Genomic DNA, 57,671 nt, shown 5'->3' with positions numbered 1-57,671 from the left:
ATCGGACGGCCCTGGGCATCCAGGCGGCCGGCGACGTTGCGTTGCAGCAGGCGCGCCACTTCGGTGGAGCCGGTGAACATCACGCCTTTGACTCGATCATCCCCCACCAGGCGGGCACCCACGGTTTCGCCCTGGCCCGGCAGCAGTTGCAGCACGCCTTCCGGAATACCGGCTTCCAACAGGATGCGCACGGCTTGCGCGGCGACCAGCGGAGTTTGTTCGGCCGGCTTGGCCAGTACCGGGTTGCCGGCGGCCAATGCGGCGGCGACTTGGCCGCTGAAGATGGCCAGTGGGAAGTTCCACGGGCTGATGCAGACCACCGGGCCCAGTGGGCGGTGGGCGTCGTTGGTGAAGTCGTTGCGTGCCTGCACCGCGTAGTAGCGCAGGAAGTCCACGGCTTCACGCACTTCGGCAATGGCGTTGGCGAAGGTCTTGCCGGCTTCGCGGGCCAGCAGGCCCATCAGCGGCTGGATCTCGCCCTCCATCAGGTCGGCGGCGCGCTCCAGGATCGCGGCGCGTTCGGCGGGCGGGGTGGCCTGCCAGATCGGACCGGCACTGATTGCGCACTGGATGGCGTTGTCGACATCTTCGACGGTGGCTTCTTGCACATGACCGACTACATCGCGCAGGTCGGACGGGTTGAGCACCGGCGCCGCTGCTTGCTCGCTGGAGGTGCAACCGAGCATCGGCGTGGCTTTCCAGTTGTTGTGAGCGGTGGCGAGAAGGGCGCAGGACAGCGATGCCAGGCGATGTTCGTTGGCCAGGTCGATACCGGCCGAGTTGGCGCGGTCGCTGCCGTACAGGTCACGTGGCAATGGAATGCGCGGGTGCGGCAGGCCGAAGCCGCCTTCCAGCGTGGCCATTTGCTCGATGCTGGCCACCGGATCGGCCACCAGCTCCTGGATCGAGATGGATTGGTCGGCAATACGGTTGACGAACGAAGTGTTCGCGCCGTTTTCCAGCAGGCGACGGACCAGGTAGGCCAGCAGCGTTTCGTGGGTGCCGACCGGTGCATACACGCGGCACGGACGGTTCAGCTTGCCATCGGCAACCTTGCCTACAACCTGCTCGTACAGTGGCTCACCCATGCCGTGCAGGCACTGGAACTCGTACTGGCCGGGGTAATAGTTCTGACCGGCGATGTGGTAGATGGCCGAAAGCGTGTGGGCGTTGTGCGTGGCGAACTGCGGGTAGATGACTTCCGGTACCGACAGCAGTTTGCGTGCGCAGGCGATGTAGGACACGTCGGTGTACACCTTGCGGGTGTACACCGGGTAGCCTTCCAGGCCTTCTACCTGGGCGCGCTTGATTTCGCTGTCCCAGTACGCGCCTTTTACCAGGCGGATCATCAGGCGGTGGCGGCTGCGGCGCGCCAGGTCGATGACGTAGTCGATCACATACGGGCAACGCTTCTGGTAGGCCTGGATCACGAAACCGATGCCGTTCCAGCCAGTCAGTTGAGGCTCGAAGCACAGGCGCTCGAGCAGGTCCAGGGACAGCTCCAGGCGGTCGGCTTCTTCGGCGTCGATGTTCAAACCGATGTCGTATTGCTTGGCCAGCAGGGTCAGGGACAGCAGGCGCGGGTACAGCTCATCCATCACGCGCTCATACTGCGCACGGCTGTAGCGCGGGTGCAGCGCCGACAGCTTGATGGAAATGCCCGGGCCTTCATAAATCCCACGGCCGTGGGAGGCTTTGCCGATGGAGTGGATGGCTTGTTCGTACGAGGCCAGGTACTTCTGGGCATCGTGTTCGGTGAGCGCGGCTTCACCGAGCATGTCGTAGGAATAGCGGAAGCCTTTGGCTTCGAACTTACTCGCATTGGCCAGGGCTTCGGCGATGGTTTCGCCGGTGACGAACTGTTCGCCCATCAGGCGCATGGCCATGTCGACGCCCTTGCGGATCATCGGCTCGCCGCTCTTGCCGATGATGCGGCTCAGGGACGAGGTGAGGCCGGCTTCATTGTGGGTGGCGACCAGTTTGCCGGTCAGCAGCAGGCCCCAGGTGGCGGCGTTGACGAACAGCGACGGGCTGTTGCCCAAATGCGGCTGCCAGTTGCCGGTGCTGATCTTGTCGCGGATCAGCGCGTCGCGGGTGCCCTTGTCCGGGATGCGCAGCAGCGCTTCGGCCAGGCACATCAGGGCGACGCCTTCCTGGGACGACAGGGAAAACTCTTGCAGCAGGCCCTGGACAATCCCGGCACGGCCGCCGGCGCTCTTCTGGTTACGCAGTTTTTCGGCAATCGAGGCGGCGAGCTTGTTGGTGGCTTCGGCCATCGGCGCCGGCAGGCGGGCCTGTTCGATCAGCATCGGCACCACTTCCGGCTCGGGGCGACGGTAAGCGGCAGTGATCGACGCACGCAGCACGGATTGCGGCAGGATGCTTTCGGCGAATTCGAGGAAGCACTGGTGGGCGTGGTCGGTCTGGACCTCGCCCGCGTCGTCGGCGTCCTTGCTGCTCAAACCATTGAGTTCGGTCAGGGTTGCACCACCCTCCAGTTTCTCCAGGTAATTGAAAATCGCCTGCTTGATCAGCCAGTGAGGCGTGCGATCAATGGAGGTCGCGGCAGCCTTGAGGCGCTCGCGGGTCGGGTCGTCAAGTTTGACCCCAAGGGTGGTCGTAGCCATTTTCTTATCCTCATGGGTGCCACTACCGAGTGGCATCAGCTGGCGGCAAGATTAGCTTTGCGCATGCTGAGGTGCAACCGGGTGCAACCCATTTTCTTCATGATTTTTTCGATCGTGATCGGGAAAAAAACCGGCCTTCGACGGAATCCGCTTCGCCTTGGTGCGTTTGCTTCTGAGATCGGCTGTTCTTGCTCCGAAAAGGAGCAAAAACGAGGTGTTTTGCGCATTTAACATCAAGGTGCAACTTATTCTCGCGAAACTGGTTGCACCTTATTTGCTTTGTTGAATAGCATTCGCGCCCAAGGTGCAACCACCTCTGAGGTTTGGTTCATCGGCTGGCGGCTTTCCTGGGGAAACGTCAGTCATAAATGCGCGGCACGCAGCTACGTCTACCTACTTCCAGTGGGTTGTCGTCTGACAGACCGCCGCTACATAAAAACAAAGCCAGGGCGTCACTCTTATGAGCGTTAGTAATCCAACCCTGATCACGTTCGTGATCTACATCGCAGCAATGGTGCTGATCGGCTTCATGGCCTATCGCTCCACCAACAACCTTTCCGACTACATCCTGGGCGGTCGCAGCCTCGGTAGCGTGGTGACAGCCTTGTCGGCCGGTGCTTCCGACATGAGCGGCTGGTTGTTGATGGGCCTGCCGGGCGCGATCTACATGTCCGGCCTGTCGGAAAGCTGGATCGCCATCGGCCTGATCGTCGGTGCCTACCTCAACTGGCTGTTCGTCGCCGGTCGCCTGCGGGTCCAGACTGAGCACAACGGTGACGCCCTGACCCTGCCGGATTACTTCTCCAGCCGTTTCGAAGATAAAAGCGGCCTGCTGCGGATCATCTCCGCCGTGGTGATCCTGGTGTTCTTCACCATTTACTGCGCTTCCGGCATCGTGGCCGGTGCCCGCTTGTTCGAAAGCACTTTCGGCATGTCCTACGAGACCGCCCTTTGGGCCGGTGCCGCAGCGACCATTGCCTACACCTTCGTCGGTGGTTTCCTGGCCGTGAGCTGGACTGACACCGTACAGGCCACCCTGATGATTTTCGCGCTGATCCTCACGCCGATCATCGTGCTGCTGGCCACCGGTGGCGTCGACACCACTTTCCTGGCCATCGAAGCCAAGAACCCTGACAACTTCAACATGCTGAAAAACACCACCTTCATCGGCATCATTTCACTGATGGGCTGGGGCCTGGGTTACTTCGGCCAGCCGCATATCCTGGCGCGCTTCATGGCGGCGGATTCGGTGAAGTCGATTGCCAAGGCGCGTCGTATCTCCATGACCTGGATGATCCTGTGCCTGGGCGGCACCGTGGCGGTGGGCTTCTTCGGTATTGCCTACTTCTCGGCCCACCCGGAAGTGGCCGGTCCTGTGACTGAAAACCACGAACGTGTATTCATTGAGCTGGCCAAGCTGCTGTTCAACCCATGGATTGCCGGTGTGTTGCTGTCGGCCATCCTGGCTGCCGTGATGAGTACCCTGAGCTGCCAATTGCTGGTGTGCTCCAGCGCCCTGACCGAAGACTTCTACAAAACCTTCCTGCGCAAGACCGCCTCCCAGGTTGAGCTGGTGTGGGTCGGTCGTGCCATGGTGCTGCTGGTGGCCCTGGTCGCTATCGGCCTGGCCGCCAACCCGAACAACCGCGTACTGGGCCTGGTGAGCTACGCCTGGGCCGGTTTCGGCGCCGCGTTCGGTCCTGTGGTGCTGATCTCGGTGATCTGGAAAGGCATGACCCGCAACGGCGCACTGGCCGGTATCCTGGTCGGCGCGATCACCGTGATCGTGTGGAAACACTTTGAGCTGCTGGGCCTGTACGAAATCATCCCAGGCTTCATCTTCGCCAGCCTCGCGATCTACGTCGTGAGCAAGATGGGCGCACCGACTGCGGGTATGGTCGAGCGTTTTGATGCGGCGGAAAAAGACTACAACCTCAACAAGTAATTCGCCGGGCCTTAAGCGCCTGATGAGTTGAAAGAGAGGCCCGCTTCCTATGGATAGCGGGCCTTTTTTTGCGTGTGCTTTACGCCGACCCAGAGAGAATTCGTACGCGTTTTTGTAGGGTTTTACTGATTTGTCTGGCGCGTGCTCGGCAGAGGGCAGCCGTGATGCAGAATCGGCCCCTTACCCCTTGCAGAGAAACACCGGATGTTAGCTCCCGCCAATCAGAGTGCTTTTACCCTGTCCCTCAATGGGGAGCCCAGTGAGTTCAAGGTCCAGGGGTTCATGGGGACTGAGTTCATCAGCCTGCCTTTTCGCTTTGACCTGGAGTTGGTCAGCGAGCAACCCGACCTGGACCTTGAGAGCCTGCTGCACAGCCAGGCGTTCCTGGGGTTTGATGCCAATGGCCATGGCATTCATGGCCTGGTGTATCGGGTCGCACAAGGCGATTCGGGCAGGCGCCTTACGCGCTATCAGATCACTCTGGTGCCGCAGCTGGCTTATCTGGAGCACAGCACGCATCAGCGGATCTTCCAGAAACAAACAGTGCCCCAGATCATTGCGCAGGTATTGGAAGCCCAGGCAATCAAGGCTGATGCCTTCGCGTTTCATCTGAGCGGCAAGTACCCCGAGTGTGAGTATTGTGTTCAGTTCGGCGAAACCGATCTGGAGTTCATTCAACGCTTGTGTGTCGAATGGGGCATTCACTATCACTTCCAGCACAGCCCCGAGCGCCACCTGTTGGTGTTTGGCGACGACCAGAGTGTGTTCGCGCAGCCGGATCACGTCACGCCGTATTCACCCGGCTCCGGGATGGTGGCCGATGGGCCTGCGATCAAGCGCTTTATTCTGCGGCTGAAGACCCGCACCAGTGAGGTGAATCTGCGGGACTACGACTTCAAAAAGCCGAACCTGACGTTGGAAAGCGCAGTCTCCAGCAAGCAGCAACCGACTCTGAACGAACAGCGTTACCCAGGGCACTTCGTGGATCGTGAGCGCGGCAAGTACCTGGCGCAACGCATGTTGGAGCGTCATCGCAGCGATTACTGCCAGGCCAGCGGCCATAGCGACCAGCCGGCGTTGGTCACCGGACAGTTCCTGAAGATGGCTGGGCACCCGCGCCAGGAGTGGAATGATTTGTGGCTGGTCACTCAGTTGCACCATACAGGGCGGCAGCCTCAGGTGCTTGAGGAATCTGCCCCTGAAGGGTACGGCGATGAATCCTCCCAAGGCTACAGCAATGAATTTGTCGTAACGCCCTGGGACGTGCTGTTTCGAACACCGCTCCTGATGTCGCGGCCGCCCATATCGGGTTACCAGAACGCAGTGGTAACGGGGCCAGCCGACAGTGAAATCCATTGTGACGAGTACGGCCGGGTCAAGGTGCAGTTTGCCTGGGACCGCAACGGTGAACGCAACGATCAGTCCAGCTGCTGGCTGAGGGTTGCCAGCGGTTGGGCTCATGATCGTTACGGTTCGGTGTTGATTCCGCGGGTCGGTATGGAGGTCCTGGTGGGCTTCGTCAATGGCGACCCGGATATGCCATTGGTGATGGGGTGCCTGCCTAATGCGGCAACACAGGTGCCCCTTGATTTGCCGGCGGACAAGACCCGAAGCATCTTGCGCAGCCAGAGCAGCCCTGGGGGTGGTGGCTACAACGAGCTACGCATCGAGGATCGCAAGGGGGCCGAGGAAATCTATCTGCGTGCCCAGCGGGATTGGACGCAACATGTGCTGCATGACCATCGGGTGACGGTGGACGGCGAATCGCACCATGAAGTGCAGGGCGAGGAACAGCGGATAAATCATGGCAACCGCCTGACCGACCTCAAGCAGGACGACCATCTGGTGGTGGGCGGTTCGCAGCAGGTCCGGGCCGGGCAGACCATCCAGATAGGCGCAGGACAAAGCATCGTCATCGACGCGGGCGCGACCGTCACGATTCAGGCGGGTGGGCAGTCGATCACCCTGTCTGCCGGTGGCATTTTCAGCAGCGTGCCGATCCAGCCTGGCGGGGCGCCCGCTGCAGTAGCGGCGCCGTTGATGCCGGGGGTGAAGGAAAAATTGTTGGCAGTGATCCCGGCTCCGCTGTCCCGTGTGCAGGTCGCCAGCCTGAAACGCAGTGCACCGTTTTGCGAAGAGTGCGAACGATGCAGGAACGGCCAGTGCAATCTCACCTGACCTCCACCCAGAAGGACTCTACGTCGATGCTTCAACCCTTGCTTGCTGGTGAAAAGATCTTCGCAGTACTCGGCGCTGCCAGCGACGCCCAGCCCTTGAATGCGTGGCGAACGCTGGCCGGCGGAGCGCCTTTGCATCCCGTTTGGGCCAGTACGGCCTATGCGACCTGGGAGGAGGTGATGCCCTATGTAGGCATCGTCGATCCAGGTAGCGCGTTCCTGGAATGGGCTGCCGCCACAGACGCCACGGATTGGGGCTGGCTGGCCGTATCGTCCTGCCCATTGGACGTGGTGGTCGCACACCTGCAAAGCCTGACCAAGGTGTACCTGGCCGATGGGCAAGAGGTATTTTTGCGCTTTTGGGATGGCGCGCAGTTTCTGCCGATCATTCAGCGCTGCGGTGAAGAGCTGTTGCCGGTGTTCCCGCGATACCTCATTAATGGCCAATCGCTGACTGTTGCGACTGGCCCGGTCACTGCCGCCAAAGCCAGCCCATGGTGGCGAGTGCCGGTACCTTTGCTGGAGCACTTGGAGGAGCAATCGCCGCAAACCCTGGTCGGTAACCTGTTGCAGTGGCTCGAAGAGCAGCGACCCGACCTCTACACCGCTTTTGCGCCGGCGACCTTGCAGCACAAGGTCGCCTACTTTGCGCGTCGATCGGGTATCAGCCATGAAGCGCTGGCTGATTACCTGGCCTCAGAGCTGAGTTGAGCCCAGCGCCTGCTGCAAATCCTCGATCAGGTCTTCAATGGCCTCGATGCCCACCGACAGGCGAATCATCTCCGGCTTCACGCCGGCCTTGGCCTGTTCTTGCTCGTTCATCTGCCGGTGGGTGGTGGAGGCCGGGTGGCAGGCCAGGGATTTGGCATCGCCGATGTTCACCAGGCGCTTGAAGATGCGCAGTGCGTCATAGAAGCGCACGCCGGCCTCATAGCCGCCCTTCAAGCCAAATGAAAGGATTGCTGACGGTTTGCCTTGCAAGTACTTCCGCGCCAGTTCGTGGTGCGGGTGGTCCGGCAGGCCTGCGTAGCTGACCCACTCTACCTCGGCATGGCCTTGCAGGAACTGTGCGACCTTCAGGGCGTTTTCAGTATGGCGCTCCATGCGCAGGGCCAGGGTTTCCAGGCCTTGCAGCAGCAGGAAGGCGTTCATCGGGGCCAGTGCTGCGCCGGTGTTGCGCAGTGGAACGGTGCGGGCGCGAGCGATGAAGGCGGCCGGGCCGAATTTCTCGGTGTAGACCACGCCGTGATAGGCGGGCTCGGGGTTGTTGAGCCCGGGGAATTTTTGCGGGTAGTCGGTCCAGGGGAAGTTGCCGCTGTCGACGATCACGCCGCCCAGGGAGTTGCCGTGGCCGCCGATGTACTTGGTCACCGAGTGCACCACGATATCGGCGCCGAACCGGATGGGTTTGCACAGGATCGGTGTGGCCACGGTGTTATCCACCACCAGCGGCACGCCGCGCGCGTGGGCGACGTTGGCCAGGGCTTCCAGGTCGACGATGTTGCCCGCCGGGTTGCCGATGCTTTCGCAGTACACCAGCTTGGTGTTGTCGTCGATCAGCTCGGCGATGGCTTCGGCGCAGTCATCCCGGGCAAAGCGAACATCGACGCCGAAGCTGGGCAGCAAGTGCGCGAACAAGGTGTAGGTGCCGCCGTAGAGTTGCGGGGTGGTGACGATATTGTCCCCGGCGCGGGTGAGCGTCTGGATCGCGTAGTGGATCGCCGCGCTGCCGGCCGACACCGCCAGGCCTGCGATACCGCCTTCGAGCGCGGCGATGCGTTGCTCCAGCACGTCGTTGGTGGGGTTCATGATCCGCGTGTAGATATTGCCGGGCACGTCCAGGTTGAACAGGTCGGCGCCATGCTGGGCGTTGTCGAATTCGAAGGCAACATTCTGGTAGATCGGCACAGCAACAGCCTTGGTGGTCGGGTCCGACTTGAAGCCGTGGTGCAGTGCGATGGTGGCGTCTTTCATGAGGGTGATGGACCTCCCTGGAGTGTGGATCGCCACAATAAGTCCGAGTCATCATTGATATTTAGACTTTTTTCAGGTGAAAGCCTGTCTTTTCGATATAAGCACCGCCCGGCACGTTGCCCTGCACCAACGCTTGCGTAAAAGGTAAACTTCGCCCCCTGCGCAGGAGCAACCATGAATTATCGTCACGCCTTTCACGCCGGCAACCACGCCGATGTCTTCAAACACCTGACCTTGACCCGCCTCATTGCCCTGATGTCGCGCAAGGAGCAGCCGTTCGCCTACCTCGACACCCATGCTGGGATCGGTCTGTACGACCTGCAGGGCGACCAGGCCAACCGCACCGGTGAATACCTGGAAGGCATCGCCCGCCTGTGGGGTGCAAGCGACCTGCCGCCGTTGACCGCCGATTACATGCGCGTGCTGCATGAGATGAACCCGGATGGCGAGTTGCGCTACTACCCTGGTTCGCCCGAGCTGGCGCGGCGCCTGACGCGCCCTCAGGACCGCGTGCTGCTCAATGAGAAACACCCGGAAGACGGCGTGTTGCTCAAGGACAACATGAAGGGCGACCGCCGCGTCAAAGTGCACCTGGGCGAAGGTTGGCACGTACCGCGTGCGCTGTTGCCGGTGCCGGAAAAGCGCGCGCTGATGCTGATCGACCCGCCGTTCGAAAAGCTCGACGAGATGCAACGCTGCGCCGCCTCCCTCAAGGAAGCCGTGGGCCGCATGCGCCAGACCGTCGCGGCCATCTGGTACCCGGTGAAGGACCAGCGCATGTTGCGTCGTTTCTACCAGGACCTGGCCGGCACCGGCGCGCCGAAGTTGCTGCGAGTGGAGTTACTGGTGCATCCGCTGGACACCCCCAACACCCTGACTGGCTCGGGCCTGGCCATCGCCAACCCGCCGTGGGGGCTGGAAGAGGAGCTGCGTGAGCTGCTGCCGTGGCTGTCCAGGAAGCTTGGGCAGACCCAGGGCGGATGGCAGATGGATTGGCTCATCGCTGAGTAACCACGCCTGGTTAGAAACAATATGGCAGGGGGCAAGCCATAATGCCGGTCAGTTAAGGGACAGAACGGGCAACCAGTCACCTGTGGCGAGCGGGCTTGCCCCGCGTTGGGCTGCGAAGCAGCCCCAAAACATAGCCCCGGAGCTGTCTGGCACACTGCAGTGCTCTTATTGGGGCTGCTGCGCAGCCCAACGCKGGGCRAGCCCGCTCGCCACAGTTACAGTGTTCCTCCTTAACTGACTGGCATTAGGGCAAGCCCCCTCCCACATTTTACCCGTGTCGGCTTTAGATCGGGCAGGTCACACCGGTGCCACCAATCCCGCAATAGCCCTGTGGATTCTTCGCCAGGTACTGCTGGTGATACGCCTCGGCGAAGTACACCGTCGGTGCCTCTTCGATTTCGGTGGTAATCGCACCCAGGCCGGCCTTGGTCAGTTCGGCTTGATACGCCTTGGCGCTGGCCTGCGCCGCCGCCAGTTGTTCCGGCGTGGTGGCATAAATCACTGAGCGGTACTGGCTGCCGATGTCATTGCCCTGGCGCATGCCCTGGGTGGGGTTGTGCAGTTCCCAGAACATTTTCAACAAGTCTTCGTATTTCACTTTGGCCTGGTCATACACCACCAGCACCACTTCGCTGTGGCCGGTCAGGCCCGAGCAGACTTCTTCATAGGTCGGGTTGGGCGTGTAGCCACCGGCGTAACCGACCACAGTGCTGACCACGCCATCGCGCTGCCAGAACCGACGCTCGGCACCCCAGAAGCAGCCCAGGCCGAAGATTGCAAAGCCGACGTCATCGAGGAACGGTCCGAGCAGCGGGTTGCCATTGACGAAGTGCGTCTCCGGCAATGCCATCGGGGTTTCACGGCCAGGCAGAGCTTGTTCTTGAGTAGGCAGCACGTTTTTGTTCACCAGAATTTCCGAGCGCAAGACCATGATCAGTCCTCTCGTCAGGTTGAGTTAGCAATAAAGATTGAGACCGCCAGTGTGCCCGAGTGTTACAGCGCTGTCAGGCGATAGGGCCGCGCGGGTAGCGTTTCAGCATCGCCAGCAGCTCGGCGCCGGGGATCGGCCGGTCGAACAGGTAGCCCTGGCCCACATCGCAACGGTGCCGGCGCAGAAACGCCAGTTGCTCGGCGGTTTCGATGCCCTCGGCCACCACCTTGAGCTTGAGGTTGTGGGCCATGGCGATCACCGCCGAGGTGATTTCCATGTCGTCCTGGTTGTCCGGGATTTCGTGGATGAAGCTGCGGTCGATCTTGATGATGTCGATGGGGAATTTTTTCAAGTAACTCAACGACGAGTAACCGGTGCCGAAGTCGTCCATGGCCAGGGTCAGGCCGAAGCTCTTCAATTGATCAAGCTGCAGGCGCGTGTCTTCGGTGGCTTCCAGTAGCAGGCCTTCGGTCAGTTCCAGCTCCAGCAGGTTGGCCGGCAGTTTTTCTTCCTTGAGGATCGTGGCGATCGAGGCCACCAGGTCCGGGTCGGAAAACTGCTTGGGCGACAGGTTGATCGCCACCTGCAAGTTGCCCATGCCAGCGGCGGTCAACTGTCGGCTCATGCGACAGGCCTGGCGTGCGATCCATTTGCCGATGGGAATGATCAGGCCGGTTTCTTCAGCCACGCTGATGAATTGGTCAGGGCGGATCATGCCCTTTTCCGGATGGTTCCAGCGCAGCAACGCTTCCATCCCGAGCAGACGGCCACTGCGCAGGCACAGCTTGGGCTGGTAGAACACATCCAGCTCGTTCTGGGTGAGGGCGCGGCGCAGGTTGTTCTCGACGAACAGCTTGTAGCTGGCCTCCGCATTCAGCGCTTCGGTAAAGATCTGCACCTGATGTTTGCCGTTGGCCTTGGCCTTGTGCAGGGCGAGGCCGGCGTTACGCATCAGGGTCTGCGGGTCGCGGCCATGCAGTGGCGCGCAGGCCAGGCCCACGGAGCCGGTGACGCTGATCAACTGGTTGTCGACGAACATCGGCTTGTCGAGGGTCGCGAGCAATTGGCTGGCCACCAACTGGCCACTTTCCAGGTCGGTGTCGTCGAGCAGCACCGCAAACTCGTTGCTGGCAAAGCGCGCCAGGCTGCCACCGGTGCTCAGGCTGTTGCGCAGGCGCCGGGCCAGGCTGATCAGCAGCTTGTCACCGGTCTGGTGGCCTAGGCTGTCGTTGATGCGCTTGAAGTTGTCGATGTCCACCAGCAGCAGGCTGATCGGGCTGTCGCTGTCACGGGCGAAGCGTTCATCGAGGTTGCGGATGAACGCCGGGCGATTGCCCAGGTTGGTCAGGTTGTCCGTGTAGGCCAGGCGCTCGATACGCTGCTGGGCCAGCTTGGTCTGGGTAATGTCTTCGTAGATGCCGATGTAGTGCGTCAGCTCACGGTTGTCGCCATACACCTTGGAAATCGACAGCTGGCCCCAGTAGGGCTCCAGGTTCTTGCGCCGGCTCTTGAATTCGCCCTGCCAGCTGTTGCTTTTGGCCAGGCTCGAGGGAGCGTCGAACAGCAATTCGCTGAGGTTCTCCAGCGCCGGCAATTGGGCCAGGCGGTGGCCGTGGACCTCTTCGGCGCTGTACTGGGTGATTGCAGTAAAGCTTGGGTTGACGTACTCCACTACACCATCGCAGTTGACCAGCAGAAAGGCGTTGGCGCTTTGTTCCACGGCACGCTGGAACAGGTGCAGGGCGCTGGTGGCGGTGCGGCGATTGTGGTTGTTGATCACCTGGGCGAACTGGTCGGCCAGCTCGCCGGCAAAGGCAATTTCATCGGCCTGCCAGGCGCGGGTGCTGCCGCTTTGCTCCAGGCACAGCACGCCCACCACATGGCCATCGACGCGAATGCTCGCGTCAAGCATCGCGTGGATGTCTTTGTCGCGCAGGCTGTCGGCCATTTCTCGGGTGCGCGGGTCGCGCAGTGCGTTGGTGGCGTCGATGGCCCGGCTGGAGTGCAAGGCTTCCAGGTAGTCCGGGAAGCAGCTGGCGTCGATAGGCTCGGGCAAGTGATGCTGCCCGTCTGCGCGGTGGTAGGCGGAGATCGGCACCAGGCGCTGGCCTTCAAGGTTCCAGATGCTGGCGCAGTCGATCTGGTAGATATCGCAGGCGCTGCGGGTGATCAGCTCGGCGGCTTCCTGCAGCGAATTGTTAGTGGTGTAGCGCTGGCGGGCCAGCAGCAGGATCAACTCCTGTTGGGCGCGCACCCGCTCAAGGTGCTGCAACTGTTCCTGCTGGGCCCGCTGGTTGAGTTCCAGGGCGATCTGCAGGCGGCTGTTCTGGTTCTCCAGGTCTGCCGTGGGCACGGCAGTGGGGATTTCACTGAACAGGCCGTCGACCACCATCAGGTAGCCGCGCAGCAGGTGGCGATTGTGTTGTTTGTAGGCTTCGCCCATTTCCAGCAGGCTCAGCGGGCCGTCGCTGGTGTGCAGGGTATAGCGCACCAGGTAGTGCGGGCTCTGGTTCAGTTGCTGCTGGATGATGTCATGCAGTTGATAGCGCGCCTGGGGCTCCATCAGGCTGGCGTACGGGGTGCCGATCAGCGCGCACAGCTCGACCGCCGGCAGGCCGAATTGGCGCTCGCAATTGGGGTCGAGGTAAAGCAGGGCCCAGCTTGCCTCATTAAGCCGCTCGAAACGCAGCATACCGAGGCGCGAAGGCACCGGTAACTGCGTCACTACCTCGGCCGCCATTCGGGCGACATCGGGCTGGCTTTTCATGGGGGAGACTCACTTGAAATAACGCGCACGGCGCCGGGCTCACGCCCTCTTTTCTGTTGCCTGCGGCAAGGTTGCATCATGCGGCGCGGGCTGACAAGAGAGGATGAAGGCTAAGTGCTATAACGGGGTTATCGGCTGCGGAAGGGATTTCTGCAATCGAGGTGATGGAAGGTGTACAAACCTGTCTTGTATGTCCAGTTTCCTGCCTGAAAGCCGGCAAAAAAAGCCCCGCCAAGTGGCGGGGTTGAGGTACGAGCGTGGCGCTCGAAAATCGATACAGCCAGGCCTCCTCAGTGAAGAGGAGGCCGTGACGGTTTACAGCAAGATCGTGCGGATATCGTTCAGCACTTGGCCCAGACGCTGGGTGAAGCGCGCAGCGGCGGCGCCGTTGATCACACGGTGATCGTAGGACAGCGACAGCGGCAGCATCAGCTTCGGCTGGAACGCTTTACCGTCCCAAACCGGCTGGATAGTCGCCTTGGACACACCCAGGATCGCCACTTCCGGCGCGTTGACGATTGGCGTAAAGCCAGTACCGCCAATGTGACCGAGGCTGGAGATGGTGAAGCATGCGCCCTGCATGTCGTCCGGGGTGAGCTTCTTGTCGCGGGCCTTGGCAGCCAGCGCGGCGGCTTCGGCTGCGAGTTGCAGCAGGCTCTTCTGGTCGACGTTCTTGATCACCGGTACCAGCAGGCCATCCGGGGTGTCCACCGCGAAACCGATGTGCACGTACTTCTTGCGGATGATCGCCTTGCCGCTTGGCGCCAGCGAACTGTTGAAGTCCGGCAGCTCCTTGAGCAGGTAGGCACAGGCCTTGAGCAGCAGCGGCAGCACGGTCAGTTTCACGCCGGCTTTTTCGGCCACGGCTTTCTGCGCAACGCGGAAAGCTTCCAGGTCGGTGATGTCGGCCTGGTCGAACTGCGTCACGTGCGGGATGTTCAGCCAGCTGGCGTGCAGGCCGGCCGCGCCGATTTGCATCAGGCGGGTCATCGGCACTTCTTCTACTTCGCCGAAGCGGCTGAAGTCCACGGTGCGGATCGGCGGAATGCCCGAACCACCGGTAGCGCCACCAGCAGCTGGCGCTTCCTTGGCTTTCTGCATCATGGCCTTGACGTAAACCTGCACGTCTTCCTTCAACACGCGACCGTGAGGGCCAGTGGCCGCCACAGCGCTCAGCTCAACGCCGAACTCACGGGCCAGTTGACGCACGGCGGGGCCGGCGTGAACCTTGGCACCGCTTGGCGCAGGTGCGGCAGCAGCGGCCGGAGCGGCCTCGACTTTTGCAGCAGGTGCAGGTGCAGCGGCAGCCGGTGCGGCTTCAGCCTTGGCGGCTGGCGCAGCGGCCGGGGCGGCGGCAGGCGCAGCGCCTTGTACTTTCAGCTTGAGGATGAAGTCACCGGTGCCGACTTCGTCTTCCAGCTTGACCGCAATGCTTTCCACCACGCCGGCAGCCGGCGAAGGGATTTCCATGGAGGCTTTGTCGGACTCCAGGGTGATCAGCGACTGGTCGGCTTCGACGGTGTCGCCGACCTTGACCAGCAGCTCAATGATCTTGGCCTTGCCCGACGAACCGATGTCCGGGACGTGAATGTCCTGGACAGTGGCGGCGGCAGGTGCGGCAGCCGCAGCGGCAGGCGCTTCGGCAGGTTTTTCAGCAGCAGGCGCAGGTGCAGCGGCGGCAGCAGGGGCCGCCGGCGCAGGGGCCGCATCAGCGGCACCTTCGATTTCCAGCTCCAGCAGTTCGTCGCCTTCTTTCAGGCGGTCGCCCAGCTTCACTTTCAGGCTCTTGACCACGCCGGCCTTGGGAGCAGGGATTTCCATGCTCGCCTTGTCCGATTCCAGGGTCAGGATGCTCTGGTCGGCTTCGACGGTGTCGCCGACCTTCACAAACAGCTCGATTACTTCACCTTCACCGCTGCCGATGTCAGGTACGCGAATGAGTTCGCTCACAAAAAGTCTCCTCAGCAGTCCAGTGGGTTGCGTTTTTCCGGGTTGATCCCGAACTTGACGATAGCGTCAGCCACCACCTTCGGTTCGATCTCACCACGGTCAGCCAAGGCTTCCAGGGCTGCCAACACCACGAAGTGACGGTCAACTTCGAAGAAGTGACGCAGCTTCTTGCGGCTGTCACTGCGGCCGAAACCGTCGGTGCCCAGGACTTTGAATTCCTTGGACGGGACCCACTGGCGAATTTGTTCAGCAAACAGTTTCATGTAGTCGGTCGAAGCGATCACCGGGCCTTTACGGCCGGTCAGGCACTCTTCAACGAAGGTGCGCTGTGGCTTCTGGCCAGGGTGCAGGCGGTTGTGACGCTCTACGGCCAGGCCATCGCGACGCAGTTCGTTGAAGCTGGTCACGCTCCATACGTCGGCGCCGACGTTGAACTCGTCACGCAGGATCTTGGCCGCTTCACGCACTTCGCGCAGGATGGTGCCGGAGCCCATCAGTTGTACGTGGTGCGCTGCTTCCTTGGTGTCTTCTTCGAGCAGGTACATGCCCTTGATGATGCCTTCTTCCACGCCGGCCGGCATGGCTGGCTGCTGGTAGGACTCGTTCATCACGGTGATGTAGTAGAAAACGTCCTGCTGCTCTTCGGTCATCTTCTTCATGCCGTCCTGGATGATCACCGCCAGCTCGTAGCCGTAGGTTGGATCAAAGGTGCGGCAGTTCGGGATGGTGGCAGCCAGGATGTGGCTGTGACCGTCTTCGTGTTGCAGGCCTTCGCCGTTCAGCGTGGTACGACCGGCGGTGCCGCCGATCAGGAAACCACGGGTACGGCTGTCGCCTGCTGCCCAGGCCAGGTCGCCGATACGCTGGAAGCCGAACATCGAGTAGAAGATGTAGAACGGCAGCATCGGCTGGTTGTGGCTGGAGTACGAAGTACCGGCAGCGATGAAGGAGCTCATTGCGCCCGCTTCGTTGATGCCTTCTTCGAGGATCTGGCCCTTCTTGTCTTCCTTGTAGAACATCACCTGGTCTTTATCGACTGGCTCGTAGAGCTGGCCGACGGAGGAGTAGATGCCCAACTGACGGAACATGCCTTCCATACCGAAGGTACGGGCTTCGTCCGGAATGATCGGGACGATGCGCGGGCCGATGTCCTTGTCCTTGACCAGCTGCGCGAGGATCCGCACGAAGGCCATGGTGGTGGAGATTTCACGGTCGCCCGAGCCGTCAAGGATAGCCTTGAGGGTGCTCAGGTCCGGCGTCGGTACGCTGAAGCTGTTGGCGCGACGCTGTGGCACGAAACCACCCAGTGCGGCGCGGCGCTCGGCCAGGTAGCGGGCTTCGGCGCTGTTCGGCTCCGGCTTGAAGAACGGCAGGTTTTCCAGTTCTTCGTCCTTGACCGGGATGTCGAAGCGGTCGCGGAACAACTTCAGGCTGTCGACATCGACTTTCTTGGTGTTGTGCGCGGTGTTCTTCGCTTCGCCGGCACCGGTGCCATAACCCTTGATGGTCTTGGCCAGGATGACAGTCGGTTGTTCTTTGTGGTTGACCGCTTCGTGGTACGCCGCATAGACCTTGTACGGGTCGTGGCCGCCACGGTTGAGTTTCCAGATCTCGTCGTCGGACAGGTCGGCAACCATCGCCTTGAGTTCAGGCGTGTTGAAGAAGTGTTCGCGGACGAACGCGCCGTCCTTGGCCTTGTAGTTCTGGTACTCGCCGTCGATGACTTCGTCCATGCGACGTTGCAGGATACCGTCGACGTCCTTGGCCAGCAGTGGGTCCCAGAAACGGCCCCAGATGACTTTGGTCACGTTCCACTGGGCGCCGCGGAATACGCCTTCGAGTTCCTGGATGATCTTGCCGTTGCCGCGAACCGGGCCGTCGAGGCGCTGCAGGTTGCAGTTGATGACGAAGATCAGGTTGTCCAGCTTCTCGCGGCCGGCCAGGGAGATGGCGCCCAGGGATTCCGGCTCGTCGCACTCGCCGTCGCCCAGGAAGCACCAGACTTTCTGCTTTCCTTCAGGGATGAAGCCACGGGCTTCCAGGTACTTCATGAAGCGTGCCTGGTAGATCGCCTGGATCGGGCCCAGGCCCATGGAAACGGTCGGGAACTGCCAGAACTCAGGCATCAGCCAAGGGTGCGGGTACGACGACAGGCCGTTACCGTCCACTTCCTGGCGGAAGTTGTTCATGTGTTCTTCGCTGATGCGGCCTTCCATGAACGCACGGGCGTAGACGCCTGGCGAGGTGTGGCCCTGGAAGTAGATCAGGTCGCCGCCGTGTTCGTCGGTCGGGGCCTGGAAGAAGTAGTTGAAGCCGATGTCATACAGGGTTGCGCTGGAAGCGAAGCTGGAGATGTGACCGCCCAGGTCCGAATCTTTCAAGTTCGTGCGCATTACCATCGCCATGGCGTTCCAACGTACCAGCGAGCGAATGCGGCGTTCCATGAACAGGTCGCCAGGCATGCGTGCTTCGTGGGTAACGGGGATGGTGTTGCGGTATGGCGTAGTGATGGCGTAAGGCAGTTGCGAGCCGCTGCGGGTCGCGAGTTCGCCCATACGGGTCATCAGGTAGTGAGCACGGTCTTCGCCTTCTTTGTCGAGAACCGATTCCAGGGCGTCCAGCCATTCCTGGGTTTCGACGGGATCGAGGTCTTGCATGGCTTGCTCCAGGGCGGAAAGGCTACCAGAATCGGTTGCCTGAAGTTTGCGACTGGCCTTGTGGGCAGACGACATAAATTCTTGGATGGCCGAAGGTTGCTTCGGCGTCCTGTAGTTTTACTACAAATCGTCGGCCATTTCAGCCTTTCGAATGTATATACGAGTAGTAAAACTACACAAGACTGAGCGTATGGCTCGGTCTGGCTGGTGAGCATAATCGTTATTGTTGATCTTTTGCGAACAAGAAAAGGTGAAAGCTTGATGTTGGCTGCCAAAATGAAATTAATTTCAGCTATTTCTAACCTTTGTTCGACAGTCCTTCATAGAGCGTGGTCCTTGCGTTCACAACACGTAGCCAATTACACGCCGATCAAGGATAGACCATGAGCCTTCCAACACTGGCCCAACTACCGGCCATTCTCTTGCCAAAAGCCCAGCGGGCCGAGCAGTCATTTCGTGACGCAGTGGCCGCGCTGGACGACGATCATGGACTTTCTGCGTGGACGCCGCAACGGTGGGCCGACTTCGCCCGCGTGTGCGCCGCCAGTGATTTCGTCATTGAACAGAGTGTTCGTGACCCTTTGATGTTGCTCGAACTGGCCGCCTGGGGCGAATTGGACCGGGGTTTTGCGCCCGGCGAGCTGTGCGGGCAGATTGCTGGCGCCGTGCAACAAGTCGAAACAGAAGATGAACTCGGCCGTGTGCTGCGTCGCCAGCGCACGCGCCAGCAAGTGCGCATCATCTGGCGCGACCTGACCCGCCAGGCCGACCTGGTGCAAACCTGCCGCGACCTTTCCGACATGGCCGACGCCTGCATCGACCAGGCCTACCAGTGGCTGTACCAACGCCACTGCGTACAGTTCGGCACGCCCACCGGGCGGCGCAGCGGCGAGCCGCAGCACATGGTGATCCTCGGCATGGGCAAGCTCGGTGCGGTGGAGTTGAACCTGTCGTCGGATATCGACTTGATCTTCGCCTACCCGGAAGGTGGCGAGACGGTGGGTGTGAAACGCGCCCTGGATAACCAGGAGTTTTTTATCCGCCTTGGTCAGAAACTGATCAAGGCCCTCGACCCGATCACCGTTGACGGCTTTGTGTTTCGCGTCGACATGCGCCTGCGTCCCTACGGCTCGGCCGGTGCGCTGGTACTGAGCTTCAACGCGCTGGAGCAGTATTACCAGGATCAGGGCCGTGACTGGGAACGCTACGCCATGATCAAGGCGCGGGTCGTGGCCGGCGACCAGGTGGCCGGTGCACAACTGCTCGACATGCTGCGGCCGTTCGTCTATCGCCGCTACCTGGACTTCTCCGCCATCGAAGCGCTGCGCACGATGAAGCAGTTGATTCAGCAGGAAGTACGGCGCAAAGGCATGGCCGACAACATCAAGCTGGGCTCGGGCGGCATCCGCGAAGTGGAGTTTATCGCCCAGGCGTTCCAGTTGATCCACGGCGGCCGCGACCTGAGCCTGCAACAGCGCCCGCTGCTCAAGGTGCTCGGCACCCTGGAAGGCCAGGGTTACCTGCCGCCGGCGGTGATTGCCGAATTGCGCAATGGCTACGAATTCCTGCGTTACACCGAGCACGCGATCCAGGCGATTGCCGATCGCCAGACACAAATGCTTCCGGACAGCCCCGAAGACCAGGCGCGCATTGCTTTTATGTTGGGCTTTGCCGATTGGGACGCTTTCCACGAGCGCCTGATGTACTGGCGCGGTCGGGTGGACTGGCACTTCCGCCAGGTGATCGCCGATCCGGATGAAGAAGAGGGCGAAGAAAGCGAGTTGGTGGTGGGCGGTGAGTGGTTGCCGCTTTGGGAGGAATCCCAGGATGAAGAGGCGGCCTGCCGTCAGTTGGCCGAAGGTGGTTTTACCGACGCGGCCAAGGCGCTCAAGGCGTTGGCCGGCCTGCGCAACAGCCCGCAACTGCGTGCCATGCAGCGTTTGGGGCGCGAACGGTTGGATGCTTTTATACCGCGCCTGCTTGCCCAGGCGGTCGAGCACGCCAACCCGGACCTGGTGCTGGAGCGCGTGTTGCCGCTGGTGGAAGCCGTCGCCCGGCGTTCCGCTTATCTGGTGCTGCTCACGGAAAACCCCGATGCCCTGCGCCGCCTGCTGACCCTGTGCGCCGCCAGCCCGTGGATCGCCGAGCAGATCACCCGTTTCCCGCTGTTGCTCGACGAATTGCTCAACGAAGGCCGCCTGTTCAAGCCACCGCTGGCGCCGGAACTGGCCGCCGAACTGCGCGAGCGTCTTACACGCATCCCCGAAGATGACCTTGAGCAACAGATGGAAGCCCTGCGGCACTTCAAGCTGGCCCACCGCCTGCGCGTGGCGGCCTCGGAGATCGCCGGCAGCCTGCCGCTGATGAAAGTCAGCGACTACCTGACCTGGCTCGCCGAGGCCATCCTCGAACAAGTGCTGGCCCTGGCCTGGCGCCAGACCGTGGCGCGCCATGGCTCGCCGCAGCGGTTGGACGGCACCCTGTGCGATCCTGGGTTTATCATTGTCGGTTATGGGAAAGTCGGCGGTATAGAACTGGGGCATGGTTCGGACCTGGACCTGGTGTTTATCCACGACGGTGATCCCCAGGCGGAAACCGATGGCGCCAAGCCTATCGACGGTGCGCAGTTCTTCACGCGCCTGGGCCAGCGCATCATCCACCTGCTGACCACCCAGACCAACTCGGGCCAGTTGTATGAAGTGGACATGCGCCTGCGACCTTCCGGCGCATCCGGTTTGTTGGTGAGTTCGCTGGGGGCGTTTGAGCGCTATCAGCAAAATGAAGCCTGGACCTGGGAGCATCAGGCCCTGATCCGTGCGCGGGTGCTGGTGGGCAGCCAGGATGTGGGCCAGGCGTTCGAGCGGGTACGGGCTAAGGTATTGGGGCAGGAGCGGGACCTGGCGAAGCTGCGCCAGGAGGTCAGCGAGATGCGCGCCAAGATGCGTGACAACCTGGGCACCAAGGGCACGGCGGCCGGCACCGGCGCCAATGCCTTCGAAGCCACGGCGCTGTTCGACCTCAAGCAGGACGCCGGAGGTATCGTCGATATTGAATTTATGGTGCAATACGCGGCTTTGGCGTGGTCTGCGCAACATCCATCGTTGCTGCGCTACACCGACAATATCCGCATTCTGGAAGGCCTGGAGCAGGTAGGCTTGATGCCCGCCGCCGATGCCCATCTGCTGCGTGAGGTGTATAAGGCCTACCGATCCGCCGCGCACCGCCAGGCCTTGCAGAACGAGGCCGGTACAGTGGCCGGGGATCAGTTTGCCGACGAACGGCGCCAGGTAATGCGAATCTGGCAGGCGCTGGGGCTGAGCTGAAACACTATTACGGCGGGGAGGCATAAGCCTCCCCGCATCGTTTGTGGAAACTACATGAATATTCTGATCGTTGGGCCCAGTTGGGTCGGTGACATGGTGATGGCGCAGACACTCTTCCAGTGCCTGCGCGTGCGTTACCCGGACTGCCAGATCGACGTGCTCGCCCCCGAGTGGAGCCGGCCGATCCTTGAGCGCATGCCCGAGGTGCGCAAGGCCTTGAGCTTCCCGCTCGGCCACGGTGCCCTGGAGCTGGCAACCCGCCGTCGCATCGGCAAGTCCCTGGCGGGTGAGTACGACCAGGCGATCCTGCTGCCCAACTCGCTCAAGTCGGCGCTGGTGCCGTATTTTGCCGGTATCCCCAAGCGCACCGGCTGGCGCGGCGAGTTCCGCTACGTGCTGCTCAATGACGTGCGGACGCTGGACAAAGCCCGCTACCCGCTGATGATCGAACGCTTCATGGCCCTGGCCTATGAGCCGGGTGCCGAGTTGCCCAAGCCGTATCCGCGCCCGAGCCTGCAGATCGATCCGCTGAGCCGCGACGCGGCCCTGGCCAAGTTCGGCCTGACCCTGGACCGGCCGGTGTTGGCCTTGTGCCCCGGCGCCGAGTTTGGCGAGTCCAAGCGCTGGCCGTCGGAGCATTACGCGAAGGTGGCCGAGGCGAAGATCCGCGAAGGCTGGCAGGTGTGGCTGTTCGGTTCGAAGAAGGACCATCCGGTAGGTGAAGATATTCGTCAGCGCCTGATCCCCGGCCTGCGTGAAGAGGCAGTGAACCTCAGTGGCGACACGTCCCTGGCCGAGGCCATCGACCTGCTGTCCTGCGCCGATTCGGTGGTGTCCAACGACTCCGGCCTGATGCACGTGGCCGCTGCGCTGAACCGCCCGCTGGTGGCGGTGTATGGCTCCACCTCGCCGGGCTTCACGCCGCCCTTGGCCGATCAGGTCGAAGTGGTGCGCCTGGGCCTGGAGTGCAGCCCGTGTTTTGACCGTACCTGCCGTTTCGGCCACTACAATTGCATGCGCCAGTTGTTGCCACAGCCGGTGAACGAGGCCTTGCAGCGGTTGCAGGGCTCTGCGGTCGAGGTCCGATAGTTTGCGCGTACTGGTAATCAAGACCTCATCCCTGGGCGACGTGATCCACGCCTTGCCGGCGCTGACCGACGCGGCGCGGGCGATCCCCGGCATTCAATTCGACTGGGTAGTGGAAGAAGGCTTTGCCGAGATTCCCACCTGGCACCCGGCGGTCGACAAGGTGATCCCGGTGGCGATCCGCCGCTGGCGCAAAAACATCTGGCGAACCATCAAGAGTGGCGAATGGCGGCGCTTCAAGCAGCAAGTCCAGTCGACCAAATACGATCTGGTGATCGACGCTCAGGGCCTGCTGAAAAGCGCCTGGCTGACCCGTTATGTGCGTGCGCCCATCGCGGGTTTCGACAGAAACTCCGCCCGCGAGCCGATGGCTGCGCGTTTCTATTCGCGACGCCTCGCCGTTGCGCGAGGGCAACACGCGGTGGAGCGTCTGCGCCAGTTGTTCGCCGTGGCGCTCGGATATGACCTGCCCAAAGGCCTGGGCGACTACGGCCTGAGCACTGAAAAGCTCCTGGGCCTGCCGCCGAAAAAACCTTTTGTGCTGCTGTTGCACGGCACCACCTGGGACACCAAGCACTGGCCCGAAGCCTACTGGCGCGAGCTGGCCGAGCGCATGGGCCGCCTGGGCGTCGACGTAAAATTGCCCTGGGGTAACGCCGCCGAAAAAGCCCGTGCCGAACGCCTGGCCCAGGGCCTGCAAAACGCCGAGGTGCTGCCCAAGCTGAACCTGGCCGGTGTGGCTCGTGTATTGGCCGGCGCTCGCGCCTGTGTGGCAGTGGACACCGGTCTCGGCCACCTGGCCGCCGCGCTGGATGTGCCGACCATCTCCCTGTTCGGCCCGACCAACCCCGGCCTCACCGGTGCCTACGGCAAGCGCCAGATTCATCTGGCCAGCGACTTCCCCTGCGCGCCGTGCCTGCAAAAGCAATGTACCTATCAACCGACGGCCGACGACCTGCGTCGGTTCGACCTCAAGCGCGAGTCGCCCCTGTGCTTCACGCGCCTGAACCCAGAGCGTGTGGCAAGCCGACTGAGCACGTTGTTATTGGCTGAGGAGCTGCACTGATGCAACTGGCTTTTGTGCTGTACAAATATTTCCCCTTCGGTGGCCTGCAGCGCGACTTCATGCGCATCGCCCTGGAGTGCCAGCAGCGCGGCCATCAGATTCGTGTGTACACGCTGATCTGGGAAGGCGACATCCCGCCCGGCTTCGAAGTGCTGGTGGCGCCGGTCAAGGCGTTCTTCAACCATCGGCGCAATGAAAAGCTCAGCGCCTGGATGGCCGCAGACCTGGCCAAGCGCCCGGTTGACCGCCTGGTCGGCTTCAACAAAATGCCCAACCTGGACGTGTACTACGCCGCCGACGGTTGCTTTGAAGACAAGGCGCAAAACCTGCGCCACTCGCTGTACCGCTATTTCGGCCGCTACAAGCACTTCGCCGAGTACGAGCGCGCAGTGTTCGCCAAGGACGCCAAGACCGAAGTCCTGATGATTTCCGAAGTGCAGCAGCCGCTGTTCATCAAGCATTACGACACCCCGGTGGAGCGCTTCCACCTGCTGCCACCGGGCATTGCCCAGGACCGCCGCGCACCGCCGAATGCCGCCGAAATCCGTGAGGGTTTCCGCAAGGAATTCAACCTCGGCGACGACGAGTTGCTGCTGGTGCAGATCGGCTCGGGCTTCAAGACCAAGGGCGTCGACCGCAGCCTCAAGGCCGTGGCCGCGTTGCCGCCTGAATTGAAAAAACGCACGCGCCTGTTTGTGATCGGCCAGGACGACCCCAAGGTATTCCAACTGCAAAGCGCCACCTTGGGCTTGGGCGATAACGTGCAGTTCCTCAAGGGCCGCAGCGATATCCCGCGTTTCCTGCTGGGCGCCGACCTGTTGATTCACCCGGCGTACAACGAAAACACCGGCACCGTTTTGCTCGAAGCCCTGGTGGCCGGGTTGCCGGTGCTGGTCTCGGCAGTATGTGGGTATGCCCACTACATTACCGAGGCCGACAGTGGCCTGGTACTGGATGAGCCGTTTGAACAAGCGCAGCTCAACCAGTACCTGACGCACATGCTCACCGACACTGCACAGCGCGCGGCCTGGAGCCGCAATGGCCTGGCCTTCGCTGAGACGGCCGACCTTTACAGCATGCCGCAGCGCGCTGCGGATGTGATTCTGGCGGAGCCAAAACGATGAAGTTGATTCTTGCCGAACCGTTCAAGACATTGTGGGCCGGGCTTGATGCCTTTGCCGAAGTCGAGAAACTGCAAGGCCAGGTCTTCCGTGAGCTTGCGGCGCGCCGCACGCTGCGCACCGTGGTGGATGGCCGTCCGTATTTCGTGAAGATCCACCGTGGCATCGGCTGGGGCGAAATCTTCAAGAACCTGATTACCGCCAAGCTGCCGGTGCTGGGCGCAGGCCTTGAATGGGCGGCGATTCATCGACTCCAGGCACTCGGCGTGCCGACCATGACCGGCGTGGCTTTCGGCGAGAAGGGCAGCAACCCGGCGGACCAGCATTCGTTCATCATCACCGAAGAGCTGGCGCCGACCCTCAGCCTCGAAGACGTCACGATCAATTGGGTCGCCGAACCGCCTGCGCCCGCGTTGCGTCATGCCCTCACGGCCGAGCTGGCGCGCATGGTTGGTGATATGCACCGGGGTGGCGTAAACCACCGCGACTGCTACCTGTGCCACTTCCTGCTGGACACCGCCAGGCCCATCGATGCGAACAACATCAAGCTGTCGGTGATCGACCTGCACCGCGCTCAACTGCGTGCCCATCTGCCGCTGCGCTGGCGCGACAAGGACCTGTCCGCGCTGTACTACTCGGCGCTGGATATCGGCCTCACCCGTCGCGACAAGCTGCGTTTCCTCAAGGGCTACTTCCGCCAGCCGCTGCGCCAGATCCTCGCTGAGCAATCGGCGTCCCTGAGCCTGATGCAGCGCAAGGCCGACAAGCTGTATGCGCGCAAGCTGCGTTATGGGGATGCGATCTGATGGCGGGTTGGAACCTGGAACCTGCGTACGCCAGCCTGGCGGATGATTTCGGCAACCTCGAAGCGGTCTTCGCCCTGCAGGGCGAGCGCCTGACCCGCGATCCGCTGTCGGAAGTGATCCGCGTGGAGCGTGGCGGGGTCAACTATTACGTCAAGCGCTACATCGGTGCCGGCAAAGGGCTGCGGCGCTACCTGGGCAAGCCGCGGGTCAAGTCCGAATGGCAGAACCTCAAGCGTTTCGCCAAATGGGGTATTCCCACCGCTGATGTAGTCGCCTGGGGGCTGGAGCGAAAGGGTGTGGCCTATGATCGTGGGGCGATGATCACTCGCGAGCTGCCGAAGACCGAAGACCTCTCGGTATTGGCCGAGCGCAACGATGCGCGCCTGCGCGACCCCAAGTGGGTCGACGCGGTGAGCCGTCAGCTCGCCGAATACACACGCACCATGCACGATCATCGCTTTACCCATAACGACTTGAAGTGGCGCAACCTGTTGATCGATGACCAGCAGACCCTGTACCTGATCGACTGCCCCAACGGCGATTTCTGGCGCGGGTTCTGGCTCAAGTACCGCATCACCAAAGACCTGGCCTGCCTGGACAAGGTGGCCAAGTATCACTTGTCCGCCACCCAGCGCCTGCGTTTCTACATGCAATACCGTCAGCGCCGACACCTGAGTGCAGCGGACAAACAGCGTATTCGCCACGTGGTGAAGTTTTTCGAGGGACGTGAATGAGTGATTTCCTGGCGGCTGAAGACCGGGCGCTGCTGGAGCGCAACGGCTTGGCGACGTTCGACGCCCTGTGGGCCAAACAACTGGATGCAGTGGATGAACCCAACACCAGTCGCGGCGGCTGGAGCAGCGTGTTTCGTCTGGAGCTGGACGGCCACGGTTATTATCTCAAGCGTCAGAGCAACTACCTGACGCGCAGCCTGCACCGTCCCTTTGGCGAGCCGAGTTTCTCCCGCGAGTTCCGCAATATCAGTCGTTACCGCAAGCTCGGCATCCCTGCCTTGCAGGCGGCTTTCTACGGCGAGCGCAAGGTGGGCGGCGAGCATCGCGCCATGCTGCTGACCCGTGCCCTGGACGGTTGGAATGACCTGGATTCGCTGCTGGAGCAGTGGCCTCAATTGAGCGACGCCCAGCACCACGCGATCCTGCTGGCCTGCGGTCAGCTTGCACGCCGGTTGCACAGCGTCGGCCAGGTGCATGGCTGTTTTTATCCCAAGCATATTTTTATGCAGGCCACCGGCGACGGCTATGCCGCGCAGTTGATCGACCTTGAGAAAACCCGCCCGCTGCTGTTCGGCTGGCGCGATCGGGTCAAGGACCTGGAGCCGTTGTTGCGACGTGCACCGCAGTGGTCGGATGAACAGGTACGCCAACTGTTGGCCGCCTATCTTGATCAACCGAAGGACAGCGCGCTGGTCACCAGCTGGCTGCAGAAACTGACCGCGCGCCGTAGTCACAAGGAAAACCGTTGATGCGTCTGTCCGAGCTGAAAGCCGCCGGCCGTAACCCCGAGCTGCCACTGACCCTCGAACTGGCCGATGCGGCCGGCCCGGGCCAGTTGCAACTGCTGAGCCTGTTGCGTGTGCTGCCGGGCGAGCGTTATGTGGGGGCGGCGGTCTGGCGCGGTCGTCCGGTTTTGGCCAAGTTACTGGTGGGCAGCAAGGCGGCGCGGCACTTTCAGCGTGAACTCAGCGGCGTGCGCCTGCTCGCCGAGCAAGGCCTGATCACGCCGTTGCTGCTGGCCGATGGCTTGCAGGAAGGCGAGGGCGGCTGGCTGCTGTTCGAGTTCATTGAGGGCGCCGAAAGCCTGGCCGCTGCCTGGCAGGCCGTCGAAGACCTGCCGCCGCTGGCTGACGAACAAACCGCCGTGCTGGCCGAAGCGCTGGGTGCCATTGCGCAGATGCACACCAGGGGCCTATGGCAGGAAGACCTGCACCTGGACAACCTGCTGCGCCAGGGCGGCAAGCTGTACCTGATCGATGGCGCCGGGATCCGCGTCGAAGAAGCGGGTAAACCGCTCTCACGCAACCGTGTGCTGGAAAACCTCGGGGTGTTTTTCGCCCAGTTGCCGAAGAATCTCGAGCCGTTTACCGAAGAGCTGCTGGTGTACTACCTGCTGAGCAACGGCGAGCACGCCCTACCGCTGGAAGCCCTTGAGAAACAGGTGCGTAAGGTCAGTGCCCGGCGCCTCAAGGACTTCCTGAGCAAGGTCGGCCGTGAATGCACGCTGTTCAGCGTGGTGCGCGGCGCCTTTGCCTTGCGCGCGATCCGGCGGGAAGAGGAACCGGCCATGCTGCCGGTGCTGGAACAGGCTGACGCACTGCTGGACCAGGGGCATTTGTACAAGACCGGCGGCGCCGCCAGCGTGGCCAAGGTCGAGATGGCCGGTCGGCCGCTGGTGATCAAGCGCTATAACATCAAGGGCTTCGCCCACTGGCTCAAACGCTTCTGGCGTCCGAGCCGTGCCTGGCACTCCTGGCGCGAAGGCAATCGCCTGGCGTTCCTCGGTATCGCCACGCCCAAGCCGCTGGCGGTGCTGGAAAAACGCTTCTTCTGGTTGCGCCGTCGCGCTTACCTGGTCACCGAATACCTGTCCGGCCCGGACATCATCGAGCGCTTCGCACCGTACGTTGAAAATGGTGACGCGCCGGAAAACGAACTGCAGGCGCTGGATCACCTGTTCGCCGAGCTGATCCGTGAACGCATCAGCCATGGCGATTTCAAGGGCCACAACCTGTTCTGGGACCAGGGGCGCTGGTCGCTGATCGACCTGGACGCCATGTGTCAGCACGGCTCCGAGGCGAGCTTCGCCCCGGCGTATGCCAAGGACCGGGCGCGGTTCATGCGTAACTGGCCTGAAAGCAGTGCGTTGTACCAATTGATTGATCAGCGGTTGCCTCGAGATATCAACTGATCAGAACCGATACTCCGCCCCGGCGCCTGCATACCACGAACGTCCAGGCGCCGCTTCGTAGTAGCGGTTATTGCCGTCGCCGACGATCACCGAGCCGACGTACTGGCGGTCGAGCAGGTTGTCCAGGCGCAGGGTCTGGTGGAAGGTCCAGTGTTCGACTTTCTGCTCAAAGCCGGCGCGCCAGTTGAATACGCTGTAGGCCGGGGCGGCGTGTTGGCTGTTGGTGTCTTCGACGTAGACCTGGCTGCGGTACATCCCTTCGAGGGCGGTGCTGACCCAGTCCCTTGGTTTCCAGCTCAGTTCTGCGAACAGCGTGGTTTGAGGGACTCCCGGCAGGTAGTTGCCCTTGTCGACGGCGGTGTTGCCGCTGACGAAGTCACTGTCGTAGGTGGCTTGCAGGCGGGTGTAGGCGAGGTTGGCGCTCCAGTGCTCGCTGAGCTGGCTTTCGATGCCCAGTTCGAAGCCGCGGCGCAGGGTGCGGCCGGCGTTTTGGTAACTGGTGCGGCCGTCTTTGGATTGAGCGACCACTAACTCATCTTCTGTAGTTATCTGGAATACGGCCGCATTGATCCTGGTGTTTTTCACTTGGGCCTTTAATCCCACTTCGTACTGGGTGCTCTCTGACGGTTTCAAGCCGAAGTTGAAGCCCTCCACATTGCCCGGCGCATAGGCCAATTCGGCCTGGGTTGGTGTTTCGAAGCCTTTGCCCGCGCTCACATAACCATGCAGTTCAGGCGTGAACGCATACATCACGCTCATTGACGGCGTATTTTTCTGATAGGTCTTGTTGCCGCTGGAATCGCCGTTGCTGAGGAACTGGTCGTCAACGTCCAACTGCATGGTGCTGTGCCGGACGCCGGCTTGCAGGGTCCAGCGGTCGAGGGCCCAGTTGGCCTGGATATAGGGGTCGAGACTGCGGGCGGTGTCGATTTCATCGCGGCGCAGTTGGCCTTTTATGCCGAGGGTGTTGCCGCTGTAGTTCTGGTAGCCGTGGCGACTGTCTTCGCTTTGATCGAAATCCAGGCCGGAGATGATCATTAGCTCGCCCGGTGCGCTTTCAATAGGCTGCATCCAGCGCACGCTGCCGCCATAGAACTTGCGGTCGAATTGCACCACGCCGCCGCCACGCTCGTTGGCGGGTGTGCCCTTTGGAATCGACAAATACTGAATCACACTCCGCCGCCCCGTATATCCGTTCACCTGCAGTGTCGCATCGCCGAAGTACCGCTCGTAATTCATCCCCAATTGCTGATGATCGATGCTTTTACGCGTGTTGTACGTCAGCGCGTTGGCGCTCACCGAGCGTGGGTCGGCCTTGTACGCTGCCCAGGTCTGCCCCAGCGGGTCCTGGGTGCCGTTCTGCTCCAGGCTGCTGTAGATCAGCGCCAGCTTGCTGTCGTCATCCGGCTGGACATTGAGCTTGGCGAAGGTCTGGTCGCGGCGTGCGCTGCTGTGGTCGCGGTAGCCGTTGGTGTCCATGCGCGAAGCGTCGAGCACGAAACCGGCGCCGTTGGTCGCGCCTTCGGCGTTCAGGTGGTTCTTGTTCAGGCCGTCGCTGCCCACCAGGGTCTCGGCGCCGATGCGCGGTGTGCCTTCGCCGTCGCGGGAGAACATCTGGATCACGCCGCCGGCATTGCTGCCATACAGGGTGGCGGCAGGGCCGCGCAGCACTTCGATGCGTTCGGCGGTATCGAGGTTGAAGGTGGCCGCCTGGCCCTGGCCGTCCGGGGTGCTGGCGGGGATGCCGTCGGCAATCAGCTTGATGCCGCGCACGCCGAACGCCGAGCGGGCACCGAAGCCTCGGGAGGAAATCTGCAGGTCCTGGGCATAGTTCTGGCGGTTCTGTACCACCAGGCCAGGCACGCGGGACAGGGCCTCGGAGGCGTTGATGCCCAATTGGCCGTCGCTGATCTGTTCGCGGCTGATGCCGTCCACCGAGTACGGCAGGTCGAAGGTCGGGCTGGCACTGCGCGAGCCGGTGACCACGCTGGGGTCGAGTACCAGCGGGGCGTCGTCGGCCCGAGCGGCATCGCTCAGGGCCAACAGGCCAGGCAACAACAAGGTGAAGCGGGCGAGGGTTTTCATCAGTCAGCCGGAATCCATGGCGCGCATAGGAGGTAGACGCGCAAAGGGGCGCGAGTTTAGTGGCTCAGGCGATTTTTATCATTTGGGAATCGTCCTACGCTGCAAATCAATGTTGCTGCTTTGGGTCACCCACCTTGGCGATGGTAGCGTGGTCAGCCTTGGCAATAACAATGGCGGATGGGCCATAAGGAGAGGGTCATGAGGATGGGGTCGAAAGTCTTGTGCAGTACGCTGTCGCTTGTGTTGACGGGCTGCGGAACCATCAATACGGTCTTCCGACCCGACGCGGTCACCAGCCAGAACCTCAAGGACTCGCGCAGTCACTGCGAAAACGTGCCGCGCATCTACAGTGGGGTGATCTACGGGTTCTGCACGCTCAATGGGGAGCCGGCGCCCGACAAGAGCCTGAAGGACAACAGCCTGATCGACCATGGCGGGAGCATGCTACCCTTTGTCGCGGTCGAGTTTGTCGCCTCCGGCGTGCTGGACACCCTGGTGCTGCCCTACACCGTTTACCGTCAAAGCCGGGACGGCAGCATCGAGATCTTCCGCTGATCCCTCTTGACGCTCGCCGCTAACAGCTTCCCCTCGCTTTTACGCTATAATCCCGCCCTTTAGCTGTTTCCCGCCCAGGCGGGAAACACACTTTTTTCAGGCGCAACCCGCCTGCATGCAGACTAAAAGAGGCTAGACCCCTGTGGCATTGACGATTCTTGGCCTGTCCGGCGCCCTTAGCCATGATCCTTCCGCAGCCTTGTATATCGACGGCAAGCTGATCGCTGCCGCCGAAGAAGAACGCTTCGTACGCGACAAACATGCAAAGAACCGCATGCCCTACGAGTCGGCGAAGTTCTGCCTGGAACAGGCCGGTATCAAGCCTTCCGACGTTGACGTGGTGGCGATCCCGTTCGCCCCGATCAGCCTGTTCGGTGAGGCGCGCTGGCATTACGCCAAGCGTTACTGGTACGCCCCGGACCGCGCCCTTGATGCGATCCTGATGGGCAACCGTCGCTACAAGCGCTATCGCAACAAGATCGTCTGGTGCCTGGAGCAACTGGGCTTCGATCCGAAGAAAATCAAGATCGAACCGGTTGAACACCACCTGGCCCACGCTTCCAGCGCCTACCACTGCTCCGGCTTCCAGGAGAAAACCGCGATCCTCGGGATCGACGGTAAAGGTGAGTACGCCACCACGTTCTTCGGCTACGGCGAAAACGGCAAGATCCACAAGATCAAGGAATTCTACGACCCGGACTCCCTGGGCGGCCTGTACGGCGCGATCACCGAGTTCCTCGGTTTCGAGATGCTCGACGGTGAGTTCAAGGTCATGGGCATGGCGCCCTATGGCGATGCCAGCAAGTACGATTTCTCGCGCCTGGCCTCCTTCGAGAACGGCGAGCTGGTGATCAATACCGACTACGCCAACGTCATCGGCCTGCGCCGTTATAAAGAGAAGGGCAAGGGTTTCTACTTCTCGCCAAAACTGATCGAGTGGCTGGGCCCCAAGCGCGAAGGCGATATCGCCGACGAGCCGTACATCCACTACGCCGCCAGCATGCAGGCGCTGTTCGAGAAGCTGGCCCTGCAGATGATCGACCACTACCTGGGCGACATCCTCAAGGACACCGGCAAGCTGGCCTTCGCCGGCGGCTGCGCGCTGAACGTCAAGCTGAACCAGAAAATCATCGCCCGTGATGACGTCAAGGAGCTGTTCGTACAGCCAGCCTCCGGCGATGCCGGTACTGCCGTGGGCGCAGCGGCCTACGTGTCCCACGCCCGGGGTGTGCCGGTGGAGAAGATGGAGCACGTCTACCTCGGCCCGTCCTACAGCAACGAAGACGTGATCGCCGCGTGCGCCAAGCACGAGAGCAAGCCGAACTGGCGCAAGATCGAGAACATGCCCCAGCGCATCGCCAAGATCATGGTCGATGGCAACCCGGTGGCCTGGTTCCAGGGCCGCATGGAGTTTGGCCCGCGTGCACTCGGCGGTCGTTCGATCATCGGTTGCCCTAGCGCCACCGGGGTGGCGGACCGCATCAACCATCAGATCAAGTTCCGCGAGCGCTGGAGGCCTTTCTGCCCGTCGATGCTCGACACCGTCGCGCCGCAGATGATCAAGGTCGACCACCCTGCACCCTTCATGACCTTCACCTTTGAAGTGGCCGAAGAGTGGAAGACCCGCGTGCCGGAAGTGGTCCATGAAGATGGCACCTCCCGCGCCCAGGTGCTCAAGCGCGAGTACAACCCGCGCTACTACGACATGATGAAAGAGCTCGAAGTGCTGACCGGCAACGGCGTGTCCCTGAACACCTCGCTCAACCGTCGCGGCGAAGCGATGATCTGCTCGCCGACCGACGCGCTGAACATGTTCTTCGGCTCCGACCTGCAATACCTGATCATGGAAGACATCCTGGTCGTCAAGGACGGCGTGGACCCTTATGACGCGCTCGGCTGAACGCCACGTCCTGCAGTTCTGCCACGGCTATGACGGGCCGTTCCTGGACTGCGCGCGGCAGTACGCCAGTCTGTTCGCAGGCTCCGGCTACAAAGTGACCACGGTGTTCCTCACCGGGGTCGCCGACCCCGAGGTGGCCGCCGGTTGCGCCAGTGATGAAGTGCTGTTCATGGAATTCAGCTCCAAGGCCGTTCGCGGCCTCAAGCTTGGGGCTATTGCCGAGTTGCGCAAGATCGCAGCGTCGCGCAATTTCAGATTCTGCATTGCCCACCGTTTCAAGCCGATCTACGTGGCCTTGCTGGCCACGCGGTTGCCGGTGATCGGTGTGCATCATGCCTTTGGTGATTACCAGCGCCGTAGCCGCAAGCTGTTTGCCGGCATTTTCCGCAAGCGCCTGAGCCTGCTCGGGGTGTCCGACGCGGTGCGTGACGATATGCGCCGTTGCCTGCCGGCTTGGCCGGCTACGCGGATCCAGACGCTGTACAACCGCATCGATGTCGACGCCCAGCAGGCCATGCAGGTGCCGGTGGATGAGGCACGTGACGCCCTGGGGCTGTCGCCGGACGAGTGGGTAGTCGGCAATGTCGGCCGCCTGCACCCGGACAAGGACCAGGCCACGTTGCTCAAGGGTTTTGCCCTGGCACTGCCGCAACTGCCGGAGCGAAGCCGACTGGCGATCCTCGGCAGTGGCCGCCTGGAGCAGGACCTCAAGGAACTGGCCCGGGAACTGGGCGTTGCCGACAAGGTGCTGTTCCTTGGCCAGGTGCCGGATGCGCGCCGGTATTTCCGCGCATTCGATGTCTTTGCACTGAGCTCCGACCACGAGCCGTTCGGCATGGTGTTGCTGGAGGCCATGGTTGCTGGCGTGCCGTTGCTGGTCACGGCCTGTGGCGGGGCGAAGGAAGTAGTGGAAGGGGTAGGTGTCCTGTTCCCCTTTGGCGACGCCGAGCGCCTGGCCCAGGGGCTGCGGCACCTGGCCGCGATGGATCGCCAGCAGCAACGGCAGTGTGCCGAGATGATGCTGGAGCGCCTGCATGCGCGTTTCTCGGATCAGGCGGTACGCGATACTTTCTGGCAACTGCCGCACGTTATTGAACTGACCGCGGGGGCTTGATGCTCAATCGATTCCGAGGCTGGCGCGAGCGAGGCTGGTCCGTTGTTGACGCGCCAGTCTACAGCGATGCCTGGCAGCGTTTTGGCGGCAGCGTCGCCACCCATCCACAGGTGATCGAACGCCTGGCGGGGCTTGCCGAGATCCCGGTGCGTTACCTGGCCTGGGAGCAGGGCGGCGATCTTCAGGCGTGCATCGCCACTTGGGGGCGTGACCTGGCGTTGTCCAAGGATGTACTCAAGCAGCGCGGCAAAAAGGGCCTGTTCGACCTGGGCAATGCCGAGCTGATCTTGCCGGCAGCCGCTAGGGCCAAGGCGCCGCTGCGTCAGCGTGCGCGCTATCTGTCGGTGTTGAACGAAGGCCGTTTCAGTGGCCTCAAGCCCCAGGCCGAGCAACTGGCCATGGCGCGTACGCCGGAAGAACTGTCGAAGAAATTCCGCTACAACCAGCGCCGTGAACTGCGCCTGCTGGAAGAGGCGGGCGGCGTCGTGCGGCCGGTGGGTGAGTTTTCCAGCCAGGAGCTGGCGGCGATCTACTGCGATTTGTTCCTGCGCCGCTGGGGCTTTGTCGCCACGGGCGCCGAGCGTATGGCTGAGGTGATCGAGTTGCTGCGCGAGTGGCTGATCGGCTCGGTGATCTTTCTAAACGATGCGCCGATTGCGGTCCAACTGGTGTACCGGGTCGAGTCGCCCGAGTGGATCAGCGTGGAGTATGTCAATGGTGGCGTCGACCCTGAAACCCGTGCGTTCAGCCCGGGCAGTGTCTTGAGTTTTCTCAACACCCAGAGTGCCTGGGAACAGGCGCGTGAAGTCGGCAAGCCGCTGCGGTTTTCCTTTGGGCGTGCCGACCGCGAGTACAAGGACCGCTGGTGCAACCCTGTGCCGGTGCTGACCGTATGAGCCGCAAACAGCAATTGCTCAAGCGCCATCGGCGCAACAAGCGCATCGGCCTGTTGATCGGCTTGCTGCTGTTGGTGGCGATCGGCATCTGCGTGGCCTGGTGGTTGCCCTTGGTACTGGGCGTGCTGGCCTGGGTTGCCCATGAAGCCTGGTTTGCCGACCATTTGTTTTATGCGCCTGGCGAAGACTATCAATACCGTTTTTCGGCGGATGCCGAGGTGAGTGGGGTTCGCTTCGAGGGCGGGCGTCTGCTGGTTGATTCGGCTCTGGAGACCGATGCGACGTTGGTGTTGGCGATCCGGGTCAAAAGCGCTTGGTTGGGGCGCCTGCTGGACCCTGCTGTCGAGATTCTGGGGGGCGAGAGTCCCGACCGCCAGGCCTTCGAGCGAGGCGTGAATGGCGTGCGTTATCTCAACCTCAGTGGCTTGGCCCCGGCCCTGATGGCCGATGAGTTGCGCTTGCATGGGCGCTTTTGCCGATTGCTGGGAGCGCCCCGGCTTTGGGCCTGGGCCACTGCGGATTACACGGCGCAACGGGTGATGGTCATCGCGCCCCATGCCGACGATGCCGAGCTGGCCGCATTTGGTCTTTACAGCCAGGCCGACAAACCCTGGATCGTGACCCTCACCGCCGGTGAAATCGAAGCCGAGCACTATCAAAAGATGGGCCTGGATGCGGTCGAGGCCGCGCGCATCAAGGGACGCCTGCGTGCCTGGGACAGCATTGCCGTACCCCGCTGGGCCGGGGTACCCGAGGCGCAATGCGTGCAATTGGGCTACTTCTGCCTGCAATTGCCGGCGATGCGGGCGACGCCGGATCAGCCGGTCGCGTCGCGTGAGGCGGATTTGTCGGATATCCGCCTGTTCCGCCAGTTCAACCCGCACCCGTTGCCGGCGGACCAGGATGGCCTGCCCACCTGGAACAACCTGCTGGCCGACCTGCGCCACTTGTTGCTGACGGCGCGCCCCGAGGTGATTGTGCTGCCCCATCCGGTCCTCGACCCGCACCCTGATCACATCTGTGCGCACCAGGCGGTCACCGAAGCCTTGCAAGGGCTGGAGTGGCAACCGACAACTGTCCTGGGCTATGCCAACCACCTGCATGACAACGACCGCTGGCCCATGGGCGATGCAGGCGCCGGCATTGCGTTGCCGCCGCAGTTCGACGACGCGTTGGTGTTGTCACCCTACAGTGTGTCGCTGTCGCTGGCGCAGCAGCGCGATAAGGCCATGGCGTTGGGCATGATGCATGACCTGCAACCGGCACCGCCGTTCAAGCGCCGTGTACGACGCTGGCTGCAGCGTGTCTTGGCGGGCCGTGCGCCGTCGCCCTATGGTGAGAACGAATTTTTCCGCAAGGCCGTACGACGGCACGAGTTGTTGTGGCGTTTGGGAAAGGATGAGTCATGAAAGTCTTGTTTCTGGTGCAGAAAGAACAGCGCGCCATCCTCGATCGCTTGTACGAAGGCATTGCCGAGCACTGCGAGTGTGATACCCGCTGGCTGAGCAGTGCTGATCAGCGCAACCTGCGTGGTTACTTCCGGCGCGAAGTCGACGTGACCCGTTACGACCGCATCGTGTTCTTCCTGCGCTTCAAGCAGGAAATCCGTCAGGTCGGATTTATCCGCACGATCCCGAACCTGGTGATCCTCGAGCACGATGCTTACCAGAACTACATTCCCTGCAAGTACACCGGCAAGTTCAGCGCGCATTACCGGCGCCTGCCGTGGGCGCGGGTGATCAGCTCCGGCCACATGGTGACCGAGCGCCTGCGGGCCGAAGGTTTTGATGCGGTATTCGTACCCAAGGGCTATGACCAGGCACTGTTGCAGCCCCAGGATCGTGAGCGTGATATTGAACTGGCATTTGTCGGCAGCACCAACAGCGTGGCCTACAGTGGTCGCAAGGCATTGCTCGATGAGCTGGCGAAGGTTGAGCCTTTGGTGGTGACGCGCACCAAGTCCGGTGAGGAATATTGCGCCACCCTCAACCGCATCCGCTTTTTCGTCAGTGCCGATGTGGGCATGGGCGAATACATGATCAAGAACTTCGAAGCCATGGCCTGTGGCTGCGTACTGCTGGCGTTTGACCAGGGTGCGGCGGAAAACGAGGCCCTTGGCTTTGAGGATATGGTCAATGTGGTGTTCTATAAGGACATCCCGCAGTTGCAGGAAAAGCTCGCCGTGTTGCGGTCCAACCCGTCGTTGGCGACCGATATTGCACGCCGTGGGCAAGCGCTGGCGGTTGGCGAGTTCAGTTTTGCCCGTATCGGCCAGCGTATTGTCGAGGTATTAAAGCCGCCCTTAAGGCCGCGTTCTCCCTTGAGTATGCTGGAAAGGTTGCGCCTGAAGCTGGGCGTTTAATATCGGCTGAGTAGCCGTAAATGATGGCTATATGATATTATCGAGGCTTGAATGCAATTCTCCGATCAAAGCGACATAACGCTCGTGGTGACCAGTTGTGGTCGCTTCGATTTGTTGAAGCGCACGCTCGAGAGCTTCGATCTGTTCAATACGGCGGACATACGCGAAGTCTTGATTACTGAAGACTCCGGCGATGAAGCCGTGCGCCTTGCGGTTCCCGAACACTGGCAAAGACATTGCACTTTTTTGATCAACCGCCCAAAGCTTGGGCAGTTGGCATCCATCGACTTGGCTTACGAGTTGGTCAAGACTCCCTACATTTTCCATTGCGAGGATGACTGGGCGTTTTATCGACCGGGTTTTGTCGAGGACTCCAAAACTGTGCTGGAGCAGCGCCCCGACATTCTGCAGGTATGGTTACGCAATTACGTTTATGACTTGCAGGTGCACAGCCCCTATATCCATCTGGGGCCGCGCGAGGTGATCGGCGGGGTGCCGTGTTATCCCTTGCAGTCCGACAAGCCTGAGTGGCAGGGGTTTTCACTGAACCCTGGGCTGCGTCGTATCAAGGAGTATCGGTTGTGCGCTCCCTATGCCGGGTTTGAGGGTGAGAAAGGGTTGTCCAAGCGTTACGCGCAGTTGAACCTGGTGGCCGTGACTCTTGAAGGTGATGCGGTTTTGCATACCGGTTTCGGTCTGCATGTGGCGACGGCGAAAGAGCGTCTGACCAAAGCACGGCGCAAGCGGCGAGAGCGGATCAAGCTGGCGGCCATGTTGATACTGGGACTGGGTATCGGCTGGTTGATCCATTAGTTGCTTATGACAAGCCACCTTCACGCCGCAAAAGGTCACTTTTATCGATGAGTATCCTCAATATCATGTGGGCCGGGGGTTCTGCATTCGCTTCAGTGCAGAAGGTTCATCAACAGATACTGTCTCATGCCATTTGTCCTTCACCGATCAACACTTGGCTGCTTCAAGGCGGTGCGCAGAAAGGTGATCCGGTGCGAGAGTGGAACCTCTCCTCTGCCCAGCTCAAGGGCCGGCACGTGTGGAAACTGCTGACGCCGCTGATGCGTACGCGGTTTCACAAGGCGCTGCCTGAGGATCTGGAAATTGTGCTGCTGGATGGAATTGGCGTGGCCCGGGTGATATTGCCCGTACTCCAACGGTTGCCGCAGGTACGGGCCGTTGTCGTCTTTCACGGCGCCACGCGCTTGCGCCGAGCAGACCAGAAGCTGCTCGACCAGTTTCCGGCTGCACGCTTGACCATCGCCGCCGTGTCGCAGACCCTTGCAAGCTCGCTGGAGCGGTATCTGCAACGGCCCGTCGCGGTGCTGCGCAGTGCATTTGACCCAGTGGCTTTTCGTGCGGCCACGCTTTCCCGGGAACAGGCTCGTTCGCATCTGGGCTTGCCGCTGGAAGGCTCGCCCGTGCTGGGCGCCGTCGGACGGTTGGTGGAGGGTAAGGGGTTCGGCTGTTTGCTTGACGCGTTTGCCAGTGTGTCGGCCCATCAACCAGATGCGCGCCTGGTGATTATCGGTGAGGGGCCGGCAAGGCCTGCCCTTGAGGCGCGCATCGACGAGCTGGATTTGCGAGGCAGGGTATCGTTGCCGGGCCATCTGCCAGAAGCGGCGACTCTGTACCGTGCGTTTGACTGGGTGGCCATCCCATCGACGGAAGAGGGCTTGGGACTGATCCTGCAAGAGGCGGTGATGGCCGGTGTGCCGGTATTGACCAGCGAGTTGGCGGTGTTTCGCGAACAGTTGGCGGATGCTGGCTGGTACGCGCCGTCAGACAATGTGCACGCTTGGGGGCGCCTGATGGAGCGCGCTTTCGCTACGCCGGCCCACAGTGTGCTGGAGGCTCAATCGCGAGCGTTGGCGCCGGAGCAAGCGTGGAAGGATTTCAGTGAAACCTCCCAGCGTCTTTTCTCATGCCGCTAGCAGGGCTTGTTCCAGTGCTTGCATTGGAAAGCGTTCGTTCAGCTTCTCGCGCGCAATATAACGTGCGAAATGCTGCACGTTGCGCCGTGCGAGTGCCGGGTTGAGCGGGGCGCGAAGAAAGCGCATATCCGCCACATCGATCAGCCCCATTTCATTGTCAGGCGTGACAACAATGTTGCCCAGGTGCAGGGAGCGAAAGTAGATGCCTGCACCATGCAGGCGGCGAATGAGTGCTACCAGCGGGTCGAGGTTGGACTGCCAGTCAAAGCCTTCCTTATTGGAAATCTGGCGCAGCGTTTCCCCTGGCAGCGGGCGATACAGCACCGCCGTCATGCCAGGTGCAGCCAACTGATAGTACGCAAGTACGGTCAAGGTGGGGATGCCACGCTGTTGCAGCTGCGCCACGTTATCGATGAAGCGTTTGGAGTAGGGACGAAACAGTGCTGATGAAAGCAGGCGCTTGCGGCGAAACAGTTTAAGGATGTTCCCGTCCGCCAACAGGTAGACTTTGGGGCCGTGGCTGTCCTGTTCGAGGATCTTGGCGCCTTCAATCATCGTGGTTAAATCGGCTTGGGGAAGCCTTGAACATTGCATCGTCGGAAAGCCTTGTGGGAGTCGCGGGCACAGTGATCGGCAATAATGCCGAAAGTTTTGGGTTTTAACCATGCCGGGTTGGCAGGTTGAACGTATTCAGGAGCGAGTGATGCAAGCAAGTCGTTGGGCGCAGGTATGGATGATTTTCGGATTGCTGTGGTTTTTGCTGGCAATTGCCTTTGCGCCTACCAATAAAATTTATCAACAAGGCTTGACCCTGTTTCTGTGGTTGCCGGCCATGGTGTTTGCCTGGTCGGCGCGTGAGCGGCTCATGGAAGTCTGGCGTGAGCAACGCTGGATATGCCTGATGATTGCGGCGCTGGCGGTCTGGGGCTCGGTCAGTTTGTTGTGGACCAACGCTGAAGATCCTTCGCGTGAGGCCAAGCGCCTGCTGTATATCGGCGTGTTCCTGCTGTTTTTCCCGGTGTTCGCCTGTGGGCAGACCGAGCGTGTCATTCGTGTGATGCAGTGGGGCGGTTTCGGTCTGGCCCTTTCTTCGCTGGTGGCGATCATCAAGTTTTATGGGGTTGAGCATAATGCCTGGTTCGCCCGCCTTGAAGGGCTGGGGCAGCTGTCCCACCCGATCCTGGGGGCCTACGTGATTGGCCTGGCGGCGGTCTGGCTGCTGCACTGGCTGCCGCGTGGTCGTTGGATGCAAGTGGCGTGGGTGCTGTCCATCGGGCTTCTCGGGCTGTTCGTGGTACTGAGCCAAAGCCGTGGTGCTGCACTGGCGTTGCTGTTGACGGTAGTGGCGATGCCGGCGTGGTGCCGTGACCGACGTACCGCAGTGATCGCCATTGGGGCGGTGGTTGCGGCACTGGCGGTGTTCTTCGCGATGCAATCGTTGATGCTGGCTCGCGGTGTCTCTTATCGGCCCCAGATCTTCATGTCCTCCATGCAGATGATCGCTGAGCATCCGTGGGCCGGCCTTGGGTTGGGGGGCGATTACAAAGTGTTGGCTGACGGCATTTATTTCGACCACGCCCATAACCTGTTTTCCCATGTCGCCATCGAACTGGGCCTGCCTGGCCTGCTGCTCTGGTGCGGGCTGTGGTTCGGCGTGCTGTGGCAAGCCTGGAAAGCCCGCGACACGCTCTACGGCAAGGGCATCATCGGCATGTGGGTGTTTTCGTTCCTGGCCATGCAGTTCGATGCGGCGAGCCTCACGGGCACGCCACGGGCGGAGTGGTTTATCTCGTGGCTGCCGATTGCGCTGGCCAGTGTCCTGGTCTGGGCTCGGGCCAACCCCGACGCATGTGATAAAGTTCGCGTCCTACCCAATCAGTGAGCTCGACACATGAGTGACGCACCGCCCAAAGCGGACCAGGAATCCAGCCTGAAGATCTATCTCCGGCTGCTGGGCTATGTGAAACCGTACATCGGCATGTTCCTGCTGAGTATCGTGGGCTTCGTGATCTTTGCTTCCACCCAGCCGATGCTCGCCGGGATCCTCAAGTATTTCGTGGATGGCTTGAGCAACCCGGACGTGGTGTTCATGCCCAAGGTCCCGTTCTTCAAGGACCTGAAGTTGCTGATGGCCGTGCCGCTGCTGATCATCCTGATCGCTGCGTGGCAGGGCCTCGGCTCGTTCCTGGGCAACTACTACCTGGCCAAGGTCTCCCTGGGTCTGGTGCATGACTTGCGGGTCCAGCTGTTCAATAAGTTGCTGGTGCTGCCCAACCGTTATTTCGACACGCATAACTCCGGGCACCTGATTTCCCGCATCACCTTCAACGTGACCATGGTCACCGGCGCCGCCACGGATGCGATCAAGGTCGTCATCCGCGAAGGGCTGACGGTGGTGTTCCTGTTCGGCTACCTGCTGTGGATGAACTGGAAGCTGACCTTGGTGATGCTGGCGATCCTGCCGCTGATCGCCGTGATGGTCGGCAGCACCAGCAAGAAATTCCGCAAGCAGAGCAAGAAGATCCAGGTGGCGATGGGGGACGTCACTCACGTGGCCTCGGAGACCATCCAGGGTTATCGCGTGGTGCGCAGCTTCGGTGGCGAAAGCTATGAACAGCATCGCTTTGCCGCAGCCAGCCAGGGCAACACCGACAAGCAACTGCGTATGAACAAGACCGGCGCGGTCTATACGCCAATGCTGCAGTTGGTGATCTATACCGCCATGGCGACGTTGATGTTCCTGGTGCTGCTGCTGCGCGGGGACGCCACGGCAGGTGACCTGGTGGCCTACATCACCGCTGCGGGCCTGCTGCCCAAGCCGATCCGGCAGCTGTCGGAAGTCAGCTCGACGATCCAGAAGGGCGTGGCCGGTGCCGAAAGCATCTTCGAGCAGTTGGATGAAGAACCGGAAGTCGACAGCGGCACCGTGGAGCGTGATCGCGTCAGCGGCCGTCTCGACGTGCGCAACCTGAGCTTCACCTATCCAGGTGCCGAGCGTGAGGTGCTGAAGAACATCAACTTCACCGCAGAACCTGGGCAGATGATCGCCCTGGTCGGGCGTTCGGGCAGTGGCAAGTCCACGCTGGCCAGCTTGATTCCGCGCTTCTACCACCACGAAACCGGGGAAATCCTGCTGGATGAGGTGGAGATCGAAGACTACCGCCTGCGTAACCTGCGCCGCCATGTGGCCCAGGTGACCCAGCACGTCACGCTGTTCAATGACACCGTGGCCAACAACATCGCCTACGGCGACCTGGCGGATGCGCCGCGTGAGGACATCGAAAAAGCCGCCGCCGATGCCTATGCCATGGACTTCATCGCCCAGCTGCCCAAAGGCCTGGACACCGAAGTCGGTGAGAACGGCGTGCTGCTTTCCGGTGGCCAGCGGCAGCGCTTGGCCATCGCCCGTGCATTGCTGAAAAATGCCCCGCTGCTGATTCTGGATGAGGCGACGTCGGCACTCGACACCGAGTCCGAGCGTCACATTCAGGCCGCGCTGGACAAGGTCATGAAAGGCCGCACCACCCTGGTGATCGCGCACCGGCTGTCCACCATCGAGAAAGCCGACATGATTCTGGTGATGGACCACGGCGAAATTGTCGAGCGTGGTACACATGTGGAACTGCTGGCCATGGGCGGCTACTACTCGCGCCTGCACGCCATGGGCCTGGATGAGCCGGCAACGGCTAACATCACCTGATAGACCGGGGCGCGCAAGGCGCCCCGGTATTTGTATCAAGATCCTTACCCAGCTTGACCAAAGCCAAATAATTCGCGACCTGCCGTTTGTTATGTTGGCCTTCTCGATTCGAATGACGAACGAGAGGGCTAACCTTCTTGCGTGGGTAATGGAATGTTGCAGCGTCTGTTCTGGAAATTGCTTCCCAAGCCCCAAAGGGTGTTCTTGCTGGGGCGGTTGTCGGTGGTGGATCGCCAGGCGGTGAATAAATCCCTGTCTGGAGTGACCACTCTCAACCCGGCCTTCGAACGACACCAATGTGTATTCATCCACGTGCCCAAGTGCGCCGGCAGCAGTGTCTGCTCGGCATTGCTCGATGGGCGCTGGCCGGGGCACCTGCCGTATTACTGGTACCAGCAGCAATTTCCCGAGCACTGCGAGCGCAGCTTCAAGTTTGCCTTCGTGCGTGACCCGCTGGAGCGCGCCTACTCGGCCTATACCTACTTGCGCGGCAATCATATGGGGAGTCGTGACCTGCACGCCCAGGCGCTGGTTTCAAGCTATCGCGATTTTGATCAATTCGTGGCCGGTTGGCTGCACCCCGACAACCTGCGTCGCCAGCTGCACTTTGCGCCCCAGATCGATTTTCTGGTGGACGAGATAGGGCGCATGGCCATGGATTTCCTGGGGCGTCAGGAGTCCTTGGAGCAAGACTTCCAGCACCTGTGCGAGCGCCTCGGCGTGACCACATCCCTGCCACATCTGAATGTTTCACTGGGACGGCGCAATGGGCCGGTCAGGGATTTCTGCTCCTTGCGTACTCGTCGGCTGGTTCGGCGTGCCTATCAACGTGACTATGAGGTCCTGGGTTATGAATAGTCAGTCGCTCGTCGGCAGTTCTGTTTCTATCCGCCCCTTTGCGATGTCGTTGTCGGTGGCGGCACGGGCTGCACTCAAGCATCAGCAGCCTTGCTGTGTGTGGTTGACGGGGTTGTCCGGGTCGGGCAAGTCGACCCTGGCCAATGCCCTGGAAGTGCGGCTCAGCGAGCAAGGGCGGCACACTTTTGTGCTCGATGGCGATAACTTGCGCACCGGCCTGTGCAATGACTTGGGCATGAGCGATGCGGCGCGCAAGGAAAATATCCGGCGTATCGGCGAAGTGGCGCGGCTGATGGTGGATGCGGGACTGATCGTGATTGTCTCGGCGATATCTCCGTTCAGCGCCGACCGGGCGACCGCCAAAGCGCTGTTCGGGGCGGAGCAGTTCTTTGAGGTCTATATCAGTACACCGTTCGATGTGTGCGCTCGACGTGACCCCAAAGGCTTGTATCGCGCCGCCCTGGAAGGGCGCATCAAGGCCTTCACCGGCCTGGACAGCCCCTATGAGGCCCCGATCAAGGCGGACTGCGAAATCAATACGGATGACGTCGAGTTGGCCGACGCCGTGGACCATATTTTGGCGGCCCTGTTTAAAAAGTGATCAGAATTCGCCCGTGATGCATCCCGGACAAAGCTCTCGAACTAGGCGACGCTCGCCCTGTGCTAATATCGCGCCCCTGTTCATTTTGTATGTGGGTTGCTCCATGAAGTTGTCCATGCCGCGATTCGATCAAGCCCCTGTCTTGGTGGTCGGCGATGTCATGCTCGACCGTTACTGGCATGGTGGTACCTCACGGATTTCCCCTGAGGCGCCGGTGCCGGTCGTCAAGGTCGAGCAAATCGAAGACCGTCCAGGTGGCGCTGCCAACGTTGCCCTCAATATTGCCGCGCTCGGCGCCCCGGCCTCGCTGGTCGGCGTCACCGGCGACGACGAAGCCGCCGACAGCCTGGCCAACAGCCTGCGCGGTGCCGGCGTGCGGGCGTTGTTCCAGCGCATTGCCCACCAGCCGACCATCGTCAAGCTGCGGGTGATGAGCCGTCACCAGCAATTGCTGCGTATCGATTTTGAAGAACCCTTCGCCACCGACGCCCTGGCCTTGAGTGGTCAGGTCGATCAGTTGCTGGAAGGCATCAAGGTGCTGGTGTTGTCCGACTACGGCAAAGGCGCCTTGAAAAACCACCAGGAACTGATCCAGGCCGCCAAGGCCCGGGAGATTCCGGTATTGGCCGATCCCAAGGGCAAGGACTTTTCGATTTATCGCGGAGCCAGCCTGATTACGCCGAATCTCAGCGAATTCGAAGCCATCGTCGGCGGTTGCGCCGATGAGCACGATCTGGTGACCAAGGGCGCGACGCTGATGGCCGACCTCGACCTCGGCGCCTTGCTGGTGACCCGCGGCGAGCACGGCATGACCCTGCTGCGCCCCGGCCACCCGGCAATGCACTTGCCGGCACGTGCCCGTGAAGTATTCGACGTCACCGGCGCCGGCGACACCGTGATTTCTACCCTGGCGGCCTCGATTGCCGCCGGTGAAGAACTGCCCCACGCCGTGGCCCTGGCCAACCTGGCGGCGGGCATCGTAGTGGGCAAGTTGGGTACTGCTGCCATCAGCGCGCCTGAATTGCGCCGTGCAATCCAGCGCTCCGAAGGCTCGGAGCGGGGCGTGCTGACCATCGAGCAATTGCTGCTGGCGATTGACGATGCCCGCGCCCACAACGAAAGCATTGTGTTCACCAACGGTTGTTTCGACATCCTGCACGCCGGCCATGTGACCTACCTGGAACAGGCGCGTGCCCAGGGGGATCGACTGATTGTCGCGGTCAATGACGATGCGTCGGTCAGCCGCCTGAAAGGCCCTGGCCGTCCGATCAACAGTGTCGACCGGCGCATGGCGGTGCTGGCGGGGCTGGGCGCGGTGGACTGGGTGATCAGCTTCCCTGAAGCGACCCCGGAAAACCTGTTGGCCCAGGTCAAGCCGGACGTGCTGGTCAAGGGCGGCGACTACTCTGTCGACCAGGTCGTGGGGGCGGACATCGTCAGCGCCTATGGTGGCAAGGTGAAGGTGCTGGGTCTGGTCGAGAACAGCTCGACCACCGCCATCGTCGAGAAGATCCGCAACAATGAGTAAGCAGGTTCTTGTCACCGGCGGCGCGGGGTTTATCGGTTCGCACCTGGTCGATGCGCTGCTCGCCAAAGGCTACGGCGTGCGGGTGCTGGATAACCTTTCCACCGGCAAGCGCAGTAACTTGCCGTTGGACAATCCGCGCGTCGAACTGCTGGAAGGTGATGTGGCCGATGCCGAGTGGGTCGCCCGTGCCGCTGTCGGCGCAGCGGCGGTGGTGCATCTGGCAGCGGTGGCTTCGGTGCAGGCCTCGGTGGATGACCCGGTCAGCACGCACCAGAGCAATTTCGTCGGCACCCTGAATGTGTGCGAAGCCATGCGCAAGGCCGGCGTCAAGCGTGTGGTGTATGCCTCCAGCGCCGCGGTATATGGCAACAATGGCGAAGGGGCTTCGATCGACGAAGAGACCACCAAGGCGCCGCTCACGCCCTATGCGTCCGACAAGTTGGCCGGCGAGCACTACTTCGACTTCTACCGTCGCCAGCATGGCCTGGAGCCGGTGATCTTCCGTTTCTTCAATATCTTCGGGCCACGGCAGGACCCGTCATCGCCGTATTCCGGCGTGATCAGTATCTTCAGCGAGCGCGTGCAACAGGGCGTGCCGATTGCCGTGTTTGGCGATGGCGAGCAAACCCGCGACTTCATGTACGTGGGGGACCTGGTGGATTTGCTGGTGCAGGCTATTGAAGCGCCTGAAGCTCCGCTGGGCGCAATCAATGTCGGCTGGAACCGCACCACCACGCTCAAGGATGTGCTGCGGGCCTTGGAAGACATCGTCGGCAAGCTGCCGGCGGTGACTTACGGGCCGGCACGCTCCGGCGATATCCGGCATTCGCGGGCGAACAACCAGCGGTTGCTGGCGAGCTTCACACTGCCTGAGCCCACGCCGTTGAAGGTGGGCCTGGAGCGCTTGCTCAAAGGCTGAACGCCATCGACTGTGGGAGCTGGCTTGCGTCAGGCCTTGGTTTTTTTCTTCGGCACGATCTTGCGCAGCACCCGCTGGGCCAGGCGTTTCAATTTCGACTCTTTCTCAGGCTCCGCCAGACCTTGCTGGCGTAGCCAATCCTTCCAGCGAATCCGCTCCTCACGAACCAGCCAGCCTTCCTGCTGGGCGAAGCTCTCCGCCAGGTACAAGCCTCGCGTGCTCGCCGGGTACAACTGGTCTTTCTTGACGGTGTACAACTCAGCCTGGGGCTGGCCGTCTTTCAATGGCATCAGGTACAGGTCCGGGCGTTGACGGTCGAGGCGGGCGACCAGTTGGTCGCCTTCGAGGCGCTCGTCCACATGGAACAGGCTCAGGGATTTGGCTTCCTTGGGCACTTCCAGGCGCAGGTCGTAGATCAATTGCAGCGATGCCGTGGGCAGGTGCACGTAGGCGCGCGGGCGTTCGATCAACTGGGTGGTGGCGCAGCGCACCGGGCGAGCCGCGCCGGACAGCGGGCTGAGGCGAAAGGGCAGCGCTTCGCGGTAATGCAGGGCGGCGGAGTAGGGCGCCGGCAGCCATGTGTCGTTGAAGCGCCCGCCGAGCCAGCCTTCCGGCGTCTCCAGCAGGCATTCTTCGGCAATTTCCTGGATGGCGGTGTGCAGCGGCAGGTTCAGCTCATGGGCGGGCACGTAGCCGGAGATCAGCTTGAGTACCACGTCGCCACGGTCCTGGCGGCGCTGGCGCACCAGCACCCAGTAATCCTTGTTTTGCCAATGCAGGGTCAGGCGCACCGACACGCCGAGGTTGGCCAGTTCCAGGGCGAAACGCTCGGGGTCTGCCACCTCCACCGGCTTGCGCCGTTGCAGGGTCTGGGCAAAGTTGAGCGGCATGCCGACGCTCTGGTAGCTCAGGCCTTCGGGGGTGGCTTCGACGTGCAGCGGCAGTGTCTTGAAGTTGCTGGGGTTTTTTCTTATGAGCGTTCGCGGCATGTCGGCTCCTTCTTGCGACGGGGTCGGCCGCGTCGGCGGCATCAGAGTTGACGAATGACCTGGGCAGCGGTCGCCACGTTATGGGCCAGGTGCAGCGGATTAATGGTCCCGACAATAGCACTGGCAACGCCTGTTTGCGCAAACAACAACATGAAACTGGCGCGAATTGGATCCATTCCAGGCTCCAGGCAGACGTGGCCGCTGGCCAAGGCCTTTTTCACCAGGATGCCCTTGCCGTGGGCCGCCGCATATTCAATGACGGCTTTCTCGGCCTGTTCGTTCAGATTGTAGGTGACCATCGCGCAATCGCCCTGTTCCAGAGCCTTTACGCCGCCCTCGACGGTCTTGCCGGAAAAGCCGAAACCACGGATCTTGCCTTCCTGTTTCAGCGCCGCCAGGGTCTGGTAGACCTCGCAGTCATTGAGGATATGCAGGTCGTTACCGTCGGAGTGCACCAGCACCAGGTCGATAAAATCGGTTTCAAGTCGTTTCAAGCTGCGCTCGATCGACATCCGGGTGTGGGCCGCGCTGAAGTCGTGGCTGGACGCGCCATTCTCGAATTCTTCGCCGACTTTGCTGACGATCACCCAGTCTTTGCGCTGGCCCCGCAGCAGCGGCCCCAGACGTTCTTCGCTCATGCCATAGGCCGGCGCGGTGTCGATCAGGTTGATGCCCAGTTCACGGGCCTGGCGCAACAGCATGCGGGCCTCGTCGTCGCCGGGGATCTGGAAGCCGCTGGGGTATTTCACCCCTTGGTCGCGGCCCAGCTTGACGGTGCCCAGGCCCAGGGGGGACACCAACAGGCCAGTGCTGCCCAGGGGGCGGTGCAGGTCGTGCAGGGTGGGCAGGCTCATGGCAACAGTTGCTCCCAGGCAGGCACGCCGATGGCGGGTCGTGGCAGGTCGGGCAGCGGCTCGCCGACACTTGGGCGGATGCCGTCACGCTCCAGGCTGTTGATCACCCGATCGGCGAAGTCCGGCGCCAGGGCCAATTTGGTCGGCCAGCCCACCAGCAGACGGCCTTGTTCGGCGATGAAGGCGTTGTCGGGCCGGGTCAGGCCCGATTGCAGGGGCTCCGCGCGGTCGACGCGCAGGGTCGCCCATTGGGTCTGGCTCATGTCGATCCAGGGCAGCAACTGCGCCAGCTCTTTTTGCGCCGTAGCAATCTGTTCCTGCGGGGTGCGCGCCACACCATCGGCTTCGGCAATATCGCCGCCCATGTACCACACCCAGTTGCCATCGGCCGCCGGGTGAGTGGTAACGGTAATGCGCGGTTTGGTGCCGCCGCCCAGGCAGTGGGCATACAGTGGCTTCAGGCCGGGCCCTTTGGCGATGATCATATGCAATGGGCGTTTTTGCATGGCCGGCTGGCTGATGCCCAGCGCGGTCAGCAGATCCGCCGTACCTGCGCCGGCACTCAACACGATGCGCTGGGCGCGGATCTCGCGACTGTCCACCTTCAAGCCCACCAGTGTGTCGCCTTCCAACAACGGTTCGATGTGCTGGCCGGCGAGCAAACCATCGCCGGCCAGTTGGGCCAGGCGTTCGATCAGACTTGGTACATCGATGACCAACTCGGCAAGGCGGTAGACCTTGCCCTTGAAGCGGCGGTCTTGCAGCGCTGGGGGTAAATCGTCGCCCTTGACCTGATCAACACGGCCACGCACGGCCTTGCTGGCGAAAAAACTGGTGAGGTTGCCGGCGAGTGTGCCGGGGGACCACAGGTAATGCGCCTCGGACAACAAGCGTACGCCGCGCAGGTCCAGCTCACCGCTACCCGCCAGTGCTTCGCGCCAGCGACGCGGCATGTCGGCAATGGCTTCGGACGCGCCGGTGATCGCGCCGTGCAGGGCGTACTTCGCACCACCGTGAATGATCCCCTGGGACTTCACGCTCTGCCCGCCACCCAAGGTGGCGTTTTCCACCACCACCGTGGAAAACCCCTGGCGGCGCAGGCGCGCATTCAGCCAGAGGCCGGCAACCCCGGCGCCGACAATCAGAACGTCGGTGGAAATAACGGATGGCATGGGCGACCTCAGTGTTCAAGACAAGAGGCGCAGTATACAGGCTGTTGAGGAGTGGTCAGTGCCCGGCGGTTTTCGAGAACAGCTGGATCACCACCACGCCCAGCACAATCAGGCCCATCCCCAGCATCGCCGGGATATCCAGCTTCTGCCCGTAGATGAACAACGCCGCGATGCTGACCATCACAATCCCCATTCCAGCCCACACCGCGTAGGCCACGCCCACCGGCACGGTGCGCACCACCAGCGTCAGCATCCAGAACGCCACGCCGTAGCCGACGATCACCAGCAGCAGTGGGATAGGCGTGCTCCAGCCCTTGATGGCTTTCATGGAAACGGTGGCGATCACTTCCGAGCAGATGGCGATAGCCAGATAGCAGTAGGCGGCGTTCATGGGGGCAGTCCTCGGATAAAGCGGTCAGTTAAGGCTGGCATTTTAGAGTTATGTCAGATGGGGTAAAGTCATTACCTATCCGAATCAGAGATGGGTTGAGGCATGAGCGTACAGTGGGATCTGGAACGGATGCGTTTGTTTGTCAGCGTCGCCGAGCAGCGTTCGTTTTCGGCGGTGGCGCGCCAGCAGCGCAAGGCTCAATCGGCGGTCAGCAATGGGATTGCCATGCTGGAGGCGGACCTGGGCGTCAGCCTGTTCGAGCGTAGCAGCGGCCGCCAGCCCCGGCTGACCGAAGCCGGCAGTGTGTTGCTGGAAGAAGCGCGCGAAGTGCTGCGCCAGTGCGAGCGACTCAATGGCCGGGCACTGTCATTGACCCGTGGTGAAGAGGCCTGCCTGCGCCTGGCCCAGGATGAAGCCATGCTGTTCCAGCCAGTGCTCGATAGTCTTGAGGCACTGGCCGGGCAGTACCCGTTGTTGGAGGTACAGTTGTCCAGCGCGGCCCAGGGTGATGTGGCGCGCAAGCTGGTGGAGCGCAAGGCTGACCTGGGCCTGCTGTTCTATCACGACCAGATCCCTGAAGCCCTGGAGCGGCGCGTGGTCGGCAGCGTGGAGATGGTCACGGTGTGCGGTGTGAATCACCCGCTGGCCAAGCAAACCTATGTAACGTGCCAGCACCTGGCGCAGTTCCGCCAGTTGCTGATGTCGACCCAGACCAGTGTCTACCCCGGCAGCGAGGCCGCCAGCCCGCTGGTGTGGCGCGCCGACAGTTTCTACGTGCTGGCCGAATGGCTGATGAGTGGCCTGGGCTGGGCCTGGTTGCCGCGGCATATCGTGCAATACCCGACCTACCAGCAACAGATGGTCGAACTGGACAGCGAATGGACGCCGCCGGCCCTGGTGGTCGAGCTGGTCTGGCGGCGCGACGAACATCTGGGGCCGGCAGCGCGCTTCCTGGCCAAACGATTTGCCGAGTGCTTGCAGGCGATCGACTGAAAAAGCCGATAAACTCCGCCGCCATGAATAGAACTCTCTACAGCTGTCTGTTTTACCTGGCGCTGCCCTTGGTGGCTTTACGTCTGTGGCTGCGCGCGCGCAAGGCGCCGGCCTATGCCAAGCGCGTCGGCGAGCGCTTCTCCTATGGCTTGCCGGTGATGCGGCCGGGTGGGATCTGGGTGCACGCCGTGTCGGTGGGCGAAAGCATTGCCGCTGCGCCTATGGTGCGCGGGTTGCTGGAGCGTTATCCGACGCTGCCGATCACCGTCACCTGCATGACGCCGACCGGTTCCGAGCGTATCCAGGCGTTGTTCGCCAATGAACCGCGAATCCAGCACTGCTACTTGCCGTATGACTTGCCGTGCGCGGCCAAGCGTTTTCTTGATCGTGTACAGCCCAAGCTCGCGGTGATCATGGAAACCGAGCTGTGGCCCAATCATATCCACGCCTGCGCCCGGCGCGGGATTCCGGTGGCATTGGCCAATGCGCGGTTGTCGGCGCGTTCGGCCAAGGGCTATGGGCGCTTTGCCAGGCTGACGGCGCCGATGTTGGCCGAAATGAGCCTGTTCGCTGTGCAGACGCAAGCCGAAGCGCAGCGCTTCCTGGATTTGGGGGCTCGGCCGGAAACCGTCGAAGTCACCGGCTCGATCAAGTTCGACCTGACCATCGACCCCCAGTTGCCGGTGCGCGCCGCCGCGTTGCGCGCGCAATGGGGTGCCAGCGAGCGTCCGGTGTGGATCGCAGCGAGTACCCATGAAGGTGAAGATGAGGTGGTGCTGGCCGCCCATCGCCGACTGCTCGACAGCTACCCCAACGCCCTGCTGATTCTGGTGCCGCGCCATCAGGAGCGCTTCGGCCCGATGTTCGCACTGTGCGAGCAGCAGGGTTTTGCCACGGTGCGTCGCTCCAGTGGCGAACCCGTCACCGCGAACACGTCGGTACTGCTCGGCGACACCATGGGCGAGTTGCTGTTTCTCTACGCCTTGGCCGATAGCGCGTTCGTAGGCGGCAGCCTGGTGGCGACCGGTGGGCACAACCCACTGGAACCGGCGGCGCTGGCCTTGCCGGTGATCATGGGGCCACATGTGTTCAACTTCCTCGAAATCACCGCGATGATGCGTGAAGCCGGGGCGTTGCGCGCGGTGGACGACGCAGAAGGGTTGGCCGAAGCCGTGCGCCAGTTGTTCGAACTGCCGCAGGATGCGCGCAAGATGGCGCAGGCGGGGCTCAGGGTGATGCAGGCCAACCAGGGCGCGTTGACGCGTTTACTGGATGGCCTGGGTCGACTGCTGGCTGACTGAATCAGCACCTGACTCAATGTGGGAGGGGGGTTGCAGTGGATTCAGTTGCCGGGGCGGGCCTTGAGCTGCTCGGCGGCAGCCTTGGCCAGGTCCGGCGGCAGGAAGTCGCGGTCCGGGTTGTAGTCAGCCTTGAGGTAGCGCGCCAGGTCCTGCAGGTCTCCCGGGTTCAAGGTGCCGGCCGCCTGCTTCAGGCGCAGGTTGTCGAGGATGTAGTCGTAGCGACTGTTGTTGTAGTTGCGCACCGACGCGTAGAGCTGGCGCTGTGAGTCGAGCACGTCGACGATATTGCGCGTACCCACCTGATAGCCGATTTCCGTGGCTTCCACCGCGCTCTGGTTGGAGATGATCGACTGGCGGCGCGCCTGTACCTGCTCCACGTCGGTGTTCACCGCGCGGTGCAGGTTGCGGGTGTTTTCCACCACCTGGCGGCGCAGGCCTTCGCGCTGCTGCTCGGTCTGGCCCAGACGCGAGTAGGACTCACGCACCTGCGAGCTGGTCAGCCCGCCGCTGTAGATCGGGATGCTCAGGCGCAGGCCAATGGTGCGCTGTTCCACATCTCCCCGGTACGGCGTGCCGAAAGCGTTCGGGTTGCTGAAACCGAGGGCGTCATTGTCGCCTTTCTCATATTGCGCCACGGCGTCCAGGGTTGGCGCGTGACCGGCCTTGCGCTGCTTGAGGGTTTCTTCGGCGGCAGTGACCGCGTAGTTGCTGGCCAGCAGGTTCAGGTTCTGGCGGCCGGCGGTTTCGACCCAGGCCTTGGCGTCGTTCGGCAGCGGCGGCAGCACCGGCAGCGTGTGGACGATGCCCTGGATCGAGTTGTACTGGCGGTTGGTCAGGGTGATCAGCGCTTCGAACGCATCCTCGACCTGGCGCTGGGCCAGGATGCGGTTGGCGCGGGCGGTGTCGTAGCTGGCCTGGGATTGCAGCACGTCGGTCTTGTCCGACAGGCCCACGTCAAACCGCTCGTTGGACTGGTCCAGCTGGCGTTTGAACGCGTTTTCTTCGGCCTTGGTCGAGGCCAGGTTGTCCTGGGCGCGCAGCACGGCAAAATAGCTTTCGGCGCTTTGCAGGATCAGGTTCTGTTCGGTGGCCGACAGTTGCAATGCCGCCTGCTCATTGGTGGCCTCGGCGGCTTGCAGCTGGAACCAGCGGTCGGCACGGAACAGCGGCTGGCTCAGGGTGGCGCGCCAGGAGTGCGCATCGCGGTTGGCGGTGGCGGCCGGGGTGTCGATCTGGGTGCGCACGTTGTTGATATCGGCACCGCCGGTCAGGTTCGGCAGCAGGCCGGCGCGGGCCTGGGGCACCACTTCCTTTTGCGCGCCGTACTGGGCACGGGCGGCGGCCAGGTCGGCGTTGTTGTCCACCGCTTCCTGGTAGACGCTGACCAGGTCGGTTTTGGCGGACAAGGGCGCTTCAGCTGCCCAGACCATTCCGTTGGTCGCACAAGACACGGCAAAAGCCAGTGAAAGTTTGCGCAGCATGAGGCGATCCCTAGTTTGAATATTACGGTGATAATTTAGCGCCCAAGGCTAAGGCCGGCCATTCCTGGCGTCAAGCATTGTGGCGGCAACCGAGTGTAGTGGTGCTGACTCGGCGCAACAATCCCGCAATCACGCCATTCATCACGCTGAATGCACCGCCATTGGCAATTTGCCCACGGCATGGTCTAGACTGGCTGCGTTCTTGTCGGGGTGCCTTGTTGGAAGGCTGAGATCGGTAAATACCGGATCCCGTTGAACCTGATCAGGTTAGCGCCTGCGTAGGGAACAAGATTTCTCGTCACCCGGCGAGTCCTCTTGTGCTTCGTCCGGGATGTTGTTCGACAATCGAACAGCCTCGTGCGCCAAGCACAGCACTGGTTCCAGTGCGTCCGTCCGTCACAGGTTCGCTCCGACAATAATCCACCGCCTGGATATTGGAGCCCGTGATGACTACAAAATTAAAAAATACCGTGCATTTGAGTGAGTCGGCCAAAGTCGACTCCGGCTCCGTGCAGCCCTTTACCCGCTCGCAGAAGATCTACGTAGAAGGCACTCGCCCGGACATCCGTGTACCGATGCGACAAATCAGCCTGGACGTCACCCCCACCGATTTCGGCGGTGAGATCAACGCGCCGGTTACCGTGTATGACACCTCCGGCCCCTACACCGACCCCAACGTGATCATCGATGTGCGCAAAGGCCTGGGCGATGTGCGCTCGCCGTGGATCGAAGCGCGTGGCGACACCGAGCGCCTGCCGGGCCTCAGCTCGCACTTCGGCCAACAGCGCCTCAGCGACGCCGAGTTGACCGCGTTGCGCTTCGCCCATGTGAAGAACCCGCGTCGTGCCAAGGCCGGCGCCAATGTCACCCAGATGCACTACGCGCGCAAAGGCATCATCACCGCCGAGATGGAATACGTCGCCATCCGCGAAAACATGAAGCTCGAAGAAGCCCGCGCCAGTGGCCTGCTCGACCAGCAGCACGCCGGCCACAGCTTTGGCGCCAGCGTGCCGAAGATCATCACCCCCGAATTCGTGCGCGAAGAAATCGCCCGCGGCCGCGCGATCATCCCGGCCAACATCAACCACACCGAACTGGAACCGATGATCATTGGCCGTAACTTCCTGGTGAAGATCAACGGCAACATCGGCAACAGCGCCCTGGGTTCGTCCATCGAAGAAGAAGTGGCCAAACTGACCTGGGGCATTCGCTGGGGCTCGGACACGGTGATGGACCTGTCCACCGGCAAACATATTCATGAAACCCGCGAATGGATCATCCGCAATTCGCCGGTGCCGATCGGCACCGTGCCGATCTACCAGGCCCTTGAAAAAGTCGGCGGCGCCGCCGAGGACCTGACCTGGGAGCTGTTCCGCGACACCCTGATCGAACAGGCCGAGCAGGGCGTCGACTACTTCACCATCCACGCCGGCGTGTTGCTGCGCTACGTGCCGCTGACCGCCAAGCGCGTCACCGGCATCGTGTCCCGTGGCGGCTCGATCATGGCCAAGTGGTGCCTGGCGCACCACAAAGAGAACTTCACCTACACGCATTTCGACGAAATCTGCGAAATCATGAAGGCCTACGACGTCAGCTTCTCCCTCGGCGATGGCCTGCGCCCGGGTTCGATTGCCGACGCCAACGACGCCGCGCAATTCGGTGAGCTGGAAACCTTGGGCGAACTGACCAAGACCGCCTGGAAGCACGACGTGCAAACCATGATCGAAGGCCCTGGTCACGTGCCGATGCAGTTGATCAAGGAGAACATGGACAAGCAGCTCGAGTGCTGCGACGAAGCGCCGTTCTACACCCTCGGCCCGCTGACCACCGACATCGCGCCAGGCTACGACCACATCACCTCCGGCATCGGCGCGGCGATGATCGGCTGGTTCGGTTGCGCCATGCTCTGCTACGTCACGCCCAAGGAACACCTGGGCCTGCCGAACAAGGATGACGTGAAGACCGGAATCATCACCTACAAGATCGCCGCCCACGCGGCGGACCTCGCCAAAGGTCATCCGGGCGCGCAGATCCGCGATAACGCCTTGAGCAAGGCGCGTTTCGAGTTCCGCTGGGAAGACCAGTTCAACCTTGGCCTTGACCCCGACACCGCGCGTTCCTATCACGACGAAACCCTGCCGAAGGACTCGGCCAAGGTCGCGCACTTCTGCTCGATGTGCGGGCCGAAGTTCTGCTCGATGAAGATCACCCAGGAAGTGCGTGAGTACGCGGCCAACCAGCGCATTGAAGCGGTGGACGTGGACGTGGCCAAGGGCCTGGCCGAGCAGGCGGAGCGGTTCAAGCAGGAAGGCAGTCAGCTCTACAAGAAGGTCTGATTCAAGACGTCTGTACCGGCCTTATCGGGGGCAAGCCCCCTCCCACATGACTCAAACTGTGGGAGGGGGCTTGAACTGGTCAAGTAATCTTGGACACCGATTAAGGTTCATGCCGCCAACCTTTCCTTCGCGACCGGCGACCGGTAGTCGTTGTAGCTGTGAGGCCTGCTGATGTTGTAGCGCGAGACATAGCGCTGCACATCTGCCCGGGCCTCATGCTCCAGTTTGTAGCCCGTTTCAGGAACCCACTCGGATTTCAAACTACCAAAGAAACGCTCCATCGGGGCGTTGTCCCAGCACTCGCCTTTACGGCTCATACTTTGCCTAAACCCATGCTTCACAAGCGCGTTTCGGAATTTATGGCTGGTGTACTGGCAACCTTGGTCAGAGTGAAACAACACATCCTCGGGATGGCCGCGTAGCTCAACTGCCATGCGTAGTGCCTCGCAGGTCAGGTTGGCATCCGAAATCATCGAGAACGACCAGCCTACGATCCTGCGAGCGTACAGATCCAGAACGGCGGCGAAGTACATCCAACGCTTGCCGACCTTGATGTACGTTACGTCGCCACACCACACCTGATTAACCGCCGTCACATCAAATTTCCGCTTGAGCACATGCGGCGCCACCAAGGCCTCCACGCCCGGCGACTTGTACTTATGGCGCCTGCGCTGACGACTAGCGATGCCAGCCTCGCGCATCAAATTGCGAGCCATGTAACGTCCGACACGATGTCCTTTGGCTTGCAGCTCCTTGGACAAGGTACGTGCGCCCGCCGACTCTCTCGACGCCTTGTGGTGCCTGACCAGCGCGGCTTTGAGCTTTTCCCGCTCAGGATTTGCTCTGCCCTGGCGCTGGCGCCAGGCATAGAAGCTGCTGCGGTTAACCCCGAACGCCCGGCAACACCTTTTAACGCCGTACTGCTCGTCCAGCTCATCGATCAGCGTGAATGATCTTTGGCGTCCAAAAGCAGGAGAGCACTGGCCTTTTTTAAGATTTCAATGTCCAGGTCTTTCTCCCTGAGCAGGGCTTTGAGTCTCTGGATCTCTCGTTGATCAGCGGTAATTGCCTTGGCTCCCACCGGAGTCGAGCCCAAGCGTTCTTTTTGCACTTGATCGACCCAACGGCGCAGAGCAGTAGGACCAATATCCAGGCTGGCACAGACCTCGGTAACCGGCTGACCTTCATCCAGCACCATGCTGGCAGCCTTGAGCTTGAACTCACTCGAATAAGATTTACGCATATCCAAACACCTCAGATTTGGGCGCTATCATAGCGCCCGATTGAAGTGTCCAAAATCATTAGGCCAGTTCAGCTTGCCCCC

At 61.7% G+C, this 57,671-nt stretch carries 43 protein-coding genes and 1 riboswitch (1 of these 44 running past the window's edge); of the genes, 29 read left to right on the top strand and 14 right to left on the bottom strand.

Going from position 1 to position 57,671, the window contains the following annotated elements:
• Positions 1-2,627, bottom strand: the 5' portion of a protein-coding gene (putA, locus tag BFN10_RS27260) for a trifunctional transcriptional regulator/proline dehydrogenase/L-glutamate gamma-semialdehyde dehydrogenase (RefSeq protein ID WP_071492331.1). It extends 1,327 nt beyond the left edge of the window; only the first 2,627 of its 3,954 coding nucleotides appear in the window; its start codon is at positions 2,625-2,627; the stop codon falls past the left edge of the window.
• Between the two features lie 460 nt (positions 2,628-3,087).
• Between putA and putP the strand changes: the two genes are divergently transcribed.
• From putP to BFN10_RS27245, 3 genes are all read left to right on the top strand, one after another.
• Positions 3,088-4,572, top strand: coding sequence for a sodium/proline symporter PutP (gene putP, locus BFN10_RS27255; RefSeq protein ID WP_071492330.1), 1,485 nt, complete (start codon positions 3,088-3,090; stop codon positions 4,570-4,572).
• A gap of 204 nt (positions 4,573-4,776) precedes the next feature.
• Positions 4,777-6,750, top strand: coding sequence for a type VI secretion system Vgr family protein (locus tag BFN10_RS27250; protein ID WP_071492329.1), 1,974 nt, complete (start codon positions 4,777-4,779; stop codon positions 6,748-6,750).
• Between the two features lie 26 nt (positions 6,751-6,776).
• Positions 6,777-7,460 carry a DUF4123 domain-containing protein gene (locus tag BFN10_RS27245; RefSeq protein ID WP_071492328.1) on the top strand — a complete coding sequence of 228 codons (684 nt, stop codon included), beginning with the start codon at positions 6,777-6,779 and terminating at the stop codon, positions 7,458-7,460.
• Here BFN10_RS27245 and BFN10_RS27240 read toward each other — a convergent pair.
• The gene (locus tag BFN10_RS27240) at positions 7,446-8,723 is read right to left on the bottom strand and encodes an O-acetylhomoserine aminocarboxypropyltransferase/cysteine synthase family protein (RefSeq protein WP_071492327.1); all 1,278 of its coding nucleotides are present in this window, start codon (positions 8,721-8,723) and stop codon (positions 7,446-7,448) included. The two genes, BFN10_RS27245 and BFN10_RS27240, sit on opposite strands and share 15 nt — an antisense overlap.
• A 174-nt stretch (positions 8,724-8,897) precedes the next feature.
• Between BFN10_RS27240 and BFN10_RS27235 the strand changes: the two genes are divergently transcribed.
• Complete coding sequence (locus tag BFN10_RS27235) at positions 8,898-9,734, top strand: 23S rRNA (adenine(2030)-N(6))-methyltransferase RlmJ (protein ID WP_071492326.1); 837 nt, start codon at positions 8,898-8,900, stop codon at positions 9,732-9,734.
• Positions 9,735-10,017: 283 nt separating this feature from the next.
• On the opposite strand, the gene msrA is transcribed toward BFN10_RS27235, so the two are convergent.
• The 4 genes from msrA to aceE all read right to left on the bottom strand — a co-directional run bounded on the left by msrA (position 10,018) and on the right by aceE (position 18,039).
• Positions 10,018-10,665, bottom strand: a complete 648-nt coding sequence (gene msrA / locus BFN10_RS27230; RefSeq protein ID WP_071492325.1) for a peptide-methionine (S)-S-oxide reductase MsrA — start codon at positions 10,663-10,665, stop codon at positions 10,018-10,020.
• Positions 10,666-10,738: 73 nt separating this feature from the next.
• A complete protein-coding gene (locus tag BFN10_RS27225; protein ID WP_071492324.1) occupies positions 10,739-13,432 on the bottom strand; it encodes a putative bifunctional diguanylate cyclase/phosphodiesterase in 2,694 nt (897 codons plus the stop codon).
• Positions 13,433-13,747: 315 nt separating this feature from the next.
• Positions 13,748-15,382, bottom strand: a complete 1,635-nt coding sequence (gene aceF / locus BFN10_RS27220) for a dihydrolipoyllysine-residue acetyltransferase (RefSeq protein WP_071492323.1) — start codon at positions 15,380-15,382, stop codon at positions 13,748-13,750.
• Positions 15,383-15,393: 11 nt separating this feature from the next.
• Positions 15,394-18,039, bottom strand: coding sequence for a pyruvate dehydrogenase (acetyl-transferring), homodimeric type (aceE, locus tag BFN10_RS27215; protein ID WP_071492322.1), 2,646 nt, complete (start codon positions 18,037-18,039; stop codon positions 15,394-15,396).
• Positions 18,040-18,422: 383 nt separating this feature from the next.
• On the opposite strand from aceE, the gene glnE reads away from it, so the two are divergent.
• The 8 genes from glnE to BFN10_RS27175 are packed head-to-tail and all read left to right on the top strand — an operon-like array spanning position 18,423 to position 28,366.
• Positions 18,423-21,362, top strand: a complete 2,940-nt coding sequence (gene glnE / locus BFN10_RS27210) for a bifunctional [glutamate--ammonia ligase]-adenylyl-L-tyrosine phosphorylase/[glutamate--ammonia-ligase] adenylyltransferase (protein WP_071492321.1) — start codon at positions 18,423-18,425, stop codon at positions 21,360-21,362.
• Between the two features lie 54 nt (positions 21,363-21,416).
• Positions 21,417-22,451 (top strand): lipopolysaccharide heptosyltransferase II, encoded by a 1,035-nt coding sequence (waaF, locus tag BFN10_RS27205; protein ID WP_071492320.1) that lies wholly within the window; start codon positions 21,417-21,419, stop codon positions 22,449-22,451.
• Position 22,452: 1 nt separating this feature from the next.
• Positions 22,453-23,514 (top strand): lipopolysaccharide heptosyltransferase I, encoded by a 1,062-nt coding sequence (gene waaC / locus BFN10_RS27200; protein ID WP_071492319.1) that lies wholly within the window; start codon positions 22,453-22,455, stop codon positions 23,512-23,514.
• Positions 23,514-24,638: a glycosyltransferase family 4 protein gene (locus tag BFN10_RS27195; protein WP_071492318.1), complete on the top strand. Its 1,125-nt coding sequence runs from the start codon at positions 23,514-23,516 to the stop codon at positions 24,636-24,638. The genes waaC and BFN10_RS27195 overlap by 1 nt, the downstream gene beginning before the upstream one ends.
• Positions 24,635-25,441: a lipopolysaccharide core heptose(I) kinase RfaP gene (rfaP, locus tag BFN10_RS27190; protein WP_071492317.1), complete on the top strand. Its 807-nt coding sequence runs from the start codon at positions 24,635-24,637 to the stop codon at positions 25,439-25,441. The genes BFN10_RS27195 and rfaP overlap by 4 nt, the downstream gene beginning before the upstream one ends.
• Positions 25,441-26,175: a lipopolysaccharide kinase InaA family protein gene (locus tag BFN10_RS27185; protein ID WP_071492316.1), complete on the top strand. Its 735-nt coding sequence runs from the start codon at positions 25,441-25,443 to the stop codon at positions 26,173-26,175. The genes rfaP and BFN10_RS27185 overlap by 1 nt, the downstream gene beginning before the upstream one ends.
• Positions 26,172-26,924, top strand: coding sequence for a lipopolysaccharide kinase InaA family protein (locus BFN10_RS27180; protein ID WP_071492315.1), 753 nt, complete (start codon positions 26,172-26,174; stop codon positions 26,922-26,924). Before BFN10_RS27185 ends, BFN10_RS27180 begins: the two co-directional genes overlap by 4 nt.
• A complete protein-coding gene (locus BFN10_RS27175; RefSeq protein WP_071492314.1) occupies positions 26,924-28,366 on the top strand; it encodes a lipopolysaccharide kinase InaA family protein in 1,443 nt (480 codons plus the stop codon). Before BFN10_RS27180 ends, BFN10_RS27175 begins: the two co-directional genes overlap by 1 nt.
• Here BFN10_RS27175 and BFN10_RS27170 read toward each other — a convergent pair whose 3' ends face one another.
• Entirely contained in the window at positions 28,367-30,451 is a 2,085-nt protein-coding gene (locus tag BFN10_RS27170) for a TonB-dependent receptor family protein (RefSeq protein WP_071492313.1), read from the bottom strand.
• Positions 30,452-30,649: 198 nt separating this feature from the next.
• Here BFN10_RS27170 and BFN10_RS27165 point away from each other — a divergent pair, with 198 nt between their 5' ends.
• The 8 genes from BFN10_RS27165 to BFN10_RS27130 all read left to right on the top strand — a co-directional run bounded on the left by BFN10_RS27165 (position 30,650) and on the right by BFN10_RS27130 (position 39,224).
• A complete protein-coding gene (locus BFN10_RS27165; RefSeq protein ID WP_071492312.1) occupies positions 30,650-31,006 on the top strand; it encodes a YceK/YidQ family lipoprotein in 357 nt (118 codons plus the stop codon).
• Positions 31,007-31,148: 142 nt separating this feature from the next.
• Positions 31,149-32,906: a carbamoyltransferase family protein gene (locus BFN10_RS27160; protein WP_034136622.1), complete on the top strand. Its 1,758-nt coding sequence runs from the start codon at positions 31,149-31,151 to the stop codon at positions 32,904-32,906.
• Entirely contained in the window at positions 32,890-34,020 is a 1,131-nt protein-coding gene (locus BFN10_RS27155; protein WP_071492311.1) for a glycosyltransferase, read from the top strand. Before BFN10_RS27160 ends, BFN10_RS27155 begins: the two co-directional genes overlap by 17 nt.
• Positions 34,020-34,916: a GNAT family N-acetyltransferase gene (locus BFN10_RS27150; RefSeq protein WP_071492310.1), complete on the top strand. Its 897-nt coding sequence runs from the start codon at positions 34,020-34,022 to the stop codon at positions 34,914-34,916. Before BFN10_RS27155 ends, BFN10_RS27150 begins: the two co-directional genes overlap by 1 nt.
• Complete coding sequence (locus BFN10_RS27145; protein WP_071492309.1) at positions 34,913-36,325, top strand: PIG-L deacetylase family protein; 1,413 nt, start codon at positions 34,913-34,915, stop codon at positions 36,323-36,325. Before BFN10_RS27150 ends, BFN10_RS27145 begins: the two co-directional genes overlap by 4 nt.
• Positions 36,322-37,278: a glycosyltransferase family protein gene (locus BFN10_RS27140; RefSeq protein WP_071492308.1), complete on the top strand. Its 957-nt coding sequence runs from the start codon at positions 36,322-36,324 to the stop codon at positions 37,276-37,278. Before BFN10_RS27145 ends, BFN10_RS27140 begins: the two co-directional genes overlap by 4 nt.
• A gap of 51 nt (positions 37,279-37,329) precedes the next feature.
• A complete protein-coding gene (locus BFN10_RS27135; protein ID WP_071492307.1) occupies positions 37,330-38,091 on the top strand; it encodes a glycosyltransferase family 2 protein in 762 nt (253 codons plus the stop codon).
• Positions 38,092-38,138: 47 nt separating this feature from the next.
• Positions 38,139-39,224: a glycosyltransferase gene (locus BFN10_RS27130; RefSeq protein ID WP_071492306.1), complete on the top strand. Its 1,086-nt coding sequence runs from the start codon at positions 38,139-38,141 to the stop codon at positions 39,222-39,224.
• Here BFN10_RS27130 and BFN10_RS27125 read toward each other — a convergent pair.
• On the bottom strand, positions 39,213-39,779 hold the full coding sequence (locus BFN10_RS27125; protein WP_173668598.1) for a BUD32 family EKC/KEOPS complex subunit: 567 nt from the start codon (positions 39,777-39,779) through the stop codon (positions 39,213-39,215). The genes BFN10_RS27130 and BFN10_RS27125 overlap by 12 nt on opposite strands.
• 148 nt (positions 39,780-39,927) lie before the next feature.
• Here BFN10_RS27125 and BFN10_RS27120 point away from each other — a divergent pair, with 148 nt between their 5' ends.
• The 6 genes from BFN10_RS27120 to BFN10_RS27095 all read left to right on the top strand — a co-directional run bounded on the left by BFN10_RS27120 (position 39,928) and on the right by BFN10_RS27095 (position 46,830).
• Positions 39,928-41,106 carry an O-antigen ligase family protein gene (locus BFN10_RS27120; RefSeq protein ID WP_071492304.1) on the top strand — a complete coding sequence of 393 codons (1,179 nt, stop codon included), beginning with the start codon at positions 39,928-39,930 and terminating at the stop codon, positions 41,104-41,106.
• Between the two features lie 9 nt (positions 41,107-41,115).
• On the top strand, positions 41,116-42,924 hold the full coding sequence (gene msbA, locus BFN10_RS27115; RefSeq protein ID WP_071492303.1) for a lipid A export permease/ATP-binding protein MsbA: 1,809 nt from the start codon (positions 41,116-41,118) through the stop codon (positions 42,922-42,924).
• Positions 42,925-43,077: 153 nt separating this feature from the next.
• Positions 43,078-43,782 carry a sulfotransferase family 2 domain-containing protein gene (locus BFN10_RS27110; RefSeq protein ID WP_071492302.1) on the top strand — a complete coding sequence of 235 codons (705 nt, stop codon included), beginning with the start codon at positions 43,078-43,080 and terminating at the stop codon, positions 43,780-43,782.
• Positions 43,775-44,383 carry an adenylyl-sulfate kinase gene (gene cysC, locus BFN10_RS27105; protein WP_071492301.1) on the top strand — a complete coding sequence of 203 codons (609 nt, stop codon included), beginning with the start codon at positions 43,775-43,777 and terminating at the stop codon, positions 44,381-44,383. The genes BFN10_RS27110 and cysC overlap by 8 nt, the downstream gene beginning before the upstream one ends.
• Positions 44,384-44,486: 103 nt before the next feature.
• Complete coding sequence (gene hldE / locus BFN10_RS27100) at positions 44,487-45,911, top strand: bifunctional D-glycero-beta-D-manno-heptose-7-phosphate kinase/D-glycero-beta-D-manno-heptose 1-phosphate adenylyltransferase HldE (protein WP_071492300.1); 1,425 nt, start codon at positions 44,487-44,489, stop codon at positions 45,909-45,911.
• Positions 45,904-46,830, top strand: coding sequence for an NAD-dependent epimerase/dehydratase family protein (locus BFN10_RS27095; protein WP_071492299.1), 927 nt, complete (start codon positions 45,904-45,906; stop codon positions 46,828-46,830). The genes hldE and BFN10_RS27095 overlap by 8 nt, the downstream gene beginning before the upstream one ends.
• Positions 46,831-46,859: 29 nt before the next feature.
• On the opposite strand, the gene BFN10_RS27090 is transcribed toward BFN10_RS27095, so the two are convergent.
• The 4 genes from BFN10_RS27090 to BFN10_RS27075 are packed head-to-tail and all read right to left on the bottom strand — an operon-like array spanning position 46,860 to position 50,236.
• The gene (locus BFN10_RS27090) at positions 46,860-47,819 is read right to left on the bottom strand and encodes a metal ABC transporter ATPase (protein WP_071492298.1); all 960 of its coding nucleotides are present in this window, start codon (positions 47,817-47,819) and stop codon (positions 46,860-46,862) included.
• Between the two features lie 41 nt (positions 47,820-47,860).
• The gene (locus BFN10_RS27085; RefSeq protein ID WP_071492297.1) at positions 47,861-48,673 is read right to left on the bottom strand and encodes an aldo/keto reductase; all 813 of its coding nucleotides are present in this window, start codon (positions 48,671-48,673) and stop codon (positions 47,861-47,863) included.
• A complete protein-coding gene (locus BFN10_RS27080) occupies positions 48,670-49,845 on the bottom strand; it encodes an NAD(P)/FAD-dependent oxidoreductase (RefSeq protein WP_071492296.1) in 1,176 nt (391 codons plus the stop codon). The genes BFN10_RS27085 and BFN10_RS27080 overlap by 4 nt, the downstream gene beginning before the upstream one ends.
• A gap of 55 nt (positions 49,846-49,900) precedes the next feature.
• Positions 49,901-50,236: a DMT family transporter gene (locus tag BFN10_RS27075; RefSeq protein WP_012721885.1), complete on the bottom strand. Its 336-nt coding sequence runs from the start codon at positions 50,234-50,236 to the stop codon at positions 49,901-49,903.
• Between the two features lie 102 nt (positions 50,237-50,338).
• On the opposite strand from BFN10_RS27075, the gene BFN10_RS27070 reads away from it, so the two are divergent.
• Complete coding sequence (locus BFN10_RS27070) at positions 50,339-51,229, top strand: LysR family transcriptional regulator (RefSeq protein ID WP_071492295.1); 891 nt, start codon at positions 50,339-50,341, stop codon at positions 51,227-51,229.
• 23 nt (positions 51,230-51,252) lie between these two features.
• Positions 51,253-52,530, top strand: coding sequence for a lipid IV(A) 3-deoxy-D-manno-octulosonic acid transferase (waaA, locus tag BFN10_RS27065; protein ID WP_071492294.1), 1,278 nt, complete (start codon positions 51,253-51,255; stop codon positions 52,528-52,530).
• Positions 52,531-52,571: 41 nt separating this feature from the next.
• On the opposite strand, the gene BFN10_RS27060 is transcribed toward waaA, so the two are convergent.
• Positions 52,572-54,011 (bottom strand): TolC family outer membrane protein, encoded by a 1,440-nt coding sequence (locus tag BFN10_RS27060; RefSeq protein WP_071492293.1) that lies wholly within the window; start codon positions 54,009-54,011, stop codon positions 52,572-52,574.
• A gap of 196 nt (positions 54,012-54,207) precedes the next feature.
• Positions 54,208-54,313: riboswitch (TPP riboswitch) on the top strand.
• Positions 54,314-54,457: 144 nt separating this feature from the next.
• Here BFN10_RS27060 and thiC point away from each other — a divergent pair.
• Entirely contained in the window at positions 54,458-56,347 is a 1,890-nt protein-coding gene (thiC, locus tag BFN10_RS27055; RefSeq protein ID WP_071492292.1) for a phosphomethylpyrimidine synthase ThiC, read from the top strand.
• Between the two features lie 107 nt (positions 56,348-56,454).
• Here thiC and BFN10_RS27050 read toward each other — a convergent pair.
• Positions 56,455-57,590, bottom strand: a protein-coding gene (locus tag BFN10_RS27050; RefSeq protein ID WP_428842196.1) for an IS3 family transposase whose coding sequence is annotated in 2 segments (ribosomal slippage) — positions 56,455-57,344 and positions 57,344-57,590 — 1,137 coding nt in all. Because the reading frame shifts where the segments join, the coding sequence is not laid out codon by codon here.
• Positions 57,591-57,671: the final 81 nt, after the last annotated feature.

This window comes from Pseudomonas extremorientalis (genome assembly GCF_001870465.1).
GTDB lineage: Bacteria > Pseudomonadota > Gammaproteobacteria > Pseudomonadales > Pseudomonadaceae > Aquipseudomonas > Aquipseudomonas extremorientalis.
Note: the sequence above shows the minus strand (reverse complement) of the source record. Positions and strands in the feature narration are given on the sequence as shown.

Excerpts from the sequence above, each read along its gene's own strand:
- putP (WP_071492330.1), top strand. The coding sequence starts at position 3,088 with ATGAGCGTTAGTAATCCAACCCTGATCACGTTCGTGATCTACATCGCA.
- BFN10_RS27250 (WP_071492329.1), top strand. The coding sequence starts at position 4,777 with ATGTTAGCTCCCGCCAATCAGAGTGCTTTTACCCTGTCCCTCAATGGG.
- BFN10_RS27245 (WP_071492328.1), top strand. The coding sequence starts at position 6,777 with ATGCTTCAACCCTTGCTTGCTGGTGAAAAGATCTTCGCAGTACTCGGC.
- BFN10_RS27240 (WP_071492327.1), bottom strand. The coding sequence starts at position 8,723 with ATGAAAGACGCCACCATCGCACTGCACCACGGCTTCAAGTCGGACCCG.
- BFN10_RS27235 (WP_071492326.1), top strand. The coding sequence starts at position 8,898 with ATGAATTATCGTCACGCCTTTCACGCCGGCAACCACGCCGATGTCTTC.
- msrA (WP_071492325.1), bottom strand. The coding sequence starts at position 10,665 with ATGGTCTTGCGCTCGGAAATTCTGGTGAACAAAAACGTGCTGCCTACT.
- BFN10_RS27225 (WP_071492324.1), bottom strand. The coding sequence starts at position 13,432 with ATGAAAAGCCAGCCCGATGTCGCCCGAATGGCGGCCGAGGTAGTGACG.
- aceE (WP_071492322.1), bottom strand. The coding sequence starts at position 18,039 with ATGCAAGACCTCGATCCCGTCGAAACCCAGGAATGGCTGGACGCCCTG.
- glnE (WP_071492321.1), top strand. The coding sequence starts at position 18,423 with ATGAGCCTTCCAACACTGGCCCAACTACCGGCCATTCTCTTGCCAAAA.
- waaF (WP_071492320.1), top strand. The coding sequence starts at position 21,417 with ATGAATATTCTGATCGTTGGGCCCAGTTGGGTCGGTGACATGGTGATG.
- BFN10_RS27195 (WP_071492318.1), top strand. The coding sequence starts at position 23,514 with ATGCAACTGGCTTTTGTGCTGTACAAATATTTCCCCTTCGGTGGCCTG.
- rfaP (WP_071492317.1), top strand. The coding sequence starts at position 24,635 with ATGAAGTTGATTCTTGCCGAACCGTTCAAGACATTGTGGGCCGGGCTT.
- BFN10_RS27185 (WP_071492316.1), top strand. The coding sequence starts at position 25,441 with ATGGCGGGTTGGAACCTGGAACCTGCGTACGCCAGCCTGGCGGATGAT.
- BFN10_RS27180 (WP_071492315.1), top strand. The coding sequence starts at position 26,172 with ATGAGTGATTTCCTGGCGGCTGAAGACCGGGCGCTGCTGGAGCGCAAC.
- BFN10_RS27175 (WP_071492314.1), top strand. The coding sequence starts at position 26,924 with ATGCGTCTGTCCGAGCTGAAAGCCGCCGGCCGTAACCCCGAGCTGCCA.
- BFN10_RS27170 (WP_071492313.1), bottom strand. The coding sequence starts at position 30,451 with ATGAAAACCCTCGCCCGCTTCACCTTGTTGTTGCCTGGCCTGTTGGCC.
- BFN10_RS27165 (WP_071492312.1), top strand. The coding sequence starts at position 30,650 with ATGAGGATGGGGTCGAAAGTCTTGTGCAGTACGCTGTCGCTTGTGTTG.
- BFN10_RS27155 (WP_071492311.1), top strand. The coding sequence starts at position 32,890 with ATGACGCGCTCGGCTGAACGCCACGTCCTGCAGTTCTGCCACGGCTAT.
- BFN10_RS27150 (WP_071492310.1), top strand. The coding sequence starts at position 34,020 with ATGCTCAATCGATTCCGAGGCTGGCGCGAGCGAGGCTGGTCCGTTGTT.
- BFN10_RS27145 (WP_071492309.1), top strand. The coding sequence starts at position 34,913 with ATGAGCCGCAAACAGCAATTGCTCAAGCGCCATCGGCGCAACAAGCGC.
- BFN10_RS27140 (WP_071492308.1), top strand. The coding sequence starts at position 36,322 with ATGAAAGTCTTGTTTCTGGTGCAGAAAGAACAGCGCGCCATCCTCGAT.
- BFN10_RS27135 (WP_071492307.1), top strand. The coding sequence starts at position 37,330 with ATGCAATTCTCCGATCAAAGCGACATAACGCTCGTGGTGACCAGTTGT.
- BFN10_RS27130 (WP_071492306.1), top strand. The coding sequence starts at position 38,139 with ATGAGTATCCTCAATATCATGTGGGCCGGGGGTTCTGCATTCGCTTCA.
- BFN10_RS27125 (WP_173668598.1), bottom strand. The coding sequence starts at position 39,779 with ATGATTGAAGGCGCCAAGATCCTCGAACAGGACAGCCACGGCCCCAAA.
- BFN10_RS27120 (WP_071492304.1), top strand. The coding sequence starts at position 39,928 with ATGCAAGCAAGTCGTTGGGCGCAGGTATGGATGATTTTCGGATTGCTG.
- msbA (WP_071492303.1), top strand. The coding sequence starts at position 41,116 with ATGAGTGACGCACCGCCCAAAGCGGACCAGGAATCCAGCCTGAAGATC.
- BFN10_RS27110 (WP_071492302.1), top strand. The coding sequence starts at position 43,078 with ATGTTGCAGCGTCTGTTCTGGAAATTGCTTCCCAAGCCCCAAAGGGTG.
- cysC (WP_071492301.1), top strand. The coding sequence starts at position 43,775 with ATGAATAGTCAGTCGCTCGTCGGCAGTTCTGTTTCTATCCGCCCCTTT.
- hldE (WP_071492300.1), top strand. The coding sequence starts at position 44,487 with ATGAAGTTGTCCATGCCGCGATTCGATCAAGCCCCTGTCTTGGTGGTC.
- BFN10_RS27095 (WP_071492299.1), top strand. The coding sequence starts at position 45,904 with ATGAGTAAGCAGGTTCTTGTCACCGGCGGCGCGGGGTTTATCGGTTCG.
- BFN10_RS27090 (WP_071492298.1), bottom strand. The coding sequence starts at position 47,819 with ATGCCGCGAACGCTCATAAGAAAAAACCCCAGCAACTTCAAGACACTG.
- BFN10_RS27085 (WP_071492297.1), bottom strand. The coding sequence starts at position 48,673 with ATGAGCCTGCCCACCCTGCACGACCTGCACCGCCCCCTGGGCAGCACT.
- BFN10_RS27080 (WP_071492296.1), bottom strand. The coding sequence starts at position 49,845 with ATGCCATCCGTTATTTCCACCGACGTTCTGATTGTCGGCGCCGGGGTT.
- BFN10_RS27075 (WP_012721885.1), bottom strand. The coding sequence starts at position 50,236 with ATGAACGCCGCCTACTGCTATCTGGCTATCGCCATCTGCTCGGAAGTG.
- BFN10_RS27070 (WP_071492295.1), top strand. The coding sequence starts at position 50,339 with ATGAGCGTACAGTGGGATCTGGAACGGATGCGTTTGTTTGTCAGCGTC.
- waaA (WP_071492294.1), top strand. The coding sequence starts at position 51,253 with ATGAATAGAACTCTCTACAGCTGTCTGTTTTACCTGGCGCTGCCCTTG.
- BFN10_RS27060 (WP_071492293.1), bottom strand. The coding sequence starts at position 54,011 with ATGCTGCGCAAACTTTCACTGGCTTTTGCCGTGTCTTGTGCGACCAAC.
- thiC (WP_071492292.1), top strand. The coding sequence starts at position 54,458 with ATGACTACAAAATTAAAAAATACCGTGCATTTGAGTGAGTCGGCCAAA.